The organism is Balneola sp. (assembly GCA_003712055.1).
Taxonomy (GTDB): Bacteria; Bacteroidota; Rhodothermia; order Balneolales; family Balneolaceae; genus RHLJ01.
In genome coordinates, this window is the sequence record RHLJ01000008.1 from 1 (window position 1) to 57,671 (window position 57,671).

The 57,671-nt window shown below is 40.0% G+C and carries 39 protein-coding genes and 1 tRNA gene (1 of these 40 running past the window's edge); 19 read left to right on the forward strand and 21 right to left on the reverse strand.

From position 1 onward, the window contains the following. Nucleotides 1-181 precede the first annotated feature (181 nt). The 3 genes from ED557_15710 to ED557_15720 form a co-directional block, all read right to left on the reverse strand. Complete coding sequence (locus tag ED557_15710) at nt 182-1,522, reverse strand: Y-family DNA polymerase (GenBank protein RNC79271.1); 1,341 nt, start codon at nt 1,520-1,522, stop codon at nt 182-184. A gap of 24 nt (nt 1,523-1,546) precedes the next feature. Further along, nucleotides 1,547-2,026 (reverse strand): LexA family transcriptional regulator, encoded by a 480-nt coding sequence (locus ED557_15715; protein ID RNC79272.1) that lies wholly within the window; start codon nt 2,024-2,026, stop codon nt 1,547-1,549. Nucleotides 2,027-2,126: 100 nt separating this feature from the next. Next, nucleotides 2,127-2,822 carry a hypothetical protein gene (locus ED557_15720; protein ID RNC79273.1) on the reverse strand — a complete coding sequence of 232 codons (696 nt, stop codon included), beginning with the start codon at nt 2,820-2,822 and terminating at the stop codon, nt 2,127-2,129. Nucleotides 2,823-2,944: 122 nt separating this feature from the next. Here ED557_15720 and ED557_15725 point away from each other — a divergent pair, with 122 nt between their 5' ends. Next, nucleotides 2,945-7,150, forward strand: coding sequence for a DNA polymerase III subunit alpha (locus ED557_15725; protein RNC79274.1), 4,206 nt, complete (start codon nt 2,945-2,947; stop codon nt 7,148-7,150). On the opposite strand, the gene ED557_15730 is transcribed toward ED557_15725, so the two are convergent. Genes ED557_15730 through ED557_15745 form a run of 4 tightly spaced genes read right to left on the reverse strand, consistent with a single transcriptional unit; the run spans nt 7,143 to nt 10,727 of the window. Next, entirely contained in the window at nt 7,143-8,006 is an 864-nt protein-coding gene (locus ED557_15730; GenBank protein ID RNC79275.1) for a DUF3667 domain-containing protein, read from the reverse strand. The two genes, ED557_15725 and ED557_15730, sit on opposite strands and share 8 nt — an antisense overlap. Continuing rightward, on the reverse strand, nt 7,991-9,355 hold the full coding sequence (locus ED557_15735; protein RNC79276.1) for an aminotransferase class I/II-fold pyridoxal phosphate-dependent enzyme: 1,365 nt from the start codon (nt 9,353-9,355) through the stop codon (nt 7,991-7,993). Before ED557_15735 ends, ED557_15730 begins: the two co-directional genes overlap by 16 nt. Beyond that, on the reverse strand, nt 9,355-10,227 hold the full coding sequence (locus ED557_15740; protein ID RNC79277.1) for a DUF3078 domain-containing protein: 873 nt from the start codon (nt 10,225-10,227) through the stop codon (nt 9,355-9,357). Before ED557_15740 ends, ED557_15735 begins: the two co-directional genes overlap by 1 nt. Nucleotides 10,228-10,250: 23 nt before the next feature. Then, a complete protein-coding gene (locus tag ED557_15745; GenBank protein ID RNC79311.1) occupies nt 10,251-10,727 on the reverse strand; it encodes a hypothetical protein in 477 nt (158 codons plus the stop codon). Nucleotides 10,728-10,869: 142 nt separating this feature from the next. Here ED557_15745 and ED557_15750 point away from each other — a divergent pair, with 142 nt between their 5' ends. From ED557_15750 to ED557_15810, 13 genes are all read left to right on the forward strand, one after another. Beyond that, complete coding sequence (locus ED557_15750; GenBank protein ID RNC79278.1) at nt 10,870-11,154, forward strand: YtxH domain-containing protein; 285 nt, start codon at nt 10,870-10,872, stop codon at nt 11,152-11,154. Continuing rightward, nucleotides 11,147-12,295 (forward strand): DUF2851 family protein, encoded by a 1,149-nt coding sequence (locus ED557_15755; protein RNC79279.1) that lies wholly within the window; start codon nt 11,147-11,149, stop codon nt 12,293-12,295. The genes ED557_15750 and ED557_15755 overlap by 8 nt, the downstream gene beginning before the upstream one ends. A gap of 49 nt (nt 12,296-12,344) precedes the next feature. Beyond that, nucleotides 12,345-12,418, forward strand: a tRNA-Gln gene (locus tag ED557_15760). Nucleotides 12,419-12,495: 77 nt separating this feature from the next. After that, nucleotides 12,496-13,428, forward strand: a complete 933-nt coding sequence (locus ED557_15765; GenBank protein RNC79280.1) for a ribose-phosphate pyrophosphokinase — start codon at nt 12,496-12,498, stop codon at nt 13,426-13,428. Between the two features lie 20 nt (nt 13,429-13,448). Continuing rightward, nucleotides 13,449-14,120: a 50S ribosomal protein L25 gene (locus ED557_15770; GenBank protein ID RNC79281.1), complete on the forward strand. Its 672-nt coding sequence runs from the start codon at nt 13,449-13,451 to the stop codon at nt 14,118-14,120. Nucleotides 14,121-14,143: 23 nt separating this feature from the next. After that, nucleotides 14,144-14,701, forward strand: a complete 558-nt coding sequence (locus ED557_15775; protein RNC79282.1) for an aminoacyl-tRNA hydrolase — start codon at nt 14,144-14,146, stop codon at nt 14,699-14,701. Nucleotides 14,702-14,748: 47 nt separating this feature from the next. Next, nucleotides 14,749-16,959, forward strand: coding sequence for a sodium-translocating pyrophosphatase (locus tag ED557_15780; GenBank protein ID RNC79283.1), 2,211 nt, complete (start codon nt 14,749-14,751; stop codon nt 16,957-16,959). A 161-nt stretch (nt 16,960-17,120) separates the two neighbouring features. Beyond that, nucleotides 17,121-17,744, forward strand: a complete 624-nt coding sequence (locus ED557_15785) for a hypothetical protein (GenBank protein ID RNC79284.1) — start codon at nt 17,121-17,123, stop codon at nt 17,742-17,744. Nucleotides 17,745-17,801: 57 nt separating this feature from the next. After that, entirely contained in the window at nt 17,802-18,023 is a 222-nt protein-coding gene (locus ED557_15790) for a ferrous iron transport protein A (protein RNC79285.1), read from the forward strand. Between the two features lie 3 nt (nt 18,024-18,026). After that, complete coding sequence (locus ED557_15795) at nt 18,027-18,257, forward strand: ferrous iron transport protein A (protein RNC79286.1); 231 nt, start codon at nt 18,027-18,029, stop codon at nt 18,255-18,257. Further along, the gene (gene feoB, locus ED557_15800) at nt 18,250-20,379 is read left to right on the forward strand and encodes a ferrous iron transport protein B (protein RNC79287.1); all 2,130 of its coding nucleotides are present in this window, start codon (nt 18,250-18,252) and stop codon (nt 20,377-20,379) included. Before ED557_15795 ends, feoB begins: the two co-directional genes overlap by 8 nt. Before the next feature lie 141 nt (nt 20,380-20,520). Next, on the forward strand, nt 20,521-21,360 hold the full coding sequence (gene pyrF, locus ED557_15805; GenBank protein RNC79312.1) for an orotidine-5'-phosphate decarboxylase: 840 nt from the start codon (nt 20,521-20,523) through the stop codon (nt 21,358-21,360). Further along, nucleotides 21,353-21,796 (forward strand): ribonuclease HI, encoded by a 444-nt coding sequence (locus tag ED557_15810; GenBank protein RNC79288.1) that lies wholly within the window; start codon nt 21,353-21,355, stop codon nt 21,794-21,796. Before pyrF ends, ED557_15810 begins: the two co-directional genes overlap by 8 nt. Nucleotides 21,797-21,883: 87 nt before the next feature. Here the strand turns inward: ED557_15810 and ED557_15815 are convergent, their stop codons facing one another. The 14 genes from ED557_15815 to ED557_15880 form a co-directional block, all read right to left on the reverse strand. Beyond that, nucleotides 21,884-22,570, reverse strand: coding sequence for an ABC transporter ATP-binding protein (locus tag ED557_15815; GenBank protein ID RNC79289.1), 687 nt, complete (start codon nt 22,568-22,570; stop codon nt 21,884-21,886). A gap of 6 nt (nt 22,571-22,576) precedes the next feature. Beyond that, the gene (locus ED557_15820; GenBank protein ID RNC79290.1) at nt 22,577-22,774 is read right to left on the reverse strand and encodes a hypothetical protein; all 198 of its coding nucleotides are present in this window, start codon (nt 22,772-22,774) and stop codon (nt 22,577-22,579) included. Between the two features lie 23 nt (nt 22,775-22,797). Further along, nucleotides 22,798-25,233 carry an ABC transporter permease gene (locus ED557_15825; GenBank protein RNC79291.1) on the reverse strand — a complete coding sequence of 812 codons (2,436 nt, stop codon included), beginning with the start codon at nt 25,231-25,233 and terminating at the stop codon, nt 22,798-22,800. Nucleotides 25,234-25,261: 28 nt separating this feature from the next. After that, complete coding sequence (locus ED557_15830; GenBank protein ID RNC79292.1) at nt 25,262-27,676, reverse strand: ABC transporter permease; 2,415 nt, start codon at nt 27,674-27,676, stop codon at nt 25,262-25,264. Nucleotides 27,677-27,690: 14 nt separating this feature from the next. Beyond that, on the reverse strand, nt 27,691-30,150 hold the full coding sequence (locus ED557_15835; protein RNC79293.1) for an FtsX-like permease family protein: 2,460 nt from the start codon (nt 30,148-30,150) through the stop codon (nt 27,691-27,693). A 515-nt stretch (nt 30,151-30,665) separates the two neighbouring features. Next, the gene (locus ED557_15840) at nt 30,666-33,017 is read right to left on the reverse strand and encodes an FtsX-like permease family protein (protein ID RNC79294.1); all 2,352 of its coding nucleotides are present in this window, start codon (nt 33,015-33,017) and stop codon (nt 30,666-30,668) included. 67 nt (nt 33,018-33,084) lie between these two features. Beyond that, the gene (locus tag ED557_15845) at nt 33,085-35,466 is read right to left on the reverse strand and encodes an FtsX-like permease family protein (protein ID RNC79295.1); all 2,382 of its coding nucleotides are present in this window, start codon (nt 35,464-35,466) and stop codon (nt 33,085-33,087) included. A 432-nt stretch (nt 35,467-35,898) separates the two neighbouring features. Then, nucleotides 35,899-38,277, reverse strand: coding sequence for an ABC transporter permease (locus ED557_15850; GenBank protein RNC79296.1), 2,379 nt, complete (start codon nt 38,275-38,277; stop codon nt 35,899-35,901). Between the two features lie 13 nt (nt 38,278-38,290). Beyond that, on the reverse strand, nt 38,291-40,705 hold the full coding sequence (locus ED557_15855; GenBank protein ID RNC79297.1) for an FtsX-like permease family protein: 2,415 nt from the start codon (nt 40,703-40,705) through the stop codon (nt 38,291-38,293). A gap of 145 nt (nt 40,706-40,850) precedes the next feature. After that, nucleotides 40,851-43,265, reverse strand: a complete 2,415-nt coding sequence (locus ED557_15860) for an ABC transporter permease (protein RNC79298.1) — start codon at nt 43,263-43,265, stop codon at nt 40,851-40,853. A 23-nt stretch (nt 43,266-43,288) separates the two neighbouring features. Continuing rightward, nucleotides 43,289-45,703, reverse strand: coding sequence for an ABC transporter permease (locus ED557_15865; protein RNC79299.1), 2,415 nt, complete (start codon nt 45,701-45,703; stop codon nt 43,289-43,291). A gap of 23 nt (nt 45,704-45,726) precedes the next feature. Further along, nucleotides 45,727-48,159, reverse strand: a complete 2,433-nt coding sequence (locus ED557_15870) for an FtsX-like permease family protein (GenBank protein RNC79300.1) — start codon at nt 48,157-48,159, stop codon at nt 45,727-45,729. 27 nt (nt 48,160-48,186) lie between these two features. Continuing rightward, nucleotides 48,187-48,876 (reverse strand): ABC transporter ATP-binding protein, encoded by a 690-nt coding sequence (locus tag ED557_15875; protein RNC79301.1) that lies wholly within the window; start codon nt 48,874-48,876, stop codon nt 48,187-48,189. Between the two features lie 214 nt (nt 48,877-49,090). Then, nucleotides 49,091-50,347, reverse strand: a complete 1,257-nt coding sequence (locus tag ED557_15880) for an HlyD family efflux transporter periplasmic adaptor subunit (GenBank protein RNC79302.1) — start codon at nt 50,345-50,347, stop codon at nt 49,091-49,093. Between the two features lie 278 nt (nt 50,348-50,625). Between ED557_15880 and ED557_15885 the strand changes: the two genes are divergently transcribed. The 5 genes from ED557_15885 to hflC form a co-directional block, all read left to right on the forward strand. Then, nucleotides 50,626-52,002 (forward strand): sigma-54-dependent Fis family transcriptional regulator, encoded by a 1,377-nt coding sequence (locus ED557_15885; GenBank protein ID RNC79303.1) that lies wholly within the window; start codon nt 50,626-50,628, stop codon nt 52,000-52,002. 15 nt (nt 52,003-52,017) lie between these two features. Further along, entirely contained in the window at nt 52,018-53,385 is a 1,368-nt protein-coding gene (locus ED557_15890) for a sensor histidine kinase (GenBank protein RNC79304.1), read from the forward strand. A gap of 237 nt (nt 53,386-53,622) precedes the next feature. After that, the gene (locus tag ED557_15895; GenBank protein RNC79313.1) at nt 53,623-56,040 is read left to right on the forward strand and encodes a serine/threonine-protein phosphatase; all 2,418 of its coding nucleotides are present in this window, start codon (nt 53,623-53,625) and stop codon (nt 56,038-56,040) included. 88 nt (nt 56,041-56,128) lie between these two features. Then, nucleotides 56,129-57,127, forward strand: coding sequence for an FtsH protease activity modulator HflK (hflK, locus tag ED557_15900; GenBank protein RNC79305.1), 999 nt, complete (start codon nt 56,129-56,131; stop codon nt 57,125-57,127). Nucleotides 57,128-57,145: 18 nt separating this feature from the next. Beyond that, nucleotides 57,146-57,671: the 5' portion of a protease modulator HflC gene (hflC, locus tag ED557_15905; GenBank protein ID RNC79306.1), read on the forward strand. 422 nt of this gene lie beyond the right edge of the window; the window shows 526 of its 948 coding nt (coding positions 1-526); the start codon lies at nt 57,146-57,148; its stop codon lies off the right edge, out of view.

Genomic DNA, 57,671 nt, shown 5'->3' on the forward strand with positions numbered 1-57,671 from the left:
GAACATTGAACATTGAACATTGAACATTGAACATTGAACATTGAACATTGAACATTGAACATTGAACATTGAACATTGAACATTGAACATTGAACATTGAACATTGAACATTGAACATTGAACATTGTTCTCTTTTCAATATTTTTATTTCCTTATTCCTTGTTGAATATTCTTAATTCGATCATAAAGATAGCTTCGTTTTAGCTACCAAAAGTTCATCCCAGCGTGTGGTATATCTGTTACTGAGATGGTTTTGATTCATCAGCCACTTATTTCGATGATCTCCCTTTTTATGTAGGCCTGTAGCTGCAAATGCAGCGTAATTACGTCCAAACTTAGAATTGATACGGTCCATACATTCCATTAAACGGTGCTGTTTTTTGGTATATAATTCCGGATCAAAAAGATCCATTTGAACTTCACTATTAGGCACAATACCCGTCAGCATCACAGCAGCCTTTTTATATTTTCGGCCTTCCTCGAATGCTTTTTGGGTGAGCATTTTACCAACATGGATAAGGGTGGGGGTATGGGCGGTGGGAACTCTCAGGGCATACCCAGCTCCAAATTTATATTTCCCGCGAATATTATCGTATTTATCTCCAATAAGATTAATACTGATATTTGACGCTACCGAATGTTGGGCTCGTAGTTTTTCAGTTGCACGACTTACGAAGGTAGCTACTGCTTCCTGAACATCTCCTAAATCATATAGTGGTTTACCAAACATTCGGGAAGTGAGGATGCCTTTTCGAGAGTCTCTTCCTGTTCCAAGTCCTGAACACGGGATTCCGTTTAATTCTAACACAGTTCTTAATCCCGTTATAGCCAGGTGCTTTCGAACCCATTTTCGGTTGTTGATCGTTTCTTTAAGCTGGAATGCATTTTCGATTCCAAATCGATTAATACGAATGGTTAATCCTTGTCCAATGCCCCAAATATTTTGTACTGGTGTTTGTTTTAGAAACTCATTCAGATTGGGGTGGGTAGTTAAATCTAATACTCCATCAAACGGTTTATTCTTCTTGGCAATATGATTGGCAATTTTAGCGAGGGTTTTACTTGGAGCTATTCCAACTGAAACAGGAAGCCCGGTCCACTTGAAAATAGTTTGTCTCAGCACTTGGCCATAGGTAGTCAGTTGGGGGTAAATATTAGTGGAAAGTTCGGCAAAGGCTTCGTCAATACTATATATCTCAATATCGTGAGTGAGGGAGCGAAGAGTTTCCATCACCCGATGGCTCATGTCTCCATAAAGTGCGTAATTGGAAGATCGAATCTGGACCCTCTTTTCTTTGAATTCCTTTCGGTATTTGAATTCCGGAGCTCCCATAGGTATGCCAGCTTCTTTTGCTTCCTCTGAACGTGCGATTACGCAACCATCATTATTCGAAAGGATAGCTATTGGTTTACCAATTAAGGTTGGATCAAATGCTCGTTCACAAGAGGCATAGAAATTATTGCAGTCGATCATGGCATAAGCCAGCCCTGACGGATTTGATGTAGGGGCTTTTAAAAACATTTTGGAAAAAATTTTGATTCGATATTAATCCACTTCATAAACAGGCTCTTGTTTCGATTCTGCTTCATCTACCGGGCGAAAACGATGAATTAAATGAGTGACTATTCCCCAAATCATCCAGTTTGTATCCTGAGAAATAAAGATAGGCGGGTGTTTAATATCTCCAGTGGTTAAGAAGGTATTCGCTCCTTTTATGACAAGTCTCCGGATAATGATTTCTTCCTCATAAGAAGCTATGATAATAGATCCGTTTTGTGGAGTAAGAGAACGGTCTACCACTAAGATATCTTGATGATAAATACCAGCAGCTTTCATGGCATTTCCATCGGCTCGCACATAAAATGTAGAAGTAGGTCTTTGTACAATCAGCTCTTCCAGGCTTAATGCTTTTTCCAAATGATCTCCGGCGGGAGAAGGGAAGCCGGTTTCAATTTTTCGGGAAAGCTTGAGTAGCTCAGAATTATTTTGAGGTGCTATGGGAGAATAAGAGGGTAATCCGGACATAAAAAATGCACATATATAAATATATGTGCATTATATGTGTATTCAATAAGAAAGTAAACTGATTTATAGTATTTAGATTAAAATTAATCGACTAGATATATCAGTTATTTAAAGCAAGAGACTCTGCATATTTGAACATAAGTGCTAAATGCTCATCATCTTTGAAATCCAGCTTATTCTCTTTTGCGTAAGTATCGACAGCCTTGCGATTGTCATCAAATAGTCGGAGGACATTTCTCTTTCTCATTTTAACGCGATCAAACTTTCCATCTTTAATGACATAGTAAGCAGTGTACTGAATAAAGGCGTCTGTTTTAGTAGCTGTTGAATAAGAGGAAACATCCTTTTGCAGACTAACCCCTGTATGCTTTAAAAAGGTAACATTATCACCTTCATGAATAACTTTGAATAATGAGTACTTGTTAAGGTCGTCTTTTCCACCTGTTTGGAAACCGTTTTTAAAGGTTAACGAAGGCGTCATAATCTTAATGGCAGATACCGCAGAATTTTCAATACCAATAAGTTTGTTTCCTCTGTTCACTAAAATACGGTTATTGGCCAGGTCGATGTTGAGGTTAACAGGTACAGTTTGCGAATTACCTGAAACCAAAACCCCTCTTACAAATTCATCAAAAAGTAATGGGTTTCCTTCAACTTCAGTGGCTTGAAATGCATAGATAGTGGTACCATCCATAGCTTCTCCGACCTGGCTTACATAATCATCAAATTCGATTTGAGCAAAACTTAACTGAGTAATAAAAAGAGCAGAGATTGTAAGTAGTATTTTTTTGGTCATTGTATTTTCCCTTCTTTAAAATTTATCATGTAATGGTAACAAATTTGGAGCTTTTAAACATGAATTACGTTATTCTGTTACAGCTTTTATAACAGATTAGACACTGAAAAAGTATTATTTGTATGTATCTGATTTTTGATACTGAAACTACGGGGCTTCCCCGTGATTATTCGGCACCCATAACTGACTTAGATAACTGGCCAAGACTCGTTCAATTAGCCTGGCAGCTGCACGATCATACCGGGAAGTTGATGAGTAGTGGGAACTATATCGTAAAACCGGAAGGCTTTACGATCCCATTTAATTCAGAAAAAATTCATGGCATTTCTACTAAAAGAGCGATGGAAGAAGGTCATGATCTTGAGTTTGTTTTGCTTGAATTCCGAAAGGACATTAATAAAGCCCATTTCTTAATCGGGCATAATGTCTCTTTTGATGAAAAAGTAATGGGAGCAGAATTTCTTCGGAAAAAGGTGGCTTCCGGGATCATGGATACTCCAAAAATAGACACGAAAGATGAGAGTACAGAATATTGTGCCATACCAGGTGCCCGGGGATATAAATGGCCCACGTTAACTGAACTCCACAAGAAATTATTTGGGGTAGATTTTGATGATGCTCATGACGCAGCTGCTGATGTTGAGGCTACCACTCGCTCTTTCTTGGAGCTGGTACGCTTGGGGGTTATCAATATTAATTTTCCGTTGGATGCTAAGCTATACGAATCCTCTCAAAGCTACATTGTAAGAGATCATTACATAGATCTGGTTTCGCCTTCTCGTATAAAAAAAAAAGAAGACCAAGGAAATGAAGCGGGAGGAGACAGAGAGAAGGATTTACGCTCTGAGGTAGTACTTGATGAAGATGTAGTTTTTACCCATTTACACTGTCATTCAAAATACTCGGTATTGCAAGCAACTGCGGGCGTGAAAGAATTGGTGGCAAAAGCTAAGAACCTCGGGATGCCTGCTGTGGCCCTCACGGATAAAGGCAACATGTATGGTGCTTTTGCATTCGCGTCTGCAGCACATGCTGTAGAAATAAAGCCAATTTTAGGTTGTGAGTTTTATGTAGTTGACGATCGCCATCAAAAGAAATTTACACGCGAAAAGAAAGATCGTCGATACCAAATACCTTTTTTGGCGAAAAACCAGGAAGGATATAAGAACCTTACCAAATTATGCTCGATAGGATTTACCGAAGGTTATTACTATAAATTTCCCAGGGTTGATAAAGAAGTCATTAAACAACATAGTGAGCATCTCATTTGTTTAAGTGGAAATACGAGGGGTCTTTTAGGGGACTTAATACTTAATAAAGGTGAACAATTCGCGGAAGAAGAGTTAGCCTGGTGGATGGAGGTGTTTGGAGATGATTTCTATCTGGAAGTGGTTAATCATGGCCTTGATGAGGAACACCGGGTAAATGAGATCTTCAAAGAATTTTCTCAAAAGTATGGGGTAAAGCTTGTAGCTAGTAATAATGTGTTTTATCTGGAAGAGGAGGATGCCAAAGCACACGACGCACTCATATGTATTGATGATGGAACATTGGTGAGTACTCCTATTGGCAAAGGCCGGGAATTTAGGTATGGCTTTCCTAATGAGGAATTTTATTTCAAAGATACTGAGGCAATGACGGCATTATTTGCCGATATGCCCGAAGCTATTATAAACTCACAGGAGATAGTCGATAAAATAGAACCTATTAAACTGGCAAGAGAGGTAATCTTACCAAAATTTGATATCCCGGAAGGTTTTGATAATGAAGACGATTATTTAAGACATCTCACTTTAGAAGGAGCTAAAAGCCGATACCCAGATTTTTCAGATGAGGTAAAGGAACGGATCGACCTCGAGCTTGGAATTATAAAAGACATGGGTTTCCCCGGCTACTTTCTGATTGTTCAGGACTTTATTGCCGCTGCCAGAGATATGGGGGTGTATGTAGGGCCTGGAAGAGGGTCTGCTGCTGGTTCGGTAGTAGCCTATTGTACAGGGATCACAAATATTGACCCTCTTACTTACGATTTACTTTTTGAGCGTTTTTTAAATCCAGAACGTGTATCTATGCCTGATATCGACATCGATTTTGATGACGACGGCAGGCAAAAAGTAATCGAGTATGTGGTGAATAAATATGGAAAAGATCAGGTAGCCCATATCATTACCTTTGGTTCTATGGCCGCTCGTTCATCGGTACGAGATGTAGCACGGGTGCTGGACCTTCCGCTTTCTGATGCAGACCGAATTGCCAAACTGGTTCCGGAACGCCCTGGTACCTCACTTGATGACGCGTTTTCTGAAGTAAAAGAACTGCGTGAAATAAAAGCAGGAGAAGGCTTAGAAGCAGAGACCCTGAAAATGGCTCATGTATTAGAAGGGTCAGTGAGAAATACCGGAATTCATGCCGCAGGAATTATCATTGCTCCGGATGATTTAACTGAATATATCCCTGTAAGTACAGCCAAAGATGCCGACTTAACAGTAACTCAGTTTGATGGTAGCGTTATTGAAAATGCCGGGATGTTGAAAATGGATTTTCTTGGCCTTAAAACATTATCCATTTTAAAAACGGCAATAGGGTATGTAAAAGAGAATCATGGAAAAGAATATAACTTAGATGATGTTCCTCTTGATGATCCTGTTACCTATAAACTTTATCAAAAAGGTGGGACACTAGGTACTTTTCAGTTTGAAAGTGAAGGGATGAGAAAATATCTAAAGGATTTGAAGCCTAGCGATGTTAATGATCTCATTGCGATGAACGCTCTCTATCGGCCGGGGCCGATGCAGTTTATTCCCAATTATATTGAGAGGAAACATGGACGTGAAAAGGTAGAATACGATCATGATGATCTGATTCCATTGCTTGAAAATACCTATGGGATTATGATTTATCAGGAGCAGATCATGAAAGTGGCTCAGCAAATGGGAGGATATACCTTAGGAGAAGCCGACGTATTGCGGCGGATTATGGGTAAGAAGAAGCCACAACTATTGCCCCCTGAGGAAGAGAAGTTTGTGAGGCAAGCCAAAGAACTTGGCTATGATGAAAAAACTGCCAAAGAAGTTTTTGACAAAATGGCCATGTTTGCCGGCTACGGATTTAACAAGTCCCACTCCGCTGCTTATTCCGTAGTAGCGTATCACACCATGTATTTTAAGGCAAATTATCCTGCGGAATATATGGCCTCAGTAATGAGCCACAATATGAGTGACATCAAAAAAGTAGCTGCTTTTATCGAGGAATGTCAAAAGATGAATATACCTGTAGATGCTCCAAACATTAACACTGCTCGAGGTAAGTTTGTAGCAAAAGAAGGACGTGTTCAATATGGTATGTCAGCAATTAAGGGAGTGGGGTCTTCAGCCATCCAACATATTGTTAAAGAGCGTGAAGAGAACGGCTTATATCAAAGCGTATTCGATTTTGCGGCCAGGGTTGACCTTCGGGTATGTAATAGAAGAACGTTGGAAAGCTTGATACAAGCAGGTGCTTTTGATGCTTTGGACGAAAATCGGGCTCAGCTACTATTCGGGATTGATGATATTCTAGCGTACGCTTCTCGTAAGCAGGAAGAAAAACGTCGTAATCAGGTAAACCTGTTCGGAGGTGCTTCGGGAGGAGGAGTGTTCCAAGAGCCGAAGTTAAAATCGGTGCCTAAATGGAGTAGTATTGAGCGCTTGAACAAAGAGCGAGAACTCATCGGTTTTTATCTGAGTGGACATCCTTTAAATCGGTTTAAAGAAGATATTCGTTTATTTGGGAAGCAGAATTTAAGCGAAGAATGCTTGGGTAAACTTGTCCATGATAGCGAATTACGTTTTATCGCGATTATTACTTCAAAACGTCAAGCAACAGATAAGAAGGGAAGGCCCATTGCTTTTCTACAGGTAGAAGATCTGAATTCCTCGCTGGAAGTTGCTGTATTTAGTCGGGAGTTCGACAAATTTTCGGCACTGATTGAAGTGGATAATGTAGTTTATATTACCGGAAGATTTACCAAAAGAGATCGTGGCAATAGTATGATTGTTACAAACATGGAGAGGGTTGAGAATCTTCGGGAGAAATTTCAGGACCGATTGCGATTAAAACTGGATGTGGTCACTGAAGCACTAACCAAGCAGGATATTGCACAAATGGAAACCTTGTTTGAGTTGAACAGGGGAAATACCATTGTAAAAATGGATGTACATAGTAGAGAAGCAGAAACACCTATAAAGATGAACCTTCGCAATTTTGTGGTTGATCCGAATGATGAGTTACTAAAAGGCTTGAAAGAAGTGTTAGGGGAACAGGCAGTTGAGTTAACCCTTGCTAATTAAATAGCTTCATCCAACCCAATGTGAAGAATAGTAGGATAAAACGGTAGAGTTGCATAAGAGGGATAAACAGGAAGTTTAAGAGCAGCCACTTAAAACCATTCATAGCTTTGGAGCCTGAAAAGAAATTTCTGTACAGAAAAAAACCGAATACGTTCAGTAATAAAGTCAGGTAAACGGTGGTCGAAATCTCTGTAATCCCCTGGATCATTAGCTCAGAATTAGTAAGATCAGCGATTAACATATATAGTCCTGGAACAGCTGAAATACCAAAGAATATCATAAATGCATACAACGTAAAGCTGTAGTTAAAGTGATGAAGAAGGGGTTTAATTTTCCTTGAAGAAAGATTCAATAGCAAGGTCAGGCCTCCGAAAAGAAAGGGAAGAATTATTAGTATGGCTTTTGAGATGACAGTTGTTACTTCATCATATTGTAGCTGGTATGCTTCATACTCCATTCCGGAAGTTGCTATCTGAGCCTGAATGAAATCGTAAGTGAGATCGCTTTGTAGTAGTCTGTGAAGCTGAGTATTTAATGTGGTTTTAAAAGTGTCAAAGACAGGGAAGAAGAAATAAAAAGCATTCGCGATAAGGAAGAGTTTGATCGGGGAAATATATTTCTTTCGTGCTCCGCCTACATATTCCTGAACATATTTACCAGGCTTTAGAACAAATGTTTTAATACTCCTGATAAGTTTGCCATCAGATTCCAGCAAAAAAGACAAAGCATCTCCGACTAGTATAGTTATTGAGGAGTCTTTTTCAGTAAGTCGGCGTTCCCCACAATTTGGGCAATAAGGAGTATTAAATGGTTTGCTACGCGTTGGGCAATTTTCAGTAGCTAAAATATCTGACATTGTTCTACTTCCCGTTCAATTCTTGCAACCAGTTCTTCTATAAAATCAGCTTGTTCAGGTCGCATGAGTACGCTTCTCAGGATAGTAACAGTTTCGGTATTTACCTCAAAATTCGGATGGAATTCAGTAAAACTATCAGCAGGTACTTTATATAAGGAGAGATAGAATTTTCTGGTGTTCATTCCAGCATCAAATACCTTTTTAGAGATAGAAGATATCTGCTCAGTAGTTCTTATTTCATTCGTTTTTGGGAAATAAGTAAGGATATCGAGCTGGGGCATTTTGTAAGGGGTCAAAAAAGGGCAGGTCTCCATTAATGAGAACCCTTTAAGCGCTGCTTGCCTGCATCTAGCCAAAATAGGGCCAAAACCCTCGCGCTCTTTTAAAGGGAAACATTGTAATGTTGCCCAAAAAGCAACAGCGGCAGCTCCGGCTCTGGAGCATTCGAGACTAATTTCTCCAAGGTGTAAATCATCAGAAGTAAAATAGGTATATGGAGAATCATGCTTATAGAAACTACCCACATCCGGATTCTTAAAAAGAATGGCGCCACAACCATAGGGCTGAAGGCCATGTTTGTGAGGGTCTACTACAATACTGTCAGCCTCCTGCATTAATTTCCAGCAGGTGCCATCGATGAGTTCGGAATCTTTTAATGCTCTAAAGAAGCCGCCATAAGCAGAATCGATATGAATTCGGATATCATGTTTCTTTGCCCAGGGCAAAATAACATCCAATGGTTCAACTTCTCCAAGACCAGTGGTTCCCAAAGTGACAATGATAGTTCCTATCTCTGAAGCGTTTATACTTTTCAGGTCAAAATTTCCATCGGGTTTAACGGGAATTTTAACTCCTTCTATTCCTAATACCTCGCACATCCTTTCATGGGTGTAATGTGCATGTTCAGAAAAGGCGATCTTTTTTCCCGGATGAGACTTTCGTGCTACCCAAAGTGCTTCCAGATTTGCGATGGTACCACTGGAAGTAAGGTGACCTAAATATTGATCTCCATATCCAAAGAACCCAGCTAACAACTTTATGACTTCCTTTTCCATCTCAGAAGAAGGTGGCCCACCATCAAGTGCATGGTTGTTAGGGTTTATGTGCATTGCCAGCGAATACGCAGCCTGGGCTATATAATGGGGTGGTTTAAGCATTTGTCCGGCGTATACCGGATGATGGAAGGGGTAATTTCCTTCCATTCGCGAAGCTAGTTCCTGGAATACGTTGGAAATTTTTTCTTCAGAAACAGAAAGCGTGGGATCTATCTCCCACGCTCCATAAGAATCGCGCCATTGTTTAAGGCTGTCAAGAGCCTGATTAAATACTCTTTCAACCTTTTCTGCCATTATCTCAGATTTACAAGAAATCCTACTGCAAGAACCTGCTTGGTTTGTAGTTCTGTGGTAACATCGTCGTCATATACCAACTCGAACTGGAAGGACGCTGTTAAATACTGATTGATTCTACCGGAAAGTTCATTGGCCCAGGATACATCCGTTCTGTCAAAGCTATTATTCAGGTTGGTGAAGGTTTCAAAACGACTAGTGTAGGTTACATTCGCTAGTATCTCTTTGTTGAAACTAATACCCGTTGTCAAACCACCCTCAGCAAATACATTCTCTCCAACATCAACCCCGTAGCTAGGCAGTAAATCTTCATCTCCTACGTAGGTTTGTTTAAGTCCCAAACCTGCTTCAAATGAGATATAATCAGCAGGAGTATATGCATAACCGATAGTTTGTGAAAAATAACCCGGAGCCATGAAGTTAGAGATTCTTGTTCTTGGATCAGTCGAATAGTCGTATCCGTCATAGAACTGAGTTACAAATGACACCTCCGCGAATGCATTCATTGTGTTTTCATCATTTAAGATGTAAGCTAATCGGTGTTTGGTAGCAATTCGGTCATCTGTTTTCCGGCTGTCTTCTCCCTCAATATTTGTAAGGCCATATCTAAGGTTAAAAACATATCCATAGGTCAGTTTACCCTTTCTGTAGGCACCATTTAATCTGGTGAAGAAAGTTGCGGCAATGTTATTCTGGCCACCAGCCGCCCAATTGTTATAAGTTGCCTGTGAACCATTAATACCAGCTACCCATGTCGTTGCCCACTCATTGTCGAGTGTATCCGGGATAATGATAGTTTCTTGTGCAGATGATGAATAGGTAATGCCCAGGGCAAAAAAAACGGGCAAAATTCTGCCTACTAATGTTTTCATTCTTTACTTGATTGGTTTTGATTCTAATTATTCTTGAACAAAATCACTTGTTCTAGAGAGTCATTGTTAAGTATCACCTCAATATGCTCTCCAAATTTTGTTGGAACCTCTATGCCGGTAAGTTCAGAAAGTACCGGATATTTACGATGCCCTCGATCTACCAAGGTAAGCACTTCAATGGTTTCGGGTTCATTAGAAAAACATATAGTTGAGAGTGCATTGAACATGGTTTTACCTGAAAAGATAACATCATCAATAATAAGCACTTTCTTTTCAGTACAGTTCGGGAGATTTTTTTTGGGACCAATATCCTGAACAAAAAACTGATGTACTTCAAACTCTCTCTTAGATATGGATTTAAGATAAGAGTTCAGCATAGTTGCAGTAGCAAAGCCTCGTTCATTTAATCCAATGAGTATGAGTTCACCTTCCTCACTTAGTGTCTCCCAAACCTGAATAGCTAACCGTTTGAGTGTGCGGGAAATTTGATCCCGGTTCATTAACGTAATTTGTTCTGGCATAGCAAGATTTTGAATTGTTTTAAATGTACCATTTTATTTATCTATTTAGGAAGCTTTGCTTTAAATTGAAGAGTCACTGTTTTACATTAACAGTGTTAACCTAAACATTTTATCTGAAGCTATGAGTTCAAAAGGAGATGCGCTTTTAGCATTAATAAGTGGGTTTATTGCCGGTACAATAACTGGGTTGTTATTGGCTCCAAAATCAGGCAGGGAAAGTCGCCAATGGATTTCAGAACATACTGGTGAGGCGAAAGACTGGGTTGAAAGTCGGGGAACCCGCATAATCAAAGAAAGCGAACAAAAGATTAAGAATATATCACAGGGAGTAAAAGACGCATTACCTGATCTGTATGAAGCCACCTCAGATATCCATTTTGAGGATGATGAACTAGAAGATGCCTGAAAAGGAGCATCTTTTACAGTGGATTTGGGAGCAGCTTCTTTTTGATACAACTTCCTTGAAAACTACAGAGGGGAAAGCTCTTCGCATTCTCAATCAAGGGTTGCGCAATTCAACGGACGGTCCTGATTTTTTGCAGGCTACCATACAAATAGGAACTTTAGTGTGGAGTGGAGCTATTGAGATTCATATCAACTCTTCTTCTTGGTATCATCATGCTCATCATCTGGATGAAGCTTATAACCAGGTAGTACTTCATGTGGTCTTTGAAGAGCGCCCAAAAAAAGTTTATTGTCAGAATGGTAGTTGCCCGCCAACTTTAAACTTACAACCTTACCTGGCCCAGGAGTTACAACAGCTACTCAAACATGCTAATGATGCTGTTGCATCCTGTTCAGGAAAACTTTCGTTCATCTCAAAAGAAGCTTTCGATGAACAATTGAGGCGTGCTCATCTTGAATACCTCGAGAAGAAGGGAAATGATATACTATCCTTCTATAATCCTGACCAAATTCCTTCCTTAGCCTGGAAACATGCTCTTATTCTGGCTTTATTCGATGGCTTTGGTATTGTTCATAATAGAAGTCAAATGGTTGAAGTTGGAAGGTTTGTTTTGGATCGTTTAGAATTGTCCATAAAAGAGATTACAGATCAAGCAAATACCTTTGCAGGTTTTCGAGCTGGGGAGCCAGGGCTTTCATGGAACCTGAAGGGAGTGTATCCGGCTAGTCATCCACAAAAAAGAATTCCCCAGGCAATAGAGTTTGCCAAATCTATTATTGATACTCCATTCGAACTATTTCTCAAACAGCATCCCAGATCCATTTGGAAATCCTGGATTGAAAAGGTGTGTATATCAAATGGTTCTAAGGCTAAGATTCTGTACAGTACGGTGTTCATTCCAGCGCTACATATGTTAGGTACTTTATTTGCATCAGAAAAAGTAACACGCCATGCCCTTGAAGAGTGGAACTCAATTTGTATACCCCTGCCATCCTCAACCAGGCAATATTTTAGTCAAATGGTTGAGCCTCATGAGTTTCAAAGGTTTGCAACCCCTGGGTTAATTCATCAGCATCGCAGCTATTGTTCCAGGCTCAATTGTCATCATTGCATTGTACTTAAAAAAGCAATTTCATCTTGATTGCGTTTTAAAGTGTCCCTATCTTTTAAGTCTGTCGATGACACGATATTGCCCGGTCGTCTAATGGCAGGACACCTGGTTTTGGTCCAGTATGTGGGGGTTCGAGTCCTCCCCGGGCAACAACACTCAGAAGAATGGATGGGATACACTCTTCTGTTTTATGTAATCCTGAATAACTTCAGTGCTAGCAACAAAATAACTTGGATAGTCCTCTCGCAATATTTTCCGGTACCAGTAATCCGGCTCTAGCTCGAGCTATAGCAAAGGAATATGGAACTACTTTGGGTAAAGTTACCACCAAGCAATTCTCTGATGGAGAGCTGTACGTAAAGTTCCAGCAAAGCATCCGTGGCGAAGATATTTTTATTATTCAGCCAACTCCTCCTCCGGGCGATAATATCATTGAACTTCTTTTGATGCTTGATGCAGCTAAAAGAGCTTCTGTAAAAAGAGTGACTGCCGTAATTCCCTATTTTGGATATGCTCGTCAAGATCGAAAAGATCAACCGCGGGTATCGATAGGCTCAAAACTCATGGCTAACCTTTTGGTTGAGGCCGGCGCCGATCGAATCCTTACCATGGACTTACATGCTGCACAGATTCAGGGTTTCTTCGATATACCACTCGACCATTTATATGCGAGTCGAGTATTTATCGATCACTTCACTAAAGATCCTATTGATAATCTGGTAGTTGTTGCTCCTGATGTTGGAAGTCTTAAAATGGCTCGCTCTTATGCTAAAAAGCTGGGGGCTTCACTTGCCTTTATCGACAAAAGACGTCCTGAGCAGAATAAGTCAGAGATCATGAACATTATTGGTGAGGTGGAAGGCAAGAACGTGTTAATAGTTGATGACTTAATCGACACGGCCGGTACATTGACAAATGCGGCAGCAGCTATGAAAGAACGCGGAGCATTAAATATCTCCGCCATTTGCTCTCATCCGATTTTATCAGGTCCGGCTTTTCAGCGAATTGATGATTCGCCCATTGATGAATTATTGGTAACAGATACTGTGCCTCTGCGCCAGCCATCTGACAAGATTAAAGTATTAAGTGTGGCAAATATTTTTGCTGAAGCGATACAACGTATTCATACCAATGATACCATCAGTGCACTGTTTGATAATTAATGAGATAAGAAAAAATAAAAATGGCATATCCAGAATTAGTAAAACTTGACGGAACTGTTCGCGAACTAAGCAAACAGACTAATAAAGCACTTCGTGCTGAAAAACGAGTTCCTGCAGTTCTTTATGGTCCTGAAGTTGAAGAGAATATTCATTTTTCAATTGATGAGCTTGAGCTTGAAAAGATCCTAAGAAAGGCTCAAACCAAATTACAAGAACTTACCATAGACGGGAAAACGTATAAGACTCTGTTAAAAAGAACTGAGTTTGATCCGGTTACAGATCGTCCCATCCATGCAGACTTTTATGTGCTTTCTGACAATCATAAGGTAACTCTTAGAGTACCAATCAGAATTGCTGGAGCAGCTCGTGGAGTAGTTGAAGGCGGTGGTAGATTATTTCAACCTATGAAGTTCCTCAGAATTCGAGTACTACCTAAATTTATCGTAGCCCAGTTTGAGGTAGACGTTACTCCATTACAAATAGGTAATTCTTTCCACGTTTCAGACCTAGACTTAGAAGGGATTGTACCATTAGATCCGCTAAGCAGAACTATTGTGACTATTCGACCTCCAAAAGGCAAGCTGATGAGTGAAGTACTTGGCGAACAGGAAGCAGCGGCTGAAGGAGAAGAAGGCGCAGAAGCTACAGAAGCAGCTGCTGACGCAGGAACTGAAGAAACTTCAGAAGAATAAGCTGATATACCGGCGGTTACCTCATGTTTATTATTGTTGGATTGGGAAATATCGGACAGGAATATGATGGTACTCGCCACAACATCGGCTTTGATGTAATTGACTTATTGGCAAAAACACTTTCAGTGGACTTCAAATCCGGTAGCGGTCCTTATGTGGTTGCTGAAGGGAGGCATAAAGGCAGAAAAATAGCGCTGATTAAACCCACTAATTATATGAATAGAAGTGGTACAGCCGTAAAAAAAGCTCTTGCTAATTTTAAAACAGCAAAAGAAAACTGCCTGGTTATTTATGATGACCTAAACCTTCCCGTAGGCACTACCAGGATGAAAGCAAAAGGAAGTGATGGAGGACATAATGGTGTGGCAGATATCAACGAAAAGCTTGGGAGTAATGATTACCCTCGACTCAGAATTGGTATCGGAAATGATTTTAGAAGGGGAAGGCAGATCGATTTTGTATTGTCACCCTTCGAAGAATCAGAAATGGAAGAAGTAAAAATTTCCATTCAAAAAGCTCATGATGCTGCTCTTGCATTTGTGGGTATTGGCGTTGAAAGAGCAATGAATTTTTTTAATTAAGCAACCCGGATAAACGGGATAAAACGTAAACTAACATATACGGAGTTATGCAAAACATAATCTTTTTCTCATTAGCGGCTGGAGTTATTGCTCTTCTTTTTACCGCTTTAAAATCTTCCTGGGTGACTAAGCAGGAAGTAGGTACCGAAAGAATGGGACGTATTGCTGACAGTATTGCTGCAGGGGCTATGGCTTTTCTTAAAGCTGAATATCGTGTACTGGCAATTTTTGTAGTAATAGTAGCAGTAATTTTAGCAGTTAGCGCAGATGCAGCTACCTCAAGCTGGATGGTAGCAATATCATTTATTGTCGGAGCAATCTGTTCTGGTCTGGCTGGATTTATAGGGATGAGAGTTGCTACTAAAGCGAATGTAAGAACCACAAATGCTGCTCGAGAAAGTTTAGGCAAAGGGCTTGAAGTAGCTTTTGCAGGTGGCTCCGTAATGGGGCTTGGAGTAGTTGGCCTTGGAGTTCTAGGTCTTTCAAGCTTGTTTCTTCTTTTCTCAAACATTTTTGGGATTGAAGGTGCAGATGCTGTAAACAGAGTACTTGCTGTAGTAACAGGGTTTTCATTTGGTGCATCCTCTATAGCTCTTTTCGCTCGTGTTGGAGGTGGCATTTATACCAAAGCAGCAGACGTTGGAGCAGACCTTGTAGGTAAGGTAGAAGCTGGTATCCCTGAAGATCACCCACTAAACCCTGCAACTATTGCCGATAACGTGGGAGATAACGTAGGTGACGTAGCTGGTATGGGTGCTGACCTTTTCGAATCCTATGTTGGTTCAATTATCGGAACCATGGTTCTTGGTGCTGCATTTATGACTGCCACAGGATGGGCAGATGATTTTGCTGGGCTTTCAGCTGTTCTATTGCCTTTGGTTCTGGCAGGTACAGGAATTGTGACTTCGATATTAGGAACATTCCTGGTTAGAGTGAAGGAAGGTGGAGATCCACAAAAAGCATTAAACATGGGCGAATTTGCTTCTGCAATTGTGATGCTTGTAGCTTCATTCTTCATCATTCGATGGATGCTTCCAGCAACATGGACTTTCGGAGGAAGCGAATTCACTAGTATGGGTGTTTTCTGGGCTACTATTTTCGGATTGGCTTCAGGTCTATTAATTGGTCTTATAACAGAACACTATACTGGTACAGGTACAAAGCCAGTTCTCTCTATTGTAAAGCAGTCAGTTACAGGTTCTGCTACTAACATCATTGCGGGTCTGGGAGTAGGAATGATTTCTACTGCGATTCCTATCATTATTATCGCAGTTGCTATTATCGGAGCGTATAGTTTTGCAGGTCTTTATGGTATTGCAATTGCTGCTGTAGGTATGCTTGCAAATACTGGAATTCAGTTAGCAGTTGATGCTTATGGTCCTGTTTCTGATAATGCTGGTGGTATTGCTGAAATGGCAGAGCTTGAGCCTGAAGTGCGTGAGCGAACTGATAAGCTGGACGCAGTTGGTAACACTACAGCTGCAATCGGTAAGGGTTTTGCAATCGGTTCTGCAGCGCTTACAGCATTGGCACTTTTTGCTGCTTTCATTACTGCATATGAGGCTGCTAATCCGGGTTTAGAAGTAATAATCAACGTTACAAATCCTTTTGTAATGGCAGCTCTTTTTGTAGGAGCCATGCTTCCATTCCTTTTCTCTGCATTATCTATGAATGCGGTAGGTCGTGCGGCAATGAGTATGATTGAAGAAGTTCGCCGTCAGTTCAAAGATATTCCTGAGTTAAGAGCAGCTCTGGATGTAATGAATAAGAACGAAGGAAAGGAAATGGAAGAGTGGTCGAAAGAAGACCAGGACACTTTTCATGCAGCAGATGGAAAGGCTGAATATGAAAAATGTGTAGAGATTTCTACCACTGCTTCTATCCGAGAGATGGTTGTTCCTGGACTTCTTGCTGTAATTGTTCCGGTACTATTTGGATTTGTACCAGGCTTTATCAGTGATGATCCTACACTTGGAGCAAAAATGCTTGGTGGTTTACTTGCAGGTGTTACTTCAGCAGGTGTGTTAATGGCACTATTCCAATCCAACGCAGGTGGAGCATGGGATAACGCTAAGAAAATGATTGAAGAAGGTGTAACCATTGATGGTGTGCAATATGGAAAAGGCTCTGAGCCTCATAAAGCAGGTGTGGTTGGTGATACTGTAGGTGATCCATTCAAGGATACTTCAGGACCATCACTTAACATCCTTCTTAAGTTGATGTCGGTTGTTGCTCTTGTTATCGCAACAATGATTTAATCGAACCGATTTGTAATTTTAATCCCGGTTACATTTTTTGTTACCGGGATTTTTTTTGCTTGTCATCCTAAGCATACTTGCGAAGGATCCACAGGGTATTCAATTTGATTAGATCCTTCGGCAGTAGCCTCAGGATGACAATAGAAAGAAAAAGAAGCAAGATGCCTCAGACAGAACTCTTAAAACTGATATTTCATCACGATCAAAGAATGGATCAACTCGCTCCATCAGGCGATGATTCCTTTGATCCGCTGGCAATGTTTACAAAGCCAGATCCTACATTTTCGACTTTATATTTTAGCGGTACTTTACTGAAAGGTCAAAAATTTGGGTTAAGCTTATTTCAGAGATACCCCCAGATTTTATCATTGTTTGAGCGTGCTTTCGATACTTCCTTTTTTAAAGGTGATGCATCAAAAGAAAGCATGGCCGATACTCTGGAGTCGATGAATCCAGATGAATCCATCCTAATCAATCCTGTATTCAAAACTATAGAGACTAAAACTTTTCCCTCAGGAGAGACATTGAGAAAGGCACTGGAAGAAGAGGGAGTTGTGATTTTTAAACGAGCAAACCAGGATGGCTTTGATCTCGAAGTTTTTAGCAAGGAAAATATCTACCTGCTTTTCTTCTATCACTTACAGGCAATGCTTGAGCCAGGCTTTAGATTTTTTAGCATTAACGGGAAAAGAGTGCATAGTGAGAGACACTTTTATTTCGAAATATGGAGCCTTGAAAAACCACCGCACGGTTTTGAAGAAGTTTTCCCGGAAACAGTACTTTGACCGGTTCACTCTTAGCAAATTAATGGCTATCTTTATTTAGATTATTTTTAAATAACTATGATACATCCATTAAGTATTGGGAAAGAAGGTGACGAAGTCGTGGTTAAATGCTTCGATTGCCATTGTGACGATGTTTGTCGTTTGAATGAATTGGGATGTATTGAAGGGGCAAAAGGAACGATTATTTCCAATCAGAAAAATATCATCCTGCAAGTTGGTGAAGCCCGGTTAGCGATAGCTGCCACACTTGCGAAATCCATATTAGTCAGCCCGCAATAACACATGGGTTTCTTACTTTCTGAAATAAAAAAAGCAGGCACATTTAGGGTTTCGTCTATTCATGGCTCGGAAGCTACAAGAATTTTGGAAATGGGTATTACCCCTGGTACTTCTCTGCAAGTGGTCCGAAAAGCGCCAACCGGCTTTCCTATAGAAATAAAGGTAAGAGGTTACTTACTAACATTGAGAGAGGCAGAGGCCGCTTCCATTCAATTAGAAGGAGAGGATGAGTAGTGAGCCGTTAACGATAGCATTAGTAGGAAATCCGAATACCGGAAAATCCACGATCTTTAATGCTCTGACTGGGTTAAGGCAGAAAATTGCTAATTATCCCGGTATAACGGTAGAACGAAAAGCAGGCACTACCATTATCGGAGGGGTACTACACAAAGTTATTGATCTTCCAGGTGCATATAGCCTCAACTATAAAAAACTGGATGAGAAGATTGCTTATGAAACCCTGGTTGGTACCTATGAGCATGAAGAAGTACCTGACCTAGTACTCATCATAGTTGATTCAAGTAATTTAGATAGAAATCTATACCTGGCTTCTCAGGTTATGGATTTGAATCTGCCAGTATTGATCGTTCTGAATATGAGCGATGTGGCAAGCCAAAAAGGTATTTCAGTTAATGCTGAGGCTATTTCAAAAACAATGAAAGTGCCTGCCATCTCCATTTCTGCTAAAGATAAAGGTGGTATTGAAGAGCTTAAGAAAGCAATAGAAGCTCATGATCTTTCAGCTCCTGATCCTTTACTTTGGAAACCAGATTCCTCTCTGCAAGAATCAATGGACCTCATTATAAAAGAATGGATTGAGCCACATACTAATATCCCCAAAAGGGCCCAACACATTGAGGCACTTAGGTTAATTAGTGAAGGAGAATTTATTGGAGCTTTCTATGAATTTGAAGAAGTAGAAACTGGGAAAAAAACAATTACCAAAGCCCGTGGCCTTATTGAACAGGAGGGGGGAAATCCTATGGCTTTGGAGGTGTTGAAGCGCTATGATTTTGTAGGTGAAGCAACTTCTGGAGCAGCAATTCAAGGAGACAATGGAAAGAAATCAATCACCGATTCTATAGATGCGGTGGTTACTCATAAAGTGGCGGGCCCTGCAATTTTCGCGCTAATTCTGCTTTTCATGTTCCAGGCTATTTTCTCCTGGGCTACTCCATTTATGGACATGATTGATCTCCTATTTGTTGAAGGGGGAAACTGGGTCGCTAATACCCTTCCTGATGGTATGCTAAATGACTTGTTGGTAGATGGAGTAATTGCCGGACTTGGAGGAGTGGTCATATTCCTGCCTCAAATCCTGTTCCTGTTTTTCTTTATTTATGTATTGGAAGGAACGGGATATATGGCCAGAGCCGCGTTTGTTATGGACGGGTTTATGACGAAAGTAGGTTTGCATGGACGTTCTGTAGTTCCACTAATGTCGGGCTTTGCATGTGCTATCCCAGGCATTATGGCCACGCGCACTATTGAAAATTGGAGAGACAGGATCATCACCATTATGGTGCTTCCATTTATGGCATGTTCGGCCCGCCTGCCTGTATATGCGTTATTGATTGCAGCTTTTGTTCCATCTACTACCATCCTTGGAGTATTTACCTTACAAGGGGTAACCTTTTTTGGTCTATACATTTTTGGAATTGTAATGGCAGTATTGGCTGCTGCTATAATGAAGAAAATCTTTCCTTCAGGCCAGCAAACTCCGTTTATTATGGAGCTTCCGGAATATAAAATGCCCAAGTGGTCGGTGGTATTCCAAAACACTATAGAGCGAGGTAAAATATTTATCACAGAAGCTGGGAAAATAATTGTGGCGATTTCTATTGTACTATGGTTTGCAGCTTCCTTTCCTCATGTAAACCCTGAAAGCTATGAACCATGTCATCCCGATTCTGAAACTTGTGAATCCATTGAGTCTTATCAACTAAGGCATAGTTTTGCTGGTAAATTCGGAAAGATTATAGAGCCAACTATTGAGCCTCTAGGCTTTGACTGGAAAATAGGTATCGGTCTACTAACTTCCTTTGCTGCTCGTGAGGTAATGGTAGGGACTCTGAATACTATCTATAGTATCGAAGAGGAAGATGGCGAAAATGCTACTCTCAAAGAAAAGCTCATCAATGATATAAACCCCGAGACCGGAGAAAGAGTCTATTCACTGGCAACTGCTTTATCTCTCATGATTTTCTTTGCACTTGCTATGCAATGTATGAGTACTATTGCTATTGTGAGGCGGGAAACCAACTCATGGAAATGGCCTACAGCCATGTTCGTATATATGAGTGTACTGGCTTATGTATGCTCATTGATCACCTTCCAAATTGCTAGTAACTTATAGCATGGATCTACAAACCATTATAGCAGTATTGCTTCTTATAATAGGAGCGGGTTACCTGGTAGCCCGGTTTGTGGTTAAACCTTTCCGGAAAGCATCAGCCAAGCATGATTGTGGTCCGGATTGTAATTGTTCCTAACACCAATGACCTATTTAGAAAAGCTGAAAACAGCCGTCAAATCGTCAAACTCTACACTATGTGTAGGGCTTGATCCGAATTTGGACAGGCTACCCAGAGCCGTGTTGGAAAAATTTTCCTCACCGGAAGAACAGGTGAGTTTTTTTTGCAAGATGGTTATTGATTACACCGCTGAACATGCTGCAGCCTTCAAGCCAAACCTGGCTTTTTTTGAATCTTTGGGAGCTAATGGGTTGGCCGTTTTCCAGGATGTTGTAAATCACATCCCAAAGGATAGAATTGTTATCGCCGATGCGAAGCGTGGAGATATAAGCACTACTGCTGAACATTATAAAAAAGCATTCTACGAGCAATTCAATATCGATGCTATCACTTTGAATCCGCTTATGGGGTTTGAGACCTTGAATGCTTTTGCCAACAACGAAGAGAAAGCAATTTATATACTAACTCTTACTTCAAATCCGGGCGCGAATGACTTTCTGAAAAAGCCTTTCGAAGGCTTTAATACAATGGCTGAATATATAGCTCATGAGGTTTTTGAGTTATCAGTAACAGTAGAATCACACCTTGGGATGGTAGTAGGTGCTACACAAGCTGAAGAGGCCGAACCTGTAATCAAACAACATGGTACTGCTAGTTTATTGATCCCGGGAATTGGTGCACAGGGTGGTTCAATCGAGGATCTGGCAAGAGTATTAGAAACACATGAAGGTATCCCACTGATAAACTCAAGCAGAGGTGTAATTTATGCTGGTGCTGATCAGGAAAATTGGGTGGAATATGTAGCTAGAAGCGCCAGTGATACAAAAGATAAACTCGATATCATAACCAGGCATTATGTCTAAATTTCCTGTTGTTGATGTATATACCGATGGGGCATGCAGCGGTAACCCAGGTCCGGGGGGATGGGGAGCTATCCTGATTTATAAAGGAAAGGAAAAAGAGATCTCGGGTGGAGAGGCCAATACCACCAATAACCGAATGGAGATGAAAGCGGTTATAGAAGCATTGAAGGCAATGAAAAAGCCATGTCATGTTAAAATCCATAGCGATAGTGCACTCATCATAAACGCAATGACAAAAGGTTGGATTGAAAACTGGCAAAAGAAGGGATGGAAGAAAGCAGATAAGAAGCCCGTGGAGAATAGAGAGCTATGGGAGGAGATGCTTAAAGCGATGAATGGGCATACTGTTGAATGGATAAAAGTAAAAGCTCATGTGGGCATTGAACTAAATGAGCGCGTAGATCAACTGGCTGTAGCCGAGAGCAAGAAGTTCTGAATAAAAAAGAACATCGAACAGGTAAACAATAGAACATTGAACTTCGAACGTTCAACGTTGTGTGTTTAATGTTCAATGTTCCATTGTTCAACTACTTAGATAAGGGAAATTCTCAACCAGCATTCCATCTTGCATATTGATGATCCTGCTACCATAAGATGCCATTTTCTCGGAATGGGTCACCTGAACAATGGTTACACCATCTTCCTGGTTTAGTTTTTGGAAAATTTCCATGATTTCTGCTGCCTGGTCCGAATGCAGGTTACCGGTCGGTTCATCCGCAAGGATTAATTTAGGACTTCCGATAAGTGCTCTTGCAACTCCAACTAATTGTTGTTGACCCCCTGAAAGTTGATTAGGGAAAAGGTCTTTTTTCGCAACGATATTAAATCGATCGAGCATTTCAGCTACCATCCCTTTTCTTTCGCTCCCCTTTACTTTTCTATAGAGCAAAGGCATTTCAATATTCTCATACACTGTCAATTCATCAATGAGGTGGTAAGCCTGAAATACAAAGCCAATATGGCTTTTATGATATTCTGATTTTTTCTTTTCAGAGAGATTGTGAACAGGTTCATCAAAGAAGTGGTATTCCCCGCTATTCGCATCATCCAGAAAACCCAGGATATTCAAAAGGGTAGATTTTCCCGCTCCGCTAGGTCCCATGATGGAGGCGAATTCACCTTCCTTTAATTCCAGATTAATATCCTTTAGGATAAAAGTGCGCTGGAACTTCTTCTCCAGGTATTTATCAATGTTGGTTAATTTGATCATAAATTTTTATTCGGTTTTTAAGCTTTCAACAGGATTAGCAAGTGATGCTTTAATGGACTGCCAACTCACAGTGAGCAAAGCTATGGAAATTGCAAATACCCCGGAAAGTATAAAAATACCTGCCTCGAGTTCAATTCGATATGCAAACTCAGAGATCTGTCCGTTCCAAGGAAACCATGCTATTTTGAAATAATTCCTAAACATTGATTCCTGCTTTGAGTTTATTTCTATTCACTTCTAAGATTAGATACAGGGTCATGTAAGGCGGCTTTTATAGATTGGTAACTTACCGTTAGAACTGAAATGGTAAGAGCTACTACTCCAGATAGCACAAATACCCATCCACTTATTTCAATTCGATAAGCAAATTCTTTCAACCAATTATTCATTACGTACCAAGCCACTGGACTGGCAACAAAAATGGAGAATAGTACAAGCTTGGCAAAACTAGAAGTTAGCATTAGCGTTATTCCAGATGTAGTAGCTCCAAGAACTTTACGGATGCCAATTTCTTTTTGACGCTGAACAGCTATCAACCCGGCAAGACCGAAGAGCCCGAGACAAGAAATTAATATGGCCAGATAGGAACTATAGCTTACTATTCTTAGCCATCGGTCTTGTTCTATGTAAAGGTTGTTCATGTCGTCATCCAGGAAGCTATATTCAAAGGGGATTTCATTCGTAATAGAAGCCCATGTCTCTTCCAGGTCGGCAATTGTTTCTCGAACCTGTTCCGGACGAAGTCTTACCATCAGGTTACGAATTGGATCTCTTGGATTCATATAAATAATAACAGGAGCAATTTCATTCTCAAGAGATTGGTAATTGAAATCCTCAACAACACCTATAATAGTCGGATTAACCATCCATCCCCAATCAATAGGAAATGATTGGCCTATAACAGAATTATCCAGTCCATGGGTATCCAAAAAAGTGTGGTTTACAATGATACTCTGAGTTGAGTCTGAAGACAATCTAACATCAAAATCACGGCCAGCTGTAAGATTCATTTCCATGGTTTCAATGTAATTTGGAGCTACTCTAAATACAGCAGCCTGATGAACTTCATCATTATAACGATATCCTCTCCTCCAAAGTCCACTGGCAAAAGAGATGTTCGCACCTGAAATGCTGACAATACTGGAAGTATTCCTGTATTCATTCTGATAAATGTCCAGTACCCTCTCTCCATCAAGCCCGTCTGTAGGAATTACCACTAATTGTTCCTCAGTAAAACCAAGATTTCTTTCCTGCATAAATTTTAATTGATTAGTCATAATCAATGTGGCGGTCAAAAAGAATATGGTAAGTCCGAACTGTATTACAATTAAGCCTTTTGTAAAACTATTAGCTCCTTTAGTGCTTATTCGTTGCTTTAAAGAATCTATCGGAGCAAAATTGGCCAGAACTAGAGATGGGTAACTGCCAGCAATAAGCCCTGTAAAAAGGAATAATAGAACAAGACCAACTATGATAGTTGGATGTAAGAATAAATCGCCTAACTGAAGGCTTTTATCCGAAAGTTCATTAAAAATGGGTAGGATAAGGTCCACAAAAACTATCCCGGCTATAAAGGCCAGGAAGGTGATTACAAATGCTTCTCCCCAAAATTGAGTCATTAATTGGGAGCGATGCGCACCTATTACTTTTCGAAGCCCAACTTCTTTGACTCGTTTCGCTGACCGGCCAATAGCAAGTATCATGAAATTAAAGCAGGCTATAAGTAATACGGCTAGTGCTATTCCTCCAAAAATAAATGAATATTGAGGATCACTGGTAGCTTGAAAAGCTCCCGGAATGGCTGGATTTAAATGGATATCAAGCAGGGGTTGGAGATTGTAATACGAAGGAATTTCATTGGCACCAAGATCGCCTCTTTCTCGCATTGTGTTGAACATCGGACCCATATACTTTTCCATGAACTCAGGAAGTTTTGGCGAGAGAGACTCTGGGTTCGCATTGTCAAAAAGCTTAACAAAGGTTACGGCCCTTGTTCCAAACCAATTATCTTGCATAGATGCATAGCGTTCATAGTTATCAAAAATAGTTTGAATAGGCAGTAAAAGGGTAAACTGAATAGAAGAATTACCAGGAATATTTTTAAGCACTCCGCTTATTGAAAAGCTCTGATACTCTTCAGCAACACGGATTGAGAGAGTCTCACCAACTACATCAGTTTTATTGAAATACTTCTGAGCAACTTCTTCAGAAATTACTATAGAGGTAGGGTTTTCAAGTGCAGAGGCAGCATTCCCATATAGTAAAGGAAAAGTAAACATTGTAAGTGTGGCAGGATCAGCAAATGCAAATCCTGCTTCTTCTATTAGCTCACCATCATCTGTTCTGATAACAAAACTTCCAAAAGGAATAATTCGTGCAAATTCCTCTACCTCAGGAAAGTCATCCTTCATTGCCTGACCTAAAGGAAGGGGGGTAAATTGACTTACTGTGAAAGGTGTATTTTCTAAGATTGGCTGACGGTATACTTGGTATATATCAGCTTTGTCCTCGTGAAAGTGATCATATCTGATTTCGTCAGAAATAAATAAAATGACTAATACAGAGAATGCTATTCCTGAAGCAAGCCCAAATACATTTATAAAGCTATAGAGTTTTTGCTTCGATAAATTTCGCAAGGCTATTTTAAAGTAATTGTAGAACATGTTTATAGATGTATAGAATTAATAGTCATCACTCACTTCTAAGGCTCTCCACAGGATTTCGCAAAGCAGCTTTTACCGTCTGATAGCTTATTGTTACCCAGGCTAGTATGAGCACAAAAAGGGAGCTCAAAAGGAACAATCCAATGGATATGTCAATCCTCTCGGTAAAATTGTTAAGCCACGAGTTGGTCAGGAGATACGCAACAGGCAATGAGACAAGAAGCGAGACAGCAATCAAAATGGTGATTTCCTTTCCTAGCAGGGTAACAATAGTTGCGATCCTGGCTCCAAGAACTTTCCGTATCCCAATCTCTTTTACTTTCTGTTCAGTGCTATAAGAAGCAAGTCCAAATAACCCTAAACAGGCAATTACCACAGCCAGTACAGCAAATGATCTAAATATTTTGCTCAACCTACTTTCCGATCGGTACAAGGCTTCAAAGGTATCATCAAGAAAAGCATATTCCATTGGGCGTTCAGGATTAAAGACTGCCCATTTCTCCTCAATTTCTGCAATTGTATCCTGGATATTGTTTGTAGCTAGTTTTACAGCCAGATAGTCGTGATAATAAGTGCTAGGCAATACATGAATAACTACTGGGTCAATGGATTGACGTAATGAGTTATACTGGAAGTTGCTTACAACTCCGATCACATTTCCTGTTTTTGGGACACGTTCCGACAACCAATAATTTAGGGTGAGTTCCTCGTTCAAAGGATCGTCCCATCCAAAAAATTCTGCAGCTTGTTCATTTATTATAAACGCTGAAGTTTCATCGGTCCCAAACTCTTCAGAGAAAGCTCTTCCCTGTAGAATCTCCAAACCTAGTGTTTCTACATAATCAAAGTCGACAGTAAGGGTTTGAACAATGCCAGAATCAGCTTCATTACTCTCAGGTATTGCGGTAAATCCATGAATCCCTGCCCCTATACCTGGTGCTCCGGATGTAGCAGAAGCTTGTTGTACTCCAGGGATGGTAAGTAGCTCAGTTTTCAGCGAATTAGCGTCAAACTGATTTTGGGTTTCTCGCAAATGGAGCAACATTACTTGTTCCTTATCGAAACCAAGTCTTGAATTCTGAAGGAAATCGAGCTGCTTGGTGATTATAATGGTTGAGAAAATCAGGGCAGTAGAAATGAAGAACTGGAAAACGACTAATCCGCGCCGTAATACTTTTCCTGAACCACCTTGTTTTTCTGTATTTCCTTTTAGGCTTTTAATCGGGCTAAATGAAGAAAGGAAGAAGGCCGGGTAACTTCCGGAGAAGATTCCTACCACAACCACCAGACCAAATAAAAGCAATATAGACTCAATATTTGAGAACAAATCCAGGGATAGGGATTTCCCCGAAATAGCATTGAAATAAGGCAAGAGTGCTTCCACTAGCAGCACTGAGAAAAACAAACCAAGTGCAGCCATAATTACGGCCTCACTTAAAAACTGTCCGATTAACTGGGGGCGAACAGCTCCCAGAGTTTTACGCATTCCAACTTCTCTTGCTCGTCTAAGAGAACGGGCTGTAGCCAGATTCATAAAGTTGATACATGCTATGATCAGAATAAAAATAGATACTGCTCCAAATAAATAGAGGTAAGTGATATCAAACCCGGTGGATAATTCATTCTGAATCGTTGATTTTAAATGGATATCTCCAAAAGGCTGAAAACCAAAGCTGTTTTCTTCTCCAAGCTCATTTCCATAATAAGCCCGGGTAAATTCATCTAATCGAGCTTCAATACTTTCTACTTTCTCAGAACTACTAACCAAAGCATAAGTATACATTGGAGGGTAGTACTGCGAATTATACTCCCATGGTCTCATGGTTTGCAGGCTTTCGTAAGATATGAGATAGTTAAACTGTATGTGAGAGTTTGAAGGAGGAGCTTCTACAACACCGGTGATTTCAAAATCGATGGTATTTCTTGCATCTTTAAAACTCAACGTTCTGCCGATTGGATCACTTTCCCCAAAAAACTTTGCAGCTATAATTGGAGTGATGACCATGCTAGCAGGTTTGTTTAGCACTTCTGTTGAATTACCACGCAAAAGAGTAAAGGAGAACATATCGAAGAATGCACTATCGACGATCATAATCCCATCTTCCTGGTACTTTTGATTATCAGGACCTACTATCAATCCTGAGTTAGGGTAAATGTGGGTTATTGCATCAATTTCTTCGAAATAGAAATCCAGAGATGGAGCAAGGGCAGCGTACGTACTAGCATAGGTTTCTGTACCATCATCCACAACCATTGATTCGGTAACGCGGTACAGATTATCATAGTTCGTGTGGAATTTATCATACGACCATTCATGGGAAACATAGATGGTAATTAAAATGAAGCAGGTTAGGCCCACTGCTAATCCGAATATATTTAGAAAGGCATACGATTTATTTCGGAGTAGATTTCTCCAGGCGATTTTCAAATAGTTTTTAAACATCGTTGTACTCCTGTCTATTCATTTTTTAGACTTTCTACCGGATTGATGGTGGCAGCTTTGAATGATTGATAACCTACTGTGAGCCATGCTATAATGAGCGTAATACCTCCGGCTAAAAACATAGTCCAGATATTAATATTGATCCTGTATGCAAATTCAGATAACCAGCTACTCATCCCATACCAAATAATAGGAGTTGATACTATCATAGCGGCAAGCATTAGCATGGTGAACTCTCTATTTATGAGATAGATAATCCGACTGGAAGAGGCGCCCAGCACCTTTCGAACTCCTATCTCTTTTGTTCGCCTCACAACGGTTAGCGAGGCAAGGCCAAATAATCCGAGGCAGGCAATAAGGATGGCAAATCCAGCTCCAAAAGTGGCAATTTTACTTAACCTCTCTTCCTGTCGATAGCGGCTGTCTACCGCTTGATCCAAAAAGATATAATTGAAAGGTTCACCGCCAGAAACAGATTCCCAACTTGTCTCAAGTGCAGCTATTGTCCGTGGAACATCCGCGCTGGAAATTCTCAGGTTAATATTAGGGGACGTACCTCCAAGACCTACATTATCTACACCAGAGAAAATAATGGCGGGGTTAATTACCAAAGCTAATGGTTCAATTTCATTTCGCAGTGATGCATAGTTGAAGTCTTTAACAACTCCTACAATTTCATGAGCGCTAAAATCCGGGCTGGCAAACTGTCCATTTAGCGCATCATCCCAACCATGTAATTTTACGAACGCTTCATTAACAATTATCGCCTGCTGTTCATCAGAGCTCATTTGATCTGAAAAAGAACGACCTTCTACAAATTCTAATCCCATTAACTCCGGATAGTCGGCATCAACGATATTTACATTGAAATCATAGATTGTACCCTCGCTATCTCGGTAGTCCACGTTCATCCACACATTATCAGCAGGGGTGAATAAGGAAGAAGATATATCAAGGATTCCCGGAATAGAATTTATCTGTGATCGAAGGCGGTCTTCTTTTTGGGAGGTTCTTTCCATGAGCCCCATGAAGCCTGTTTCCTGATTGGGATTGTCATCAACCTGCAATACTAAGAGGTGCTCCTTCTGGAAACCCAAGTCTCTCGATTGTAAGTAATCAAGTTGATCCGTAATAGTAAAAGTAGCAGCAATTAGAAATATGCTGAGGGAAAACTGAAAAACAACCATACCGGTTCTGAACCAGCTTTTGTCTTTTTTCACCTGGATTTTTCCTTTCAGTACTTCAATGGGTTTAAAACCGGAAAGAATAAGCGCGGGGTATATTCCAGCTATTAAACTAATGAATGCAGTAAGTCCCAAAACCAGAAGTATCGTATCCAGGCTTGTGGAAATATCGAGTTGTGTACCTGCTAGTTCATTGAAATAGGGGAGCATTAATTCGGAAGCGATTAATCCGACTACTATAGAAAAGAGAGTCATTAAAATAGCCTCTCCCCAAAATTGGTACATTAGGTGGGTTCTTTCGGCTCCAATCGTTTTTCTTATTCCAACTTCTTTTGCTCTTGAGGTAGATCTACTGATCGACAGGGTAATGAAATTAACACAAGCAATAAGTAAGACGAGAAAAGCTATACCGGATAAAATGTAAAGATAGTCCGGGTCGATAACTGTGGCTATTCCAGCCGGAATATCCGGATTATGACGGATATCGGTAATTGATTGTAAACCGATTGTATATTGGCTTCGATTCCACTCTTCTTCACCCATTAAGCGCTTTGCTGTTGTGATAAGAGATTGCTCAACCTGACTGATATCAGCATTCTGGGTAAACTGAACATAGGTTTCAGGGATGACAGAGTACCAGGCATCAAAAGCCCCAGGGCTAAACAATTTAGAAGCGTTCTCCATTGGGATAAGCAACTCAAAGCGTAAACTGGAATTAGATGGCGCTTCTTCAATGATTCCTGAAACAGTGAAAGGTTGAAACTCATCTCCCATTTTAACTAACAACGTTTTGTTCATGGGATTTTCTTCTCCAAAAAACCTCTTTGCTGAAGAAGGGGTAAGCACCACATTGGTGGGTTGCGCAAATACTGAAGACGAGGAGCCTTCAATCAGCTCAAAATCAAACATTTCAAAAAACTCAGGATCTACCAGCTGCACAGGTTCTGAAAATCCTTCCTCCTGGTTTTCGATACGAACCAGATCATTGTAGATATAGCGCCTGGCTACAAGTTCAGCTTCGGGAATATTGTCCTCGAAGAGTTCTTTAAAGCGAAGAGGACTTGTTGTACTCCAATATTCTCCGCCATCATCATAGCTTTCAAGTACCCAGGAGCGATAAATTCTGTCGGAATCAGTATGGAATCTATCATAACTGAATTCATTTACCAGATACAAAAGGATAAGCAAGCAACAAGCTACCCCAACCGAGAGTCCAAAAATATTTATCGCTGAATAGCTTTTGTATTTGAAGAGATTCCTGAAGGCGATTTTCAAATAATTTTTAAACATTTGGACTCCGTGTTAAAAGTGTACTTATAATGCCTTATGCCAACAACCGTACCAAACTATAGAAATAGTTAAATAACACTTAAAAACGACGATTTAGATCAAAAATATGTCCGTTATGATACAGGCAGTGTACGCTAACGAACAGTGACGTAAGTGTCGCTCTTAATGACCCACCCCTCAATCCCCTCCGATGGAGGGGAAGCTCTTTGTTTAAGAATCTTATCTAACTATAAGAGTTCCCCTCTTGGGAGGGGACAGGGGTGGGTAAAGGTCTAGCCACAAAAAATACAGGACCACTGATTTTTGTGTGTTAGTGTCTTTGTGGCTGGTAAAAAGCGCTACCTGCTCCGTCTTAAAAGTATCTTGTGTAGATAAGGGGTATGTCTTTGTAGGTTTAAATAAAACCTAATATTTCCCTCCCATGGAGTGGATTAAGGGGTGGGTGAAGGTCTATCCACAAAACCACCGAACCAATAACTTTGTGTTTTAGAGTTTTTATGGCTCGCAAAAACTGCTTACTCGCTCTTTAAACTCTTAACCGGGTTAGCTATAGCTGCTTTTATGGACTGCCAGCTCACTGTAATCCATGCTATAATGAGTGCTGAAATCCCAGCTGCTCCGAAAGCCCACCATTCAATTCCGGAACTATAGGCATAGTCCGATAGCCACTGATTCATTAAATACCAGGAAACTGGGGTGGAAATAGCAATGGAGACTAATACCAACTTGGTAAAGTCGCCTGATAGAAGGAGTACCAGACTATGTACCGTTGCTCCAAGAACTTTCCGAACACCAATTTCTTTTGCCCGTTGCTCAGCCGTAAATGCAGAGAGGCCAAATAAACCTAAGCAGGAAATAAAGATGGCTATAATGGAGAAATAACGTGCAAGTGCTCCAATGCGCATTTCGCTTTGATATAAGGTGGCGTACTGGTCATCCATAAAATGGTAATTGAATGGATACGTAGGATTGAAGGATGTATAAGTTTCCTCAATTTGAGCAATCGTATTTGTGATATTGGCAGATTCAAGACGGACAAAAGCTCTCCATCCAAAATCGGGGGTAAGGCGGAAGAAAACGGGATTAACTTCAGTGCGAAAACTTTGAAAATGGAAATCCTTAGCTACTCCAATGATTTCTCTTTCTTCATCCCATAAGGTGATTACTTTTCCTATAGGATCCTCAAGTCCCATTGCTGCTATACCTGTCTCATTGAAAATAATTTTCGAAGAATCTGCTCCATAATCATCAGAAAAGCTACGTCCTTCAATAATCTCAATATCCATGGTATTAATGAGTCCGTAGTCCATTCCAATATTTTCAAATAAGATGCGAGTTTCGGGATCTTTATCCGGCCAGTCTAAACCCATTGTATTATTATGTTGATACAAGAAGGAGTGCGTGGATCTGGAAGTACTTATAACCCCCGGAATATTCTCAATCTGTTCACGGAATGTATCCCACTGTTCGCCAACCTCGTCCTCTGTAGTAAAGTAAATAAGATTCTCTTTGGTATATCCCAGGTTTTGATTGAGCGTAAACTGAATCTGGCGATAAACAATAATGGTGGAAACGATGAGAATAATTGAAAGACTGAATTGGAAAACAACCAAACCCTTCCGTGCAAACGCCTCTTTACCTGAGGATTTAAGAGATCCTTTGAGAGTTTTAACGGCCTCCATTGATGAAAGGTAAAAAGCAGGATAACTACCAGAAACCAATCCGGTGATCAGAACAGTACCTATAAAAATGGCAAGCAGGGCTGGGTTTGAATAATCAACAGAAATTGCCTTGTCGGTCAGATCGTTAAAAATAGGAAGGGATATTTCTACCATTAGAAGGGAAACAAACAGGGAGAAGAAACTGATGATCATAGACTCACCAATGAACTGTCCTATCAATGATCCTTTACCTGCTCCAATAGACTTTCTTATGCCAACTTCTTTTGAACGTTTAGCAGCTTTTGCAGTGCTTAGGTTCATAAAGTTGATACAGGCGATTAGTAAAATAAAGATGGCTACAATGGTAAATAGTCTCACATATTCTATTCTTCCACCTACAACTACTTTATTCTCAAACTGGCTGAAGAGATATCTTTCCGTGAATGGGTACACGAAGAGATCAACATGTGATCCTTCATTCTTGGTTTTTACATACCCTTCAATCTTCTCATTAAGTGCGGCTACATCCGTTCCGGGAATTAATTTTGAAATCGCACGGGGACCATTATTACCCCATTCTGTTGCCCATTCACTTTCCAGTAACCAATCATCATATCTGAGCAGGCAATCAAATTGGAACGTAGAGTTACTAGGCATATTTGCGAATACCCCGGTAATGGTTAACTCCTGGTCATTATCCAGGGTTATTCCCTCTCCAACCGGGTTTCTTTCTCCGAAATATTTTTTTGCCATATCCTCAGATATAACAACTGTATTCGGATTAACAAGAAGTTCCTCACGGTTACCATAAATCAGATCTATGCTAAGAATTTGAAAGAAGTCATTTTCTACATAAATGCCTTGCTCTCTAAACGATTGATTATCCTTCGTAAATAAGTAATCTATACTCCATGTATAATTGGAAGCATATTCAAACTCAGGAAATTCTTCTTTTATGTTTCGAGCTACGATACCCGGTGTAGAAAGGGTAGTGGAGATGTCATCTGAATAGTTTTGGTGTTCCATTATCTGGTAGATGCGATCTGAATCAGCATGATATTTATCTACACTCAGCTCATCCATTACCCATAAAAAAATGAGGAAGCTACAGGCTAAGCCAATGGAAAGACCAGCCACATTGATAAAGAAGGAACTTTTTTGGCGCCTAAATCCCCGAAGCGCAGTTTTCAAATAATTTTTTAGCATATGATATCCTTGTAAACCTCTTTTCGTAACACTTAAAGCGTTCTGTAGAGTTACATTAAAATTTCATTTATTCGCTTTTCAAGCTATCTACGGGATTAGCTAAAGCAGCTTTAATGGCCTGGTAACCAATAGTTAACAGGGCTACTCCGATAATCGCAATACCGGAACCGGCGAAAACAACTATTCCGGGAGTGGTGCTAAAGGCAAAACTATTCAGCCATTGTTGAATCAGGAAGTAGGCAAGGGGCGCGCCAATTAAAAAGCCGATTACTACAAGCTTTAAAAAGTCAAAAGATATAGACTGCACTATACTTGCTACAGAAGCACCCAATACTTTCCGAATACCGATTTCCTTTCTTCTGTTAATTACAGAAAATGAAACCAAACCTAGTAGTCCTAAGCAGGCAATAAATATGGTGAGGTATGCGAAGTAGCGAAGCATCTCTCCAATTACTTCCTCAGTGGTATAATCGGTAGCAATATCCTCTTCCAGGTAGTAATACCATACCGGAACTCCACTGTTGAATGCTTTCAAAGCATCCGAGATTTGAGTAGCTACCCCATCAAAATCGGCGCTGCTCACCTTTACCGTAATATCAAAAAAGCTTTCCGGATCATAGCGAATAATCAGGGGGGCAATTCTTGAGTGTAGGGTTTCATAATTGAAATCTTTGACTACACCTACCACGGTATATAGAATCTCTTCGCCATCTATTCTGCGGGTTATTGTCTTACCTACCGGATCATCCCATCCAAATCTTGAAGCCGCTGCTTCATTAATAATCAGGGAATTGCTTGATCCGCTTTCTATGTCTGAACTGAAATCTCGACCCTGGAGTAATTCGAGGTTGAATTGAGAAATAAAATATTCATCAATAGAATAGGTGTTTACCAGAGTGCCATCTTCTGAAAATGTACCCTCGGGATAAAACTGAACTCTATTTCCGGATTCGTTACCTGGAGTATTTGAACTAAAAGATACATTGGAAACACCGGGTATTTTGAACAGCTCTTCACGTACAAGATTATGACCGTTTTCAGACAAAGCATCAGGAACACCAACTACAAGTATATTATTCTTGTCGAATCCGAGGTCCTTATTTTTTAGATAGGATAATTGTCTATCAACGGCCAGTGTACTAACGATCATAAAAATAGCGACCGTAAATTGTGTAACTACAAGTGCTGTTCTAAGGAAGGATTTCCCTCCGGTTCCCGTCTTTTCCCCTTTCAATACGGCAGCTGGTTTAAACGCTGAAAGCACGAATGCAGGATATCCCCCGGCCAATACCCCCACAAGTACTACCACTAAAAAGATAGCGATTAAATAAAGTGGGTTAGACAGGTATGTAGCTTCTACACTCCATTCGGCGATATCATTAAACCATGGAAGGGCCACCTCTACAAGTACCAGACTAATTAGAACACCAAAAATTGAAAGAATCACTGCTTCGGCCAGGAATTGGAATACCAATTGGCCTTTAAATGCTCCCATCACTTTTCGAACGCCCACTTCTTTGGATCTCTTTAATCCTTGAGCGGTTGATAAGTTTACAAAGTTAATACAGGCTATTATCAAGATGAGTAAACCCAAAGCCATGAAAATATAGATGTAAGCAATTTCAAGGCTGTCGCCATGTTCGGCATACAGGTTAGAGTGCAAAAAGAGGTCGGTTAGAGGTTGTAGATGAATGTCGTAGCGCTGTACAAATTCTTCTCCAATATGACGATTTACAAAAGCAGGAAATTTTGCTTCTAGTGCGGCTATATCTGTGCCTTCCTGGAGTAACAAATAAGTATAAAGATTATGAGATCGCCAATCGTTTAGAGAAGCATAGTCTTCTTCTGTTACTGAAGAGAAGGGAACCAGGGAATTAAACATAAAACTAGACCTTGGGTTCAATTTCTGAAGTACCCCGGTAACTTCGAATGGCTCTTTATCGAGAAGTAGTGTTCTGCCTATTGGGTTTTCCTCCCCGAAATACCGAACGGACATTTGTTCGGTAAGTACAATACTGGATGGATTGGCTAACGCTCCTTCCGGGTTCCCATATTTAAAGTCATAAGAAAACACATCAAAGATTCCTTCATCAACATAGGTAATACCCTGTCGGAGAATTTTATTTTCATACTGTATGGCAGCACCACGCCCCATAAAGCGAACGGCATCTTCCACTTCCGGAAAGTCATCGACCATTGCCTGACCCCATGGGCTTGCTGAAATCGCAACATCAAGAATACTGCCATTCTGTTGAGTGATTTTATCTGCAACTCTATAGATGCGATCCGAATTCTCATGGTAGCGATCGTAAGTGAATGCATATTGCATGAGCAAAAAAAGGAAGAGGCAGATACCCATTCCAATAGCTAAACCAACTGTATTGATGAAAGCATATCCCTTTTGCTTAGAGATGTTTCTGAACGCGATTTTGATGTAGTTTTTAAGCATGGCTAATCCGTTTAGTATTGTCTAAGGATACAATGCCAATAACTGTACCAAACTTGGAATAAGAGTCTAAATCCCCTAAAACAGAAGGTTTTAAGGGATTATATGTTCGATATTATACAGGGGGTGTTCGATATCGGACGGTAAATGAAGATTAGCCACAAAAACATAGCACCACCACCAACTTTGTGCGATGGAGTCTTCGTGGCTGGTAAGAGTCATGATTAGAGTCCAAAATTAGTTTAACCCACCCCTCAATCCCCTCCAATGGAGGGGAGGTTTTCTTCCACAGTACTGTATTCGAAGATATTATTGTTGTTTTGAATCAAATGTAGATCAAAGAGTTCCCCTCTAGGGAGGGGAAAGGGGGTGGGTAGAGATTAGCCATAGAAACACAGAACCACTAATTCTGTGTTTCTATGGCTAATAAATTACTTACTCTGTTTTCAAGCTATCCACAGGATTTGCTAAGGCAGCTTTGGTAGAATTGAAAACGACGGTTATCAAGGCGATGGATATAGAAGCAAAACCCGCTAACAAAAATATGCCCACTCCAATTTCTATTCGGTAGGCAAATTCGGCAAGCCATTCATTCATTGCATACCAGGCAACTGGTATTGATATCGCAAAACCTAATCCGACAAGTAATAAATACTCTCTAGATAATAATGTGAGTAAATCTTTTAGTGAAGCTCCCAGTACTTTTCTGATACCAATTTCCTTGGTTCTGCGCTGGGTAGAATAGGTGACTAACCCAAACAAGCCCATACAAGCAATAAATATGGCAATTCCCGCAAAGGTCATGAACGCATAGCTAAGCTTTCTGTCTGTTTCATATAACTCGGCAAAACGATCTTCCAGAAAGCGATAATCTAGGGGAGAAGCTGGACTCAGTTTTGCCCATTCCTCTTGCAAATAGGCAATAAGTGGTTGTACCTCTTCAGCATTAAACTTGATTGCAATCTGGCTGTAGTTTTGATACCTGGAGTCGTGATCTCCCATTTGGAGTAGGAGAGAGCCTATTTCGGAATGCAGTGATTTGAAATTAAAATCTGAAACTACCCCAATCACTTCACTGCTATCTACAAAGACCTTACCAATAGCTTCTTCAGGACCAGCCCACCCTAAGGCAGTAACCATAGCTTCATTAATTACTCGTGCTTTTTCTAAATCCGAAGGGTAATTCTCATCGAAAAAGCGTCCAGCTTTCATAGTTAAACCAAGTACCTCATCATAATCCTCATCTGCCCGAATTACCGAAGTCTGAAGGTTAAGATCAGGTTGAGATGGATCAAAGCTCATGCCCATGGATAGGCTTATACGCCCGGGTAAATCGGTAGCAGCTGATGCGTTAATGACAGCAGAATGCTGAAGTATATTTTCCTTGAACACATCAATTTGATCGGAGATTTGATAGGCATTGATAAACATAACCTGTTCACTTTTGAAACCAAGGTCTTTGTTTAGCAAAAAGCGAAGCTGAGAAAAAGCTACAATTGTGCTTATTATCAGCACGGTAGACACGGTAAACTGAGTAACAACCAGCGCCTTTCGGAATGAGAACTTTGCATTAAGATTTTTAACCGATCCTTTTAGAGCTCGAGATGGGTTAAATCGAGATAAGTAGAAGGCCGGATATGCACCCGAACCAATTCCGATGCAAATTGAGATTAAGAATAGTGCTGCTATAAACTGCCAGTCGGTAGAAAAGTTCAATACTAGATTGTGATCTAGCAGCGAATTGAAATACGGCAGTGCAAACTCAACGAGTAGAAGGCTAAATAAAAACGAAACTACTGTAACAATGATAGCTTCGCTGAGGAATTGCATTATGAGTTGCTTTTTCTCAGCACCTACTACTTTTCTTACCCCAACTTCTAAAGAACGCATGGTGGCTCTGGATGTAGCAAGGTTCATATAGTTGATGGAGGCCAAGAGCAATATGAAAATACCTATAGCGGAAAAGATATAGATATATTTCATATCCCCTTTGAACCCGGTACTGGATACAAACTCAGAGAAATACAGATCGGTTAACGGAATCGAAAAGAAACTGGAATTTGATTCTTCTCCAAGGTACTTAGAAGTCACTTCCTCAAGTTTAGGCTGTACCTGATCCCAATCGGTATCAGGGTAAAGTTTAACATAGGTGTTAAACATGCTTGCGCCCCAGGCTTCTTCCAGATTTATATATGAATTATTGCCTTTTATAGACGCAACTACATCAAACCGGACGTAGGAATTTTCTCCTATATCTTTAGCAACTCCTGAAATCACTAATTCATTATCTCCGTAATATTTTACATAAATCGTTTTTCCGATCGGGTTTTCATTAGGAAAGTATTTTTCTGCTATGCTTTGAGCGATCACTACTGAATTTGGGTCAGCCAGTACAGTTTTTGGATCTCCTGTTTTTAAGGGGAATGAAAAGATTTCAAAAAACTGCTCAGAGCTCATTAAAATCCGCGTATCTCCGAAAAACTCTTCTCCATCAATACTGATCTGACCATTTCCAGGCCAAAGAGTAGTCACATGCTGTTTTACTTCAGGAATCTCTTGTTCCATTGAAGCACCTAAGGGCCTTGGAGTACTCAACCCTTTGTTAGATGATTCCCCATATCGGCTTTCTAAACCCAAATAGTGGATCTGTTCGCTATCCTCATGGAATTTGTCATAACTCAATTCCTCAGTTACAAATAGGGATATGAGCACCAGGCAGGCTAAACCCAAAGAGAGGCCTAAAATATTTATTACAGAGTAAGATTTATTTCGGAGGAAGTTTCTCCAGGCAATCTTCAAATAATTAGAGAACATATCAGCAAGTTTTTTATTCGGTTTTGAGGCTATCTACAGGATTTGCTAATGCGGCGGATATTGATCGATAACCTATAGTAAGGCAGGCGATAATAAGAGTGCCTGTTAATGATATAAGAAATATTCCGACCCCTAACTCAATTTTATATGCAAAATCTTCAAGCCATCTTTGCATCAAATACCAGGATAGCGGGGCTGCCAGAAGGAAAGAAAACCCTATCAAAAGCCCGAGCTCGTAGCCAAATATCTTGAGGATATCCATGATATTAGCTCCGAGCACTTTTCGAACCCCGATCTCTTTTGTTCTGGTAGCAGCCATGTAGGATACCAATCCAAATAGTCCAAGGCATCCAATAATCACTGCGATGACAGCAAAGATATTCATGATGCTAGCAATATCACGTTCCTGTCCATACATATCCGCTATAGAATCTTCCAGGAAAGTGTATTCAAACACCGCTTCGGGGAAAGCCTCATTATAAGCTTCTTCTAAAGTTGCAAGAGCTTCCGGGATCATGGCGGTATTTATTTTTATGGCTCCAAGCCATTTGCTGGATGCCCTGGCCGCAAGCACCACAGGCCTTAATTCCTGATGGAGTGAGGAAGTATGAAAATCGTTTACCACTCCGACTATGGTAGCCTCATCTCCCCAAAAACTTAGTTCTTTGCCGAGAATAGCATCGTAATCGTCTCCAAAGCCTGCTTGCTTTACTAGTGATTCACTAACCAGGAACATATTCACAGTATCGGATGGCTGTATATTTGAGCCAGCTAAAAGTTTAATGCCATAAGTATCCAAAAAGTCGACGTCGATATACTTTACATCTGAGCTGTTTTCAATCCTTGTAGAATCATACTCAATCACATAATTGCCACCCCAAACATTTCCAAATGTTGTTCCTGTATTTGAATAAGTAACATTAAGTATACTGGCTTCGCTTTTAAGTCGGTTTTTTAAAGTTTCCAAAGTGACTTTATCTCTGTCGGGAATATCAATCTGTACAACAGCTTCTTGTTCGAATCCTAATTCCTGTTGATTGAAATGTTTGATTTGGGTAGCTATAACCAGAGTGCCAATAATCAAAATTTGGGTAATGGTGAATTGAACGATGATCAAGGTCCTGCGAAGTGCTAATCCCTGCCCATAGCTTGAATTCATTTTATTCCTGATGGCCTCAATAGGATTAAATCCTGATAAATGGTGTGCCGGGTACCAGCCTGCAGCAAGAGTTATCACCAGAAACAAAATACCTAAAAACACAACAAGCAGAGGGTTGTTCATTAAATCCAGTTCGGGGGTAAATCCGATAATATCATCGATATTAAGAAGTGCGAACTCAGTAACACCCATACCAATCAAAATCGAGATAAGTGTAATGAATGCAGTTTCCCCTAAAAAATGGAAGGATAGTTGAGTTCTTGATCCTCCAAGCGTTTTTCTTAAGCCTACTTCCTTTGAGCGATTAACAGCGATAGCTGTATTCAAATTGATAAAATTTATGCAGGCAGTTATCAGCAATAAGAAGCCAATAATACCCATAGCAAATAGCGTTCTTTTTTCTAATATCCGTCCGGAATAGTTTCCATAGCGGCTATCAAAATGAATTTCAGATAGAGGTTGTAGAGAGAACTCCATCACTTCTGCACGTTCTTCGCTGCTATGTTTTACAAGTAAAGGATCGAATTGTGGATTTATATCCTCAGGAGTGACATTAGGCAGAAGTTTAACATAAGTCTGAATAGAGCTTGAAGTACCACTCCAATTGTCATTTCCTATTTGAACTCCGGCTCGACTTTTTGAATTCTCATTGGCCAATGCAAAAAATGGAAAGTCTGAAGTTTCAGGAGGATCTTTCACAAGGCCGGTTACTGTTAAGTCGTATTGTGATCCGGTTTGAATGGTAAACTCTCTGCCTAAAACATCGATCGTCCCAAATATTCTTTTTGCGAACTCTTCGGTAATAACCACGGTATTTGGGTTGTCGAAGAATGAATCAGGATCACCTGCCATCCAACGATAAGTAAAAATGTCGAAGTACTCTTTCTCAACAAATGCCACATCGTCTTCTTTAAATTTCGTTTGAATAATGCCATTCTCCTGATAGCTGATAATTGGGGTATTTGCAGAATTAGTATTAACCCTGGTTACAAACTCTAAGCCGGTTACTTCCTCTTCAACAACCTCTGCGAAAGGGTAAGGAGCGCCAGTATCAGTAGAGATATCTCCAAACTCATTATCCTCTCTTACCACCCTATATATTCGGTCGCTATCTTCATGCCAGGTATCAAAACTCATGTTATACTGGATTACCAAAAAGATGACCAGCGCACATACAACTCCCAATGTAAGACCACCCACATTTATAGCTGTGTGACTCTTGTTCTTTATTAAATTCCGAAAGGCGATTTTGAGATAATTTTTAAACATGGCTTTTGCTGTTATTAGTACTCAGGATGAATATTTCAACAAGCGTGCCAAAATCCCAAAACCTCCTTAAAAGAGGTGTAAAGGCTGATTTTCTAACATTGGATGCACGGTATAGTACACCAGGTGTTCGAAAACGAACAATGATTTATTCGTTTTTTAAGCTATCAACTGGATTGGCTAGAGCTGCTTGAATTGCTTTTCCTGAAACTGTACCCAGAGCTATAATGAGTGCAAGGCTTCCTGCCATTAAAAAGACTCCTGCATTAAGAGAAGTAGCATAAGCGAAATTTGCTAGCCATTCGGTCATTATATACCAGGCAATTGGAGAAGAAATGATAAATGCGATAAGAACCAGTTTCAGAAAATCCTGAGATAGTAACATGGTAATATCCAATACAGTAGCGCCAAGTACTTTGCGTACACCAATTTCTTTAGTTCGAGCTGAAGCGGTATAAGCAGCTAATCCTAATAACCCAAGGCAAGCGATAAAAATGGCCAGTAGAGCTGAAACCTGAAAGAAATTGCTAAACCGGGTTTCCTGAACATATTGTTGGTCGTAGTTATCCTCAACAAAGAAGTATTCAAAAGGATTGCCAGGGAAGAAAGCATCGTAGGCCTGGCGTACTTCGGCAAGGTTTTGCTCAAGGTTGTTATTCGTGAATTGCATGGTATAGTAACCACTAGAGTTTTGAGGAATAAAAACCATTGGTTCTATTGGTTGCTGGAGCGATACATGATGGTAATCTTCTACTACACCAATAATTCGATACTCATTCTCACCCCAAAAAAGAGATTTACCTAAAGCATCTTCAGTGGAAGAATATCCTAATTCGGCTACCGATTTTTCATTTACAATTAACTCATCTGAGTCCCAACCCGCATTAATGGCATTTTCATCATAGTTGCGACCCGCAGCCAGTGTCAATTCATAAGCTTCAATGTAATATTGGTCGATAAATAATATAGCGTAGCTCTTCTTTTTTGCTTCTTCATCGTTGTTTTGACCATAAATACCTGATGCATTGAAGTTGTAGCCATTGCCAGGAACATTGTTTGAACCAGAATAGAGGTCGATAAAACTAAAATTTGCTAATTGATCTTTAAAAGCTTCACCCGATTGGTTTTGCCCATCTTTATTAATGGAGGCCCCACGCACTACGATTCTATTGTCGAGACTCATCCCAAGATCTCTTGTCTGCATAAAACTTAGTTGATCAGAAAAGACAAAGGTTACTACAATCAGAATGATGGAAATAGAGAACTGGAATACTACTAGCACCCGGCGCAGACGCAAACCCTTAGTTGAGTTTTTGCTACTTCCTTTCAATACTTCACTCGGTTTAAGAGAGGTAATCACAAAAGCAACATAGCCTCCGGCCGCAATCGTACCTAGTAAAAAGTAAAGAGCTCCGAAAAGCCACACATTTTGACGATTAAGTAACTCTATGGAAAGTTCTCTGTTTATAAGTTGATTAAAGAAAGGTTGAAGCAACTCGACAACTACTATAGACAGAGAGAGGGCTAACAACGAAAAGAGAAAGGTCTCGGTTAGAAACTGTCCCATTAATTGAAGCTTGGATGCCCCGGATGTTTGCTGAATACCCACTTGTTTGGCGCGCTCTAATCCTTGCGCTGTAGAAAGGTTGATATAGTTCGCCCAACCGATAATCATAATCATGATTCCTACACATAAGATGAGTAGTACTTGTCCCATACTTCCTGTGGTAGGGTTGGGATCAGAAACGCTTCCTCCTAAATGAACTTCATTAAATGGCTGAAGGGAGAAAGTTACTTTATCATTTGGTCTCACCGTTTTAGATAGGTCGGTGATGGTTGCTGCAATGTCAGCTGGATTTACAGCATCTTCCAACACGAGGAAATGATGAGCGAACCCACTGTCCCACCCATTAGGGTCAGACCAGCTTCCCGTGTTTTCGCTGAGAGTCGAAAAGGAAAGCATCATATTTGAATTAGTGCTGGATGCATCCGGAACATCTTCAACTACTCCATTGATGGTAAATTCCTTTTCACCAAATTGGTTGTATACAATGAATACTTCTCCAGCCACATTTTCCTGACCAAAAAGCTTGGTTGCCAGGCTTTTTGTAATGACTGCTGTTCCTGGAGCCGAGAGATCTCTTTTACCATCGATTAATTCGGTTGTAAAAACCTCAAAGAACTCCTGGTCGGTATACATACAGGCATTTTCGCGAAAGGGGGTGGGTTCGTTGAGCGCAGGATTGACTGCTTCAACAATTCCGCTGCAAATGCCATCAGCAAAACGTGTTCCATGTTTTACACCAGCGACGTTTTCCTTTACTGCCGGAGCAAGAGCTGGGGGTAGAGACTCACTGATGTTTCCTCGCTCATTTTCTACCAGTATTCTATAGATATCCTCGCTGTTCTCGTGATACTTATTCACGCTAAACTCAAAAGCCACATACTGCAGAATAAAAATGAATGCAGAAATACCCAGTACGAGGCCAGTAGCAGTAATTAAAGTAGAAACCTTTCTCCTCTGGATATTTCTAAATGCAATTTTGAGGTAATTCTTAAACATGACTTGTAGGTATTTAAGCGTTTTTATTCATTCTTCAGGCTATTTACCGGATTCATTCTGGCTATGGAAAAGGCCTGCCAACCGATTGCTAAGAAGGCAATGATCGCGGTTAAAGTTCCCGATAAGATGAAGAGCCAAAGAGTTAGATCAATTTTATAAGCAAACTGTGTAAGCCATTGCTGGGTAGTATACCATGCAATAGGAGTGGCTATGAAAAAGCCAATTAAAACAGGTTTTAAGAAGTCTTTGGAAAGAAGTAACAGAATAGTAGAAGTAGTAGCTCCCAGTACTTTCCGGATACCAATTTCCTTAGTTCGTTGTGAAATGGTAAAGGTGGCCAGGCCTAATAACCCAAGACACGCTATTAAAAGCGCAAGCATGGTGAAATAGTTTAACAGCCTTGCAAACCTGTTTTCAGTTTGATACATAGTTTGAAAGGCATCATCCAAGAAAATAAACTCGAAGGGGTAGCCCGGAGAAAAAGTAGCTACCGTTTCTTCTATGTAAGCCAGAGTTGTTGGAACATCACTTGCATCAATTTTCACAAATATCTTCTGGTACGGGAACCACCAATCTGTTTCAAGAAATAAAGCCAATGGTTCAATTGCCTGATGATAGGAATGGAAATTAAAGTCCTTTACTACACCAGTTATTCTTCCTTCTCTTCCTCTGAATGTAAACGATTTGTCGGTAGCAGTATCCCAACCAAGTTTTCGTTTCATGGCTTCATTAATAATGATCCCTGTTTGTTCATCTGTAGCCATGTCTTTAGAAAAATCTCTTCCCTCAATAATCTCAAGGCCAAATAAGGAGATGAAATCATGCTGAATAGCCGAGCGGTAAACCGTTACTCTTCCTTCAGGTTCCATGCCTTCCCAACCTGTTGCAATGCTGGAGGCCTGGATGTTAATAGGATCAATTTGAGCAGCCGACACCACTTGGATGCTGCTCTTTTTCTCTAATGCATCTTTTAAGATTTCATACTTTTGATACAGATCTCTGTCTTTAATCGAAATAGATACAATCTGCTCTCTTTCAAGTCCTGTAGTAGTTGAACTAATGAAGTTTAATTGCTTGTATATCACCAATGCACCAATTATGAGTGCAATGGTAGCCGTAAACTGAGCACTTACCAATACCTTTTGTAGCATTGGTTTGCCTGATTTACTTACAGAATGTCCTTTAAGGGCTTTTATCGGGTTGAATCGGGACAATACAAAAGCCGGATAAACACCAGCCATGAGACTAACCAGCACACCAACTCCCAAAATGAGAAGAAGAATATAAGGAGCATGTGAAAAGGTCATGGAGATATCACGATTAACTAGAGATCCGAAGTACGGAAGGAATACCTGAACCAGGGCCAGTGCAATAATTACAGCGGCAGAGGTAATTAATAGCGATTCCGTTAGGAATTGGGTAGAAAGTTGCTGCTTCGAAGCACCAATCGACTTTCGAACACCAACCTCCTTAGCTCTTAAAAATGAACGTGCGACAGAAAGGTTAGTGTAGTTAATACAGGCTAATGCAATAATAATTAAAGCAATTGCAGAAAACAGGTACACATATAGGATATTCCCATTAGCCTGGAATTCCCCATTCACTTTCGAGTAAAGATGAATGCCCTTTAAGGGCTGTATAAAATATGCCCCTTTTCGATTTTCTGATTGATCCGCGTGTTCTTGTTCATATTTTTCGGTAACAGCATTTATATTGCTTACCAGATCAGAAGAAGGGGTATTTGAAGCTGTTAGAATATAGGTCAGGTAGCTATTACTTCTCCAGCTTTCCAGGTAGTTGCTTAATTCATGTGAAGAAGTAACGGGTACTATGTAGTCAAAAGATAAATGGCTGTTGGCAGGTACATCACTAAATACCCCTTTTACAACCATAGTTAGTTCTCCGCTGAAATGACCACCTGAGTGAATCACCGAAAAGGCTTGTCCAACAGCATTGGTATTTCCGAAGTACTTTTGAGCTAGTGATTCAGAAAGAAAAATTCCATTTGGGTCTTCAATTCCATTTCCAGTATCTCCCTGAATCAGCTTAAAACTGAAAACATCAAAAAAATCACCAGCTGCAAAAATTCCCGATTCTTCTACACCCTGGTTATCCTTTTTGAAAAAAGAAGTCACCTTTGTGATATTGGTAGCTGCTTTTATATCAGGGATCTCATTTACTAAAGCAGATGAAAGGGGAGCAGAGGTGCTTACCCATTCATCAGATCCAAGGAACTCGGCAGTGAATCCTTTTTTACCTACCCGGTAGATATCTTCATAATTCTCATGGAAAGCATCATAACTCAACTCATGTTGGATGAATAACCCAATCAAAAGAAAAGAAGCCAGGCCTACAGAAAGCCCGAAAACGTTAATGAAAGAGTATCCAGGCTTTTTAAGAAGGTTTCTTAATCCAATTTTTAGATAATTCTTGAACATGACAGAGCTTTTTGAATAGTCGTTTATTCGTCTTTTAGAGTATGAGCCGGGTTTAACAGTGCAGATCTAATGGCTTGAAAGCTGATAGTAAAGAGGGCAATAGCTAAAGCAATTCCTCCACCAACCAAAAATATCCATACACTAATAGGTTTATAATAGGCGAAGCTTTCCAGCCATTTATTCATGCCGAAATAAGCAATGGGTGAAGCTAATAGGAAGGCGATAAGAACGAGTTTTGTGAAATTCGTAGACAGCAAATACACAATTTGAGAAACAGAAGCGCCTAATACTTTTCGGATACCGATTTCCTTTACGCGTTGCTGAATGGTAAATGAAGCTAATCCAAAAAGTCCTAAAGCAGCTATTATGATGGCTAGCAAAGCGAAATAGCTAAATACTTTTCCAAGGCGTTCTTCTCCTTCATATTGCCCGGCAAAATTATCTTCAATCAGATAATAATCGAATGGAAAGTTAGGACGGTAGTTGGCCCAGGTATTTTCGAGGTAAGCAATAGTTTCCTGCTCATAAGCTTCATTATACTTAACCGCAATAGTATTATTCCTTCCGCTCGATATCACAAATACGATTGGAGCGATATCCTGATGAAGAGATTCAAAATGAAAATCGTTTACAACACCTGTAATAAAGCCCTGACGTCCACCATAATTGAATTGTTTCCCTATTGCGTCTTCTGAAGAACTATATCCTAATCGGTTTATAGACGATTCGTTAAGTATGAATGCTTCTGATGAATCACTGGCCAGATTGATGTCAAAATTTCTACCAGCAACTATTTCCAGTCCAAATAAATCAAGGAAGTTATGACTGATATGGATATCAGCAATTCTAAAGTTTACAGTAACAAGTTCTCCGTCTATTTCGGCTGATGCGCCCTGGGAATCGAGTAAGCGTCCGGATGGAACTCTGCTTTGCATTGATACATCGAGTATCCCCGGTTGTTGAAGCAATCGGTTTCTTATATCTGCATAATTCATCTCTATTTCAGGGCTAACCGGTACTACCGCAATGTTATCCTTATTGAAACCAAGCTCCTTTTCCTGGATGTAATCCAATTGATTGTAGACAACCCCCATGCTGGCAATTAAAGAAATTGAGATGGTGAATTGGAGAACTACTAATCCCGAACGAAACCATTTATGCTTTCCTCCTGATTTGAACGATCCTTTTAATACTACCGCAGGTTGGAAAGAAGAGAGGAACAGGGCAGGATAACTGCCAGCTACCAGGCCAATAAAAACGACAATACTCAGAAGTCCCAAAGTCCAACGCATATCAGAGAAATAATTCAGAACCAGCTCCTTTTCCACAAAATTATTGAAGTAGGGGATCAGGACTTCTATGAATATGATGCCAAGAACTAAAGCCATAAAGGCTAGAAGGAATGATTCGCCCATAAATTGACGAACCAACGAGGTACGTTCAGCTCCCATTACTTTTCTAAGTCCTACTTCATTTGCTCTTCTCGCAGATCGGGCAGTCGATAGGTTCATGAAATTGATGCACGCGATCAATAGGATAAAAATAGCTACCGCAGTATAGATATATACATACTCTATGTTTCCATTTGCTTCAATTTCAGAATCAAGATGAGAGTGAAGATGTATGTCGGTAACATTCATCAAATGGAGCTTCATAAAGTCTGATGCCTGAATCCCGTCATCAAATTGATCAGGAGGAAAAGCCTTGTTCATGATGGCAGGAAATTTGGCTTCCAGTTCTTCTGGATTGGTTTGTTCAGACAATAAGAGATAGGTTGAGAAATTATTACTTCCAAAGTTTTGCATCATCTGTTCATAGCCACCATAGAATTGAACAACTGGTTCCATAGAGGCTAGGAAATCAAATTTGAAGTGCGAGTTTTCAGGCACATCCTCAATTACTCCATTAACCTGGAAAACCATTTCAGTACCTTGACTGGAGAAATCAAGCGCTTTACCTATTGGATCTTCATCGCCAAAATAAACTTCCGCCATACTTTGGGTTATCACTAACCCATCTGGTGAAGTCAAAGCAGTAGCAGGATTTCCTTTTACCATATTCCAGGAGAAGACTTCAAAAACATCATGATCAGCAAAAAAGAATCTATCCTGAACAAGGTTCTTATTTTGGTAGCTGATAAGTGGAGAAACATCAAAGAAGCGTACCGCATTAAGTACGTCATCCGGATACTCTTCTTTTATCATTTCTGCAAAGGGAGGAGCAACATGTCCAAGATGAAGACTTGTTTCTCCGTCTCGATTTTGCCACTCACGCGATACCCGGTAAATACGATCCGAGTCGTCATGATATTTATCATAACTCAATTCATCTGTAATGAACAGAAGAATGAGGATGAAGGCTGTGATTCCGAGAGCCAGTCCAAAAATATTTATGAACGAATATCCCGGGTTTTTAATCAGATTTCGAATCGCAATTTTAAAGTAATTTTTGAGCATGGCAGCAGAATCCTGGGTTAGTGTTTGTTACACATGAAAGCCTTCTTTCATGTTTTCTGTCACTACATGTCCATCGAAGAGGTGGATAATTCTGGTCGCAAAATCGGCGTCATGAGGAGAGTGAGTTACCATTACAATAGTAGTACCTGCTTCATTTAACTCTTCAAGAAGTTTCATCACTTCGTTGCCATGGTCCGAATCGAGGTTACCGGTAGGCTCATCGGCAAGAATAAGCTTGGCATTAGCAACTACAGCCCGCGCAATAGCAACTCGCTGCTGTTGACCACCAGAAAGCTGTTGCGGAAAGTGATTTCTCCTGTGCATCATATTCATTCGCTCAAGAGCAGCTTCTGCTTTTTCTTTTCTTTCATTGGAATTCATGCCCAAATACAATAGGGGTAGCTCAACATTTTCAAATACTGTTAACTCATCAATCAAGTTGAAGCTTTGGAATACAAAACCGATGTTCCCTTTTCTGAGTTGAGCTCTTTCTCTTTCGCTGTAAGCAGAAACCTCATGTCCCAAAAAGTGATATTCACCTTCACTTGGGTTATCAAGAAGTCCCATGATATTCAAGAGGGTAGATTTACCACATCCCGAAGGTCCCATTATGGCTACGAATTCACCTTCCTTGATTTCAACATTCACATTATTAAGAGCGGTAGTTTCCACATCTTCTGTTATGTATAGTTTTTTTAGATTTTTGGCCTGTATCATTTTGAATCGGTTTGGTTGTTAATTTTTTTTGTATGAATTAGTTCGGATATAGTATCGTCAATGTTCAATGTTCAATGTTCAATGTTCAATGTTCAATGTTCAATGTTCAATGTTCAATGTTCAATGTTCAATGTTCAATGTTCAATGTTCAATGTTCAATGTTCAATGTTCAATGTTCAATGTTCAATGTTCAATGTTCAATGTTCAATGTTCATCATTGCAAATTGAGAACCTCGTTATCTCCAAAAGTGTCGTAACTCGAGATAATTACTTTGTCTCCGGGGCTTAATCCAGAAATGACTTCGAAGTAATCAGGGTTTTGCTGTCCCAACCTGATATTAGTTCGCACTGCTTGCTGTTCGTCTTCATCCAGTTTATACACCCAGCTTCCTCCCGAAGAGTTGAAGAAACCTCCTCGTTCTAATAACACTGCAGTAGAAGTGTCTCCAAGTTCTAATCTAATCCGTACTCTTTGTCCTCTTCTTATCCTGGATGGGGTCTCGCCCTGGAATTCCATATCCACCTGAAATTGCCCATTGGCAATAACAGGATACACTTTTGTAATAGCCAGGTCGTAAGACTCGCCTGCAAAATCAAAGGATCCTCTAAGTCCTGTAGTAATTCTGGAAAGGTGAAATTCATCGACACCAACCCTTACTTTAAAGTTATCCAGCATATCTACCTGACCGATTCGCTCACTTCTATTTATAGATTGTCCTTGTTGTAACTCAATCGTGGTAAGTTGACCATCTATAGGAGCGGTGATTATTAAATTGTCTAAAATTTCTTGTACTGCATTTAGACTTCTCCACATCCTTTGTTCAGATTCATCCAGTTGTCGAAGTTGACTAATAGTTTGAAGGGAATCTTTTAAAAATGACTCATAGGTGAGCTCATATCTTTTTTCTTCGTATTTAAAATTCTCCTTAGTCTCTTCATATTCTTCTCTCGAGATCAGATTTTCATTGAAAAGCCTTTGTTGACGTTCGTAACGAGGACGTAGAACATCCAGCTGATACTCAGCATTGGCTAGCTGTTCCTTGATTCGTAGACTATTTTGCTCAAGGTTAAGCCGTGAATTCCTCACATTGTTAATCTGATCATATAACCCGGCCTCTTGCTGCAAAACCTGTAGCTGGAGATTTGAATTCGATAGAACAACGATTGTATCTCCTGGTTGAACATTAGTACCCGTTTCCAGGACTACCCTTTGAACAGTACCACCTTCAATGGCATCCAGAAAAATAGTATTGATTGGCTGGATGTTTCCGGTTACTTGGATGAACTCCTGAAAAGAGTCTTCCGCGATCGTAGTGATTGTAAGTTTTTCTCTGTCCACATTTAAGGTTGATCTGAAATCAGCGAACCAAAAACTATAAACAAAGAAAGCTATTACTACTACACCAAGTACCAGACCAATTATTCGATTGGTTGTCCAGGTTTTCTTTTTGATTTTTCTATCCATTCCCATGATAAAATTGTAAACCGTTTGGTTTTAATATTTTCTTTATCGGCTTAATTCAACTACTGTGCCAAATGTAACCTACCATCATTAATGGGCATTAAAGGCCATATAGTGGTTTTTGATTGTACATTTTGATACACTTGGTGTCCGATTTCGAACACCTCAGATTGACCAAAAGCTGGTTTAAAAAGAATTGAGGAAGATCAGGGTTCTAAAATCAAATTAGGTATAGTCTTTGTATTTCTGGAGGCGAAGTTCAAAGATCAAAAAGAAAACCAAAGAACATGGATGTAAAACAGGGCCGAATATTAGTTGTCGATGATGATACAGATGTACTTCAGGCAGCCAGGCTTTTTTTGAAACAACACGTAGCCTTGGTAGAGACTGAAAAGGATCCGAAATCGATACCAACCCTTCTCAAAAATGGTAGCTATGATCTAATCCTCCTGGACATGAATTTTACAGAAGACGTTAGCAGTGGAGAGGAAGGGTTTTACTGGCTCAATAAGATTCTTGAAATCGATTCTTCGATTGCTGTAATCCTGATCACTGCTTATGGTGATGTTGATAAAGCAGTTCGAGCGGTAAAGAACGGAGCAACTGATTTTGTTCTTAAACCCTGGCAAAATGAAAAACTGCTTACAACGGTTTCATCTGCATTGAAACTTACTTCCAGTCTTAGGCAAGTGGTAGCGCTTAAGGAACAACAAAAACAACTCAGCAGTGATATTGATACACATTACAGAGATATCATAGGTCGCAGTCCAGCAATGATGGAAGTTTTTCAGACCATAGAAAAAGTTGCTTCAACAGATGCAAATGTGCTCATACTCGGTGAAAATGGAACGGGAAAAGAAATGATAGCCCGAGCTCTCCATAGACGGTCTCAAAGAAAGGAGAATGTATTTATTAATGTAGATATGGGAGCTATATCTGAAAATCTTTTCGAAAGTGAACTATTTGGATATGTTAAAGGAGCCTTTACCGATGCAAAAGAAGATCGGGCAGGGAGATTTGAAGTAGCTAATGGCGGGACACTTTTTTTGGATGAGATAGGTAATCTTCCTCTTGCGTTGCAAGCCAAATTACTTACTGTGTTACAAAGTCGAAGAGTAAATCGGGTTGGCGCAGTTACATCAAAGCCTATAAATATTCGCTTGGTGTGTGCCACTAATCAGTCGGTGAATGATATGGTTTCCAAAGGGGAGTTTCGTCAGGACTTACTTTTTAGGATTAATACTATCGAGATTCATCTTCCTCCTCTGAGAGAAAGAAAAGAAGACGTCGAACTGCTTCTTAATCACTTTACAAAGTTGTACTCGAGCAAGTACAAAAAGAAAACGAAACTCATTGACAAGGCTACGCTCGCAAAGTTATCCAGCTATTCATGGCCGGGTAATGTACGAGAGCTTCAACACGCGGTTGAACGTGCGGTAATTATGGCTGAATCTGATGTACTGCTTCCATCAGACTTCCTATTGAATGATGTACAGGAAGAAACTGAACAGGTTCAAATTGAGGACTATAATCTTGAGGAAGTAGAAAAAATGGTACTCCGGAAGGCCTTAAGAAAGCACGAAGGTAATATTTCAAAAGCAGCTGAGGAATTGGGTTTAACCCGAGCTTCCCTATATAGAAGGTTAGAGAAATATGGCCTTTAACCGGAGTATGAAAACATGATAGGCCGATTCAGGATAGGTGTTATTTTAAGAGTGCTCTTTCTCTTTGTAATGATGGGAGTATTTAGTGTACTCATATTCAGTACCGAGTATTATATAAGTAGTTCACTGATAGGGTTAATTGTCATTTTCCAGGTGTTTAATCTTGTCCGGTTTGTTGAGACAACTAATAAACAATTACATCGTTTTTTTGAAGCCATCAGCTATAATGATTTTTCTCAGACTTTTACTAATCAGGAAAAGAATAATTCCTTTGCACAGCTAAATGATGCTTTTAATACCATCATTGAAAAGTTTAAAAACGAAAGAGCAAAAGGAGAAGAAAGTTTCAGGTATCTACAAACGGTTGTACAACATATTGGAATTGGCTTATTCTCTTATAATCAAAAAGGCGAGATAGAGCTTTTTAATACGGCAGCTAAACGGTTATTGGATACCTCTATATTCAGGAATATTGAACAGCTTAGAACGATTAATGAGGGATTATACAATACTATAACTGGGTTGAAGAGCGGATCCAGAACCTTACAAAACTGTAAGATTGGTGCCGATAAGCTTCAATTAGCTATTTACGCTACCGAGTTTAGGATGAAAGGAGATAACTACAAATTAATCTCTCTTCAAAATATTTCATCGGAACTAGATGAAAAAGAAATGGAGGCCTGGCAAAACCTGACCCAGGTATTGGCGCATGAAATCATGAATTCTATTACTCCAATAGCATCTCTTTCAGATACTGTTAACTCAATGTTGATGGGGGATGTATTTGGCTCTGAAGATCCTGAACCCATACCACCAGAAACACTTCGGGATGTAAAAGATGCATTAGGCACTATAAATAAGAGAAGCCTTGGGCTAATGAGATTTGTGAACTCCTATCGGAATATCACCCAAATACCAACTCCCATTTTTGAAGTGCTTCTGGTTAAGGATATTCTTAATCGAGTACGTAACCTGATGAAGGGTGAAGCCGCTAAGCGAAGGGTAACCGTTGAAATTGAAGTTGAACCTGAAACCCTAGAAATAACAGCTGATTCCCAGCTCATAGATCAGGCACTTATTAACATTGTAAAAAATGCATTTAAGGCACTTTCGGAAAGGTCTAACCCAAAGATCATTCTTCGCGGAAAGATAGATAGTTCAGGGAAGATTGTAATTGAGATTGAGGATAATGGACCAGGAATAAAAGACTCGGTTAAGGAGAAGATTTTCGTTCCCTTTTATACTACCAGCAAGTCTAATACAGAAAATGGTGGCTCAGGGATTGGCTTGAGTTTATCCCGTCAAATAATGAGAATGCACCGTGGAACTTTAAATGTTACAGAAAGCAGGGAAGGGTGTACTATATTTTCCTTAAGATTTTAGGATTGTGCATGATAAAATCCTACGTTAATAATTTTGTAAAACCAGTAACAATAGACTGCTGTCATCGTAGGGCATCGAGTTTGAATTCAATACAAAAATCGCATAGTGTTTAGTAAAGGTTCCTACATAATTTTCATAATTGGGGTAATTGGTGCCGTTGCTTTCTGGTTTCTTAGAGATCAGATAGACTTTAATGCGAATGGCCCGGTAAAACAAAGTGGTACTTCCATTGAGAATATGATTTTTGATATGTCCCCTATGTTGGGCTTCTCAATGGACAGCCTCGGGATTGCATCTACATTCCAACAGCATAGTGGATATATAAACAGTTTAAAAGATTCATTGGATGAAGAAATAACTCCTTCTCGAATGAATAAGAATAACGTTCATTCACAAAGTTGGGTGAGCGTTATTGCGCAAAAGGAGGGGCTCGGGCAATCAATTTTTGATCCTAACGGTGTATTTAGTCAGGGTAAGCTTACCATTCGCACCTCTAATTATGGAAGGGTAATACGCTTTCAAAATAATGAAGGTTTTTCGAATCCTACTTTTGTTCAGGGAGATTCAATTGAAGCAGTTGCTACCTCTGTGGTAGGGGATGTATTCGGCTATCCGCTAGATGATTATATACTGGTACAAAATCAGTATACCGATACGCTCTCACTGGAAAATTCTATTACTCTTGAAAATGAGATACAAACCGTTCCACAACTAAATACTCAAAATGGTAATGGAGATAATGAAATAGAAATATCCTGGGTAAGGAAACCAGGAGTAACAAGTGGCCCCGAGCAGTTATCTATTTCTTTAACGACTGTTGTGAAAGAGTTTGAGTCATTAAATGGGTTTACCACTCGTTTCGGGTATTCGATAAATAATTTTTCTGCCAAGAATGAACTTGAACCAGATAACTTAAATGTTGCTGGAGATGGCACTCTCAGTGCTTTTCAGATTGCGTTCTTTAGCACTGCTCTGCTGATTACAGTTCTGGTTTTTATAGTAGGCATTCGAAATATTTTTAAAGGTAAGGTGGAATGGCGTAGAGCGTTATTCGTCTTTTTTGCCATCTCTATTACTTATTTGGGATGGCGCAGTATTTATTTTTGGAGTGTATTTGGCGATTTCCACGATACTAATACTGTATTTCTTTTAATACTCAATAACTTATTGACAGGCTTAATTTTGGGCCTGTATGCAGCAGTTGCCTATATAAGTTGGGAAGCTTTTGCAAGGAGCCAGAAAAATGGCCAGGTAGAATTAATGGATGCTTTCTGGCAGCGTAAGTTTTTTGTTCGGGAAACAGGAACAGCATTAGTTAATGGCTTCTTTATCGGGTGTATACTTCTTGGATTATTTGCACTGATTCTTTTTGTTCAGAATTCATATTTCAGCCAAAATGATAGTCAGTTCGGATTTACTGAAGCGGCAATTAAAGTGCGGATTTTAACCATTAATATGAGTGCCTGGTCTACTATCTGGTTGGTAGGATTTGCCCAAATTGGTTTTGTTTATGGTTTCTGTAAACATTGGATCAAAAACAGTTGGCTCTCAATCATTATTACTATTCTTTTCTCATCAATATCACTCACTGTGTTGGGAAGAGTGTTTGCTACCCCACTAACATTCTATGGTGATTTTTTAATTTTTATAGCTCTGGGATTCCTTCTGGTAATCGTTTACGAAAGGTATGGAATCATAACCGTGAATACAGCTTTATGGGTATTTACAGCTGTTATTATGATGATGCCTTATGTAGGCTCAAGCGATATTGAAATGGCGTCCACATGGTGGGTGCAGGGCTTCTTGGTTGCCGGGGTTCCTCTATTTGGGTTTATAAGTCATAAGTATGGAATGCCTGTGGCTGAAGTTGGAGACTACATTCCGGAATATCAGGAGCGTATTGCCCAACATATGCGAGTCGAAAAGGAAATCGAAATTGCCAGGGAAAGCCAGTATAAGCTCATGCCTTTGCAGCCGCCATCAGGTGAAGGATTTGATGTATATGGTTTCTTTCTGCCTTCCTTTGAAGTAGGAGGAGATTACTTTGATTATGTTCTTACAAAAAACGAAGACGGTTCTCCCAATACTTTAACCATGGTTGTTGTAGATGTGTCTGGGAAAGCAATGCGAGCAGCAATGCCTGCCATTTTTACCAGCGGTTTATTGCTTTCCAGAATGAAGGATGACACTCCGGATCGGATACTTACAGATGTTAATGAGCCAATTTTTACAAGAACGGATAAGCGTACATTTATCACATGTGCGATGGCCCAATACAACCTTGCCACGAAAACCATTTCAGTAGTTAATGCCGGGCATTGCAAACCAATTATTAAGAGAAACGGAGCTGCAGATTTTATTCAAACTCCAGAACCAAGGCTACCATTAGGGTTCAAATCAGATACAAAGTATCATGCACAGGAATTCAAGCTAAAAAAGGGAGATGTATTCCTTCTCTATTCTGATGGCTTACCTGAAGCTGCTAATGAAAAAGGAGAACGCTTTGGCTTTGATGAAGTTCCGAGATTATTGGAACGGATTCATACTGAAAACTTGTCTTCTAACGAAATAGCCCAGGAGATAAAACGCACTGTTCAGAAATTCAGCAATTATCAACTTGCTGATGATACAACAGTTATTTGCCTGAAAGTGTAATTGGCATCTGCCAGTTTTACACCACCGGATACTTTGGCGTAATCTTTGGGATTGTAGTACCAGTCAATCAACCTCAAAAACTAAATCGATGGCTCAAGAACCTAATTTCGAACTCAATCTGCCTCCACAGTTTGAGCGAATTACCAAGAACATCCGGTTAATCATTATTGGATTTATCGCGCTAGCCGCGGTCTTTTCCTCTTTCTTTACGGTCGAACCTGAAGAAGTAGGCATAATTACCCGTTTTGGAGAATATCAAAGACAAGCAGAACCGGGACTGAATTTTAAAATTCCGTTCATTGAAAATCTTCAGCTTGTACCAATCAGAAGACAATTAAAACAAGAATTCGGTTATCGAACACTAGAAGCAGGTGTTAATTCTACTTACCGAAAAGCTGGTTATGGTGGCGAATCCATCATGCTAACTGGTGATCTGAATTTGGGAGATGTAGAATGGGTGGTCCAATACCGAATAGACGACCCCTATAATTTCCTCTATAAAGTAAGGGAAAGTGAAGCTACACTTAGAGATGTATCAGAAGCTGCAATGCGACAAGTTGTTGGAGATCGGACGGTAGATGAAGTAATTACAGAAGGACGGGCTGAACTCGCAATCGCTGCTCAGGAAATTCTTCAGGAAATAGTTAAAGAATACGAAATGGGGATCAAGATAGATCAGATCCTTATTCAAGATGTTAATCCTCCAGATCCGGTTAAGCCCTCTTATAATGGAGTAAACGAAGCGGAGCAACAAAGGGAAACATTAATCAACCAGGCTCGGGCAGATTATAACCGTGTAATTCCTAGGGCATCAGGTGAAGCTGAGCAAACTATCCAACAAGCCGAAGGTTATGCGCTTGATAGAGTAAATCGTGCTCAGGGTGAGGTTTCTCGTTTCAATGATATCTATGAAGAGTTTATTAAAGCACCAGAGATTACCAAGCAAAGGATTTTCTTAGAGACGATGGAAGATATACTTCCAAAAATGGGGCAGAAGATTATTACTGATGAAGAAGGTAATAGTGTGATTCCCTTATTACAGCTACAGATGCAAGGTGCCCGAAGTACCTCAGGAACTAACCAATAATTTTCAAAAATTAAGATCATGAAAGAATTAAAAGGTATAATCTTTTTAGTAGTTTTGGGAGTTTTAGCGTTAGTACTCTCTCAAACTTTGTACGTAGTAAGTGAGACCAATCAGGTTATAGTCACTCAATTTGGTAAGCCCACCGGAGAAGCTGTTACCAATCCAGGCTTACACATTAAGATCCCATTTCTTCAAAAAGCGAACTATTTCGAAAAGCGATATTTAGAATGGGATGGTGATCCAAACCAGGTTCCAACCAAGGATAAAGTATTTATCTTTGTTGATACCTATGCTCGTTGGAGAATTACCGATCCTCTCAGGTATTTTGAGCGATTAGGATTTGAGCAACAGGCACAATCCAGACTGGATGATATTCTGGATGGGGAAACAAGAAATGCCGTGGCATCACATAATTTAATCGAATTGATACGGAACTCGAACAGGCCTCTTGAAGCATCTTCGGATATATCAGATGTTGTTCAGGACACACTTCAATCAATAGTAGTAGGAAGGGAGGAAATTCAAGATCAGATTGTTGAACTTG

Bases quoted from the DNA above. Each gene is read 5' to 3' on its own strand.
- ED557_15720 (RNC79273.1), bottom strand. From the start codon at position 2,822: ATGACCAAAAAAATACTACTTACAATCTCTGCTCTTTTTATTACTCAG.
- ED557_15850 (RNC79296.1), bottom strand. From the start codon at position 38,277: ATGTTCTCTAATTATTTGAAGATTGCCTGGAGAAACTTCCTCCGAAAT.
- ED557_15740 (RNC79277.1), bottom strand. From the start codon at position 10,227: ATGAAAACATTAGTAGGCAGAATTTTGCCCGTTTTTTTTGCCCTGGGC.
- ED557_15745 (RNC79311.1), bottom strand. From the start codon at position 10,727: ATGAACCGGGATCAAATTTCCCGCACACTCAAACGGTTAGCTATTCAG.
- ED557_15840 (RNC79294.1), bottom strand. From the start codon at position 33,017: ATGCTAAAAAATTATTTGAAAACTGCGCTTCGGGGATTTAGGCGCCAA.
- ED557_15830 (RNC79292.1), bottom strand. From the start codon at position 27,676: ATGTTTAAAAACTATTTGAAAATCGCCTGGAGAAATCTACTCCGAAAT.
- ED557_15880 (RNC79302.1), bottom strand. From the start codon at position 50,347: ATGGGAATGGATAGAAAAATCAAAAAGAAAACCTGGACAACCAATCGA.
- ED557_15795 (RNC79286.1), top strand. From the start codon at position 18,027: ATGGGTTTCTTACTTTCTGAAATAAAAAAAGCAGGCACATTTAGGGTT.
- feoB (RNC79287.1), top strand. From the start codon at position 18,250: ATGAGTAGTGAGCCGTTAACGATAGCATTAGTAGGAAATCCGAATACC.
- ED557_15890 (RNC79304.1), top strand. From the start codon at position 52,018: ATGATAGGCCGATTCAGGATAGGTGTTATTTTAAGAGTGCTCTTTCTC.
- ED557_15855 (RNC79297.1), bottom strand. From the start codon at position 40,705: ATGTTTAAAAATTATCTCAAAATCGCCTTTCGGAATTTAATAAAGAAC.
- ED557_15770 (RNC79281.1), top strand. From the start codon at position 13,449: ATGGCATATCCAGAATTAGTAAAACTTGACGGAACTGTTCGCGAACTA.
- ED557_15885 (RNC79303.1), top strand. From the start codon at position 50,626: ATGGATGTAAAACAGGGCCGAATATTAGTTGTCGATGATGATACAGAT.
- ED557_15835 (RNC79293.1), bottom strand. From the start codon at position 30,150: ATGTTTAAAAATTATTTGAAAATCGCCTTCAGGAATCTCTTCAAATAC.
- ED557_15845 (RNC79295.1), bottom strand. From the start codon at position 35,466: ATGCTTAAAAACTACATCAAAATCGCGTTCAGAAACATCTCTAAGCAA.
- pyrF (RNC79312.1), top strand. From the start codon at position 20,521: ATGACCTATTTAGAAAAGCTGAAAACAGCCGTCAAATCGTCAAACTCT.
- ED557_15860 (RNC79298.1), bottom strand. From the start codon at position 43,265: ATGTTTAAGAATTACCTCAAAATTGCATTTAGAAATATCCAGAGGAGA.
- ED557_15870 (RNC79300.1), bottom strand. From the start codon at position 48,159: ATGCTCAAAAATTACTTTAAAATTGCGATTCGAAATCTGATTAAAAAC.
- ED557_15790 (RNC79285.1), top strand. From the start codon at position 17,802: ATGATACATCCATTAAGTATTGGGAAAGAAGGTGACGAAGTCGTGGTT.
- hflK (RNC79305.1), top strand. From the start codon at position 56,129: ATGGCTCAAGAACCTAATTTCGAACTCAATCTGCCTCCACAGTTTGAG.
- ED557_15715 (RNC79272.1), bottom strand. From the start codon at position 2,026: ATGTCCGGATTACCCTCTTATTCTCCCATAGCACCTCAAAATAATTCT.
- ED557_15875 (RNC79301.1), bottom strand. From the start codon at position 48,876: ATGATACAGGCCAAAAATCTAAAAAAACTATACATAACAGAAGATGTG.
- ED557_15775 (RNC79282.1), top strand. From the start codon at position 14,144: ATGTTTATTATTGTTGGATTGGGAAATATCGGACAGGAATATGATGGT.
- ED557_15815 (RNC79289.1), bottom strand. From the start codon at position 22,570: ATGATCAAATTAACCAACATTGATAAATACCTGGAGAAGAAGTTCCAG.
- ED557_15755 (RNC79279.1), top strand. From the start codon at position 11,147: ATGCCTGAAAAGGAGCATCTTTTACAGTGGATTTGGGAGCAGCTTCTT.
- ED557_15730 (RNC79275.1), bottom strand. From the start codon at position 8,006: ATGTCAGATATTTTAGCTACTGAAAATTGCCCAACGCGTAGCAAACCA.
- ED557_15810 (RNC79288.1), top strand. From the start codon at position 21,353: ATGTCTAAATTTCCTGTTGTTGATGTATATACCGATGGGGCATGCAGC.
- ED557_15780 (RNC79283.1), top strand. From the start codon at position 14,749: ATGCAAAACATAATCTTTTTCTCATTAGCGGCTGGAGTTATTGCTCTT.
- ED557_15820 (RNC79290.1), bottom strand. From the start codon at position 22,774: ATGTTTAGGAATTATTTCAAAATAGCATGGTTTCCTTGGAACGGACAG.
- ED557_15825 (RNC79291.1), bottom strand. From the start codon at position 25,233: ATGTTCTACAATTACTTTAAAATAGCCTTGCGAAATTTATCGAAGCAA.
- ED557_15750 (RNC79278.1), top strand. From the start codon at position 10,870: ATGAGTTCAAAAGGAGATGCGCTTTTAGCATTAATAAGTGGGTTTATT.
- ED557_15895 (RNC79313.1), top strand. From the start codon at position 53,623: ATGATTTTTGATATGTCCCCTATGTTGGGCTTCTCAATGGACAGCCTC.
- ED557_15725 (RNC79274.1), top strand. From the start codon at position 2,945: ATGTATCTGATTTTTGATACTGAAACTACGGGGCTTCCCCGTGATTAT.
- ED557_15735 (RNC79276.1), bottom strand. From the start codon at position 9,355: ATGGCAGAAAAGGTTGAAAGAGTATTTAATCAGGCTCTTGACAGCCTT.
- ED557_15865 (RNC79299.1), bottom strand. From the start codon at position 45,703: ATGTTCAAGAATTATCTAAAAATTGGATTAAGAAACCTTCTTAAAAAG.
- ED557_15785 (RNC79284.1), top strand. From the start codon at position 17,121: ATGCCTCAGACAGAACTCTTAAAACTGATATTTCATCACGATCAAAGA.
- ED557_15710 (RNC79271.1), bottom strand. From the start codon at position 1,522: ATGTTTTTAAAAGCCCCTACATCAAATCCGTCAGGGCTGGCTTATGCC.